The following is a 54,891-nucleotide window of genomic DNA, read 5'->3' on the forward strand; positions in this document are numbered from 1 at the left end:
CAAGTCATGGCAGGCGACTGGAACACCCAGATCATCGAAGAATTCCGCGCCAACCAGGGCAAGGTCGGCGGCCCCTTCGAGGGCCGGGAGCTGTTGCTGCTCACCAGCATCGGCGCCAAATCCGGTCTTCCGCGCACCAATCCGCTCGCGTTCATCCGCGACGGCGACGACATCGTGGTAATCGCCTCCAAAGCGGGCGCTGCGACCAATCCGGACTGGTTTCACAACGTGCGCGTCAATCCGACGGTCACCCTCGAGATCGGCACCGAAACGCTCGAGGCGACGGCGACTCCGATCACCGAAGGGCCGGAGCGCGATCGCCTCTACGCCGCGATGGTCGAGGTGATGCCCGGCTTCGCCGAATACCAGGAGAAGACCGACCGGGTGATTCCGGTCGTCAAGCTGACGCCGCGCTGAGCGGAGAGGTCAGCCTGCCGTGATCCCGGTGATCAGCGTTTGATCGGTTCCGGTCCGGGTGGTGATGAACTGGGTGAAGGTGTTCGGCTCTTCGTCCGGGAACTGTTGTGTCAACCGGACTTGCCACCGCGCTTGGCCGTCCGGGCCGTCCCCGGCCCGGGAGATCTCGACACAGTAGCGGGTGCCCGCAGGCACCTGGTTGATGCCGCGCTGGATCTGATCGGCGGGCGAGACCGCCGCGTCGGGGGCGACCACCGCGCGGGCCCGGTACCCGGACCGTTCGGCGTAATAGGCGTACTCGAAGGCGAAGATCGCGTCGGGGCCGTTGCCGGTGCCGCCCGGATCGGTGCCGGAAATGACGTCGGCGGTGCGCTTCTGCTCACATCCCAGCGTGGCGATCGCCCACGGGGGCTTGACGCGTGAGGTGGATACCGAGGTGGTCGGCGCGGGCCCGGCCGCGCGCGGTGGCGGCGTCGCCGCCACTTTGCGCGAATTCGCGTCGGACCCGTAGATCATGGCCAGGCCGATGGAGACGGTGGCGACCACGATGCCGAGCACGATCAAGACCGTCAGTGAGCGGTTGCCGCGCTGTTGATCGGTGCGCCGAGGATGGCGCACCGGGGTGCCGGGATGGATGCCGGAGCGATTGACGATCCCGGGCGTCGTGACGGGGCCGTCCTCGGACTCGACCGGCTGCGGCTCCGCGGGCGCGGGGCGCTGCTGCGCGGCCACCGGTTGCGGCACTCGCGCGGCCGGTGGCGCGGGTTCGAGCCATTGCTCCCACTCGCCGAGGCGCGGACGGACACTCTGCCGTTCCGGAGGGCGCGGCGGTTCCGCGGCCTCGTACTCCGGCTCCCGTCGACGAATCTGCTTGCGGCGTCCGGGTGAACGCCGTCGCTTCGACGGCTTGCTCGCGGGAATGCGCAGCATCGGCAGACCCGTGTCGAACGGATTGGCCTGGCCCGCTTCCTGACTGGGATGTTCCCGGTCAGGGGGTGTCATCGTCGAATTCGCCCAGCACCGGTACGACCGCTGTCACAGCGGACGGGATGGTCACGCCGAGCTGTCCGTCGCGCGGCTTGTGCTCGTGGTCCTCGCCGCCCGGCGGCGGAGCGGGCGGCAGCACCATGCCGCCGGTCGGGCCGGGATGAACGGGGCGGTCCGGGTTGCCCGCAGGCGTCGGCGGCGTGGCGTCGCTCGGCGGTGCGACCGCGGGCGCCGGCTTGCTTTCCGGCTTCGGCACGTCCGCCCGCGCGGCGGGCGCGGAGTTGCCGGGCGGGATCACCGAACCGGGCCCGGTCGACGGCTTGTGCTCCTGCGACCCGCCGAAGTCGAACAGCTTCGAGGAATTCTTCGAGTCGTCGCCATTCGTGCCGGAGGTACCGGAGTTGGTGGTCGAACCCGGGTTGATCAGCTCCGGGATCGCCTTGTCCGCGGCGGCCGCGACGGTGTCGATGCCGTGGATGCCGACTTCGGCGATCTTGTCGATGATGTGCGTGCCGATGTCGACGCCCGCGTTGATGGCCGTGGTGCCGAGGTCCACCCCCGCGGAGATCAGCTGCTGCTGCAATTGGAGCTGCGCGGCCATGGCCGGATCCATGGGCGTCGTGGTGGCGGTCGTCGTGGTGCCGGGCGTGGTGGTGCCGGGCGTGGTGGCGCCGGGTACGACCTGCCCGGAGTTGCCGGGGTAGACGGCCTGTCCCTGTCCGTGGGAGACGCCGGACGGTGCGGTGACCGTGAGCGGTCCCATCTCGTCGAGTCTCCTGGTGTGGTCGTCCATTTCGGTGCGCGCGGCCGTCACGGTGGTGAGCGCGTCGCGCAGCGCCTGGGTGGCGCGCGCGATGACCGCGTCGGTCTCCGGCGCGGAGGTCGAGTTGTCCAGGATCTCCCGTGCGTCGCGCCGGAAGTCGGCGATGATCTGGTCGACCTGCCGCGCCGCCCGCCCCGAGGTGGCATGCGCGTCGGCGAGGACGGACAGGTAGGCGGGTCCCCGATCGGAGATGTCCCCGATCTGGGTCTGCGTCGTGCGCATCGCGGGCACCGCGCTGTCGGCGGCGCGGGAGGTCCAGGTGGACTCCAGCGCGTGCAGGCCTTCGCGGTGCGGGCCCTCGGTGTCCGCCACCTGGGTGGAGGCGGCCGAGAGCGCCCCGGTCGCGGCCGCGCTCGGCACGCCGACGCCGGTGCCGAGTGAGGAGCGCAGCGTCAGCAGCGGGCGGACCAGCGCGGCCACGATCGGCGGGTCGGCCCCCGGTTCGGTGCTCGACGGCCGGGCGGTATCGGCGGCGGGCTGGGTGGTGTGCGCCCGTTTCCGCAGTCCCATAAGGCTTCTCATGCCAGTGCCTCCCCGGAACGGGTGATCGCGCCCGCCGTTTCGGCGTCGACCTCCTGCGCGTTCTCGCTGTAACCGCGCAGGACCCGGCCGTAGGCGCCGACCAGTTGTCCGGCGGTCGACAGCGCTTCCGCGTGTTCGGATACGGCCGCCGAGAAGCGCGCCGCGAATTCCGCGCCCACGAGGCCGAGATCGGCGGCCAGCCGGTCGGGATCCACCGCGCCGGAGGCGACCGTGGCCGCCGACGCCAATTGTTTCGACACCGCGTCCGCAATCGCGGTGTAGGCGGCCATCGCCGCCGGGTCGAGCTTGAGCGTGTCCACTGTTCCCCTCCCGGATCCCAGTCTGTCGCTACCGCGCCATGATTCACCGCCAAGGGTACTGTGCCGGAGCGCTGTCATGCGCCCGATCCCCGGTGGTCCGTTTCGGATAGCTGCCACCCTTCCGCGTGTCCGGCGCGCGGTGCGGCGCGAGCGCGATCCCGCCGCGTCCGCGGGCATGGTCCATGGCGTCGGCCGACGTCCCTGTTCACGCCCTTCGGCTCACCGGCCGCATCGGCGTCCACCTGAGCGAACGCGCGCGTGTCGAGATTGTTATTCGGAACAACAAATTAGCTGTTGTGCGCTCCGTCACAGTCCAATATGTTGCTGGGAACAACATTCGTTCCACTCCGACCGGCCGGGACCTCGTCCCGGCCGGTGATGAAAGGCCCACTCATGCGCAAGGGCATGTTCAGCGCTGCCGCGTTGTCGTTCGCGCTCCTGGCCGCCACGCTCACCGCGTGCGGCGACGATTCCGCGAATTCCGGCGGTAAAACGCAGATCGGCGTGATCCTCCCGGACAGCAAGACCTCCGCCCGTTGGGAGACGGCGGACCGCAAGTACCTACAGCAGGCGTTCGAGGACGCGGGCGTCCAGGCCGATATCCAGAACGCCCAGGGCGACAAGAACGCCTTCCAGACCATCGCCGACCAGATGATCACCAACGGCGCCACGGTCCTGGTGATGACCAACCTGGACAGCGGCACCGGCAAAGCGGTGATCCAGAAGGCGAAGTCGCAGGGCGTCACCGTGATCGACTACGACCGGCTCACTCTCGGCGGCGGCGCCCAGTACTACGTCTCCTTCGACAACGTGAAGGTCGGCAGCCTGCTCGGCGAGGGCGTCGCGCAGTGCCTGACCGATCGCAACGCGGTGCGTCCGGTGGTCGCGTACCTCAACGGCGGACCGACCGACAACAACGCCACGCTGTTGAAGACCGGGTACGACGGAGTGCTGAAGGCCCGGTTCGACGCGGGCCAGTACGTCAAGGGGCCCGATCAGGCCGTCCCGGAATGGGACAACACCAAGGCGGGCACCATCTTCGAACAGATGCTCACCGGTCGGCCGGACATCGGGGGCGTTGTCGCGGCCAACGACGGTTTGGCCAACGCCGCGATCGCGGTGCTGAAGAAGCAGAAGCTCAACGGGCAGGTGCCGGTCAGCGGGCAGGACGCCACGGTCCAGGGCCTGCAGAACGTCCTGGCGGGCGACCAGTGCATGACCGTCTACAAGGCGATCCAGAAGGAGGCCGAGGCGACCGCCGAACTCGCGGTGGCCCTGGTGAAGGGGGAGCAGGGCAGCACCAACGGCGCGGTGCGCGACCCCGAGTCGAATGCCGACGTGCCGTCGGTGCTGCTGGAGCCCAAGCCGATCTACCCGCGCGACGTCAAGGACGTGGTCGCCGACGGCTACGTCACCAAGGCCGAGCTGTGCACCGGCGAGTTCGCGAAAGTCTGCGCGGACAACGGGATCTGATATCGCACGCCCCTTCCGCGGTTCGATGAGGGGATTGCGGAAGGGGCTCCATCCTTCGGAGGAGCTACCCAATGTCCGAACTGCCGGTCATCGAATTACGCGGAGTAGAGAAAAGCTTCGGTCCCGTCCACGTCCTACACGAAGTCGCCTTCAGCGCCTATCCCGGGGAGGTGACCGCTCTCGTCGGCGACAACGGGGCGGGCAAGTCCACGCTGGTCAAATGCATCGGCGGCACCCATCCGATCGACGCGGGCGAATTCCTCTTCGATGGCGCGCCGGTGCAGGTGCACAGCCCGCGCGACGCGGCGGCGCTCGGCATCGAGATCGTCTACCAGGATCTCGCGCTCTGCGACAACCTGGACATCGTCCAGAACATGTTTCTCGGCCGGGAACGCAGGCGCGGTCTCGTGCTCGACGAATACGCGATGGAGGAACTCGCCGGGAAGACGCTGGCGAGCCTGTCGGTGCGCACCGTCAAATCGGTCCGGCAGCAGGTCGCCAGCCTGTCCGGCGGACAGCGCCAGACGGTGGCCATCGCGAAAGCCGTGCTGTGGAACAGCAAGGTGGTGATCCTCGACGAGCCGACGGCCGCGCTGGGCGTCGCACAGACCCAGCAGGTGCTCGAGCTGGTGCGCAGGCTCGCCGACCAGGGGCTCGCGGTGGTGCTCATCTCGCACAACATGAACGACGTCTTCGCGGTGTCCGACCGGATCGCCGCGCTCTACCTCGGCCGGATGGCCGCCCAGGTACGGACCTCCGACGTGACGCACGCGCAGGTCGTCGAATTGATCACGGCAGGACGCAGCGGAGCGCTCGGCCTCGAGGCGAGCGGAGCGACCCGATGACCGCGGTGACCACCGAGCGGCGACCGGCGGCGGCGCCGGTGACCGACCTGATGAGCGGCTACGTCGGCCGGGTGCGCGGCGGCGACATGGGGGCGTTGCCCTCGGTGATCGCACTCGTCGTGCTCTCGGCCGTCTTCTGGGCGGCGCGCCCGGTCTTCATGTCCGAGGCCAACTTCGCCAATCTGTTCACGCAGGGTGCGGCGATCGCGGTGATCGCGATGGGGCTGATCTTCGTGCTGCTGCTCGGCGAGATCGATTTGTCGGCCGGGTTCACCAGCGGTGTGTGCGCCGCCGTGCTCGCCGTGCTGCTCACCGACAAAGGATGGCCGTGGTACGCGGCGGTGCTGGTGTCGCTGCTCACCGGCGTGGTGATCGGGCTCGTGATCGGCACGGTCGTGGTGAAGATCGGGATCCCGTCGTTCGTGGTGACGCTGGCGGCGTTCCTCGCGTTGCAGGGCGTGGCGCTGAAGATCATGGACAACGGTCGCAACATCTCCATCCGCGACGAGACGATCGTCGCGATCGCGAACAAGAACGTGCCGCCGGCGATCGGCTGGGCGTTGTACGCGGTGCTGGTCGCCGGATTCGCGCTCGTGCAGTACCGGAAATTGCGGGCGCGCACGAAACTCGGGCTCACCGGCACGACGGCGCGGGCGGTCGTGGTGCGCGTCGTGCTGCTGGCGATCGTGGCGGGCGCGGCGGTGCTGGTGCTCAACGGCGAGCGCAGCCGCAACCCCGCGCTGCATTCGCTGGCGGGGATGCCCATCGTCGTGCCGCTGATCGTGGCGCTGTTGCTGCTGTGGACGTTCGTGCTGGACCGCACCGCTTTCGGCAGGCACATCTACGCCGTCGGCGGCAATGCCGAGGCCGCCCGGCGCGCGGGCATCGCCGTGGATCGCGTGAAGATCACCGCCTTCGTGCTGTGTTCGACCATGGCGGCGGTCGGCGGACTGATCGCGGCGTCGCGCGCGAACTCCGTCGACCCGAACACCGGCGGCAGCGACGTGCTGCTCACGGCGGTCGGCGCGGCGGTGATCGGCGGCACCAGCCTGTTCGGCGGCCGCGGGCGGATGCTGGACGCCGTGCTGGGCGCCGCGGTGGTCGCGGTGATCAACAACGGCATGGGGCTGATGGGCTACAGCGCGGGCACGAAATTCGTTGTGACAGGATTCGTGCTGCTCTTGGCGGCCGGAGTGGACGCCCTGTCCCGTAGGCGTGCGCTCCTACAGCGATGAACCCCCCAGCCCCGTGACGAAAGCCCGGTGAATGCGAGCAGCACCTTCGCCCGAGGAGATCCGCACGCGCAATCTCGCCGCGTTGCTGCGGCATGTGCACCGTGACGGCGCGGTGTCGCGCGCCGCGCTCGCCGAGCGAATGGGGTTGAACCGCAGCACGATTCTCGCGCTCACCAACGATCTGGCGGCGGCAGGCCTGGTGAGCGAGGAATTGCCCGGGCAAACCGGACGGGCGGGCAGGCCGTCGCTGGTGGTGCGGCCGCGGGCCGACCGGGTCTACGTCGTCGCGCTGGACGTCGGCGCCGACCGCCTCGCCGCCGCGCGGGTCGGGCTGGGCGGTTCGGTGCTCGAGCGCACCGAGACCGCCCGTCCCGGCGGCGCGTTCGACCCGGACGAGGTGATCGCCGCGCTCGCGGCGATGGCCAGGGCGATGATCGCCACGGCCGCGCCCGACGCTCGGTGCGTTGGCGTCGGGGCCGCGTTCTGCGGCATGGTCCGCGAGGAGGACGGCGTGGTGCGGTACGGGCCGAACCTCGGCTGGGTGGACGTCGCGTTCGGCGCCGAGCTGACCAGGGAGCTCGATCTCGGCCTGCGCGTCGCGGTCGGCAACAACGCCAACCTCGGCGCCCTGGCCGAACGCGAACGCGGTGTCTGCGTCGGCCTGGCGAACTCGATCTACCTGCACGGCGACGTCGGCATCGGCGGCGGCATCATCGTCAACGGCGAATTGCTCGGCGGGGACGGCGGTTACGGCGGGGAAGTCGGCCACATGATCGTGAATCCGGGCGGGCGGCCCTGCGCCTGCGGATCCAGGGGCTGTCTGGAGGCCGAAGCGGGCGAACTCGGGTTGATCGCGGCGGCGGGACGCAGCGATCCGCCCGGGCAAGCGGCGGTGGACGCGATCGTCGAGGCCGCCGCCCGCGGCGACACGACGGCACGGGACGCGCTGCGCCAGGTCGGCGAATGGCTCGGGTACGGCGTCGCCAATCTGGTCAACGTCTTCAATCCGTCGGTGGTGGTGTTCGGCGGCGTGTTGCGGGAGATCTATCTGGCCTCGGCGGCGCAGGTGCGCAGCCGGTTGGCGGTGAACGGCCTGCAAGCCGTCCGCGAACGGGTCCGGTTGCGCACCAGCGCGCTCGGCGGCGACGCGACCCTGATCGGCGCCGCGGAGCTGGCCTTCACCGACGTGCTCACCGATCCGCTGCAGACGCCGGCCCGACCGTCCGCCGCGCGCGCCTGAGGATTCCGGCCGGATTCACGCGGCCCCTGCCGCGCTGAACTCCGACAGGTGGCCGGCGAGCAGTCGTACGCGCACCCGCTGTTCCTCGGTGGTTTCCTCGGGGTGGTGGATCTCGATGCTCAGGCGGTCGTCGAAGGTGCTGATGATGATGGTGCCGCTCGGCTGCTGGAGCCGGTGCCCGGTCTTGTCCGGCTTGCCGAGCATGATCGAGCGGAAGTCGGTGATCCGCAGCTCGTCCGGCACCCGTGGTCTGCGCACGCGTCCCCAGTTGGTGGTCAGCACGATTCCCGGTGCGCGCGGTGGAGGGCCCGCGGTGATCTCGGGGATGTGCAGGGGAGTCTGCTGCACCATGCCCGTGTCGAGTCCGGCGCGCAGCGTATCGCTGATGTCGCGGGCCAGATCGACGAGCGTCGCGCCGGTCCGCCGCGCCGGGACGAAGTTCGCGAAGCCGAGCACGTTGGTGCCTTCGGTCATCCCGATCGGTGGCGTCACCCGGCTGCGCAGGTCGACCGAGTAGGTGTAGGACAGGTCGGTCAGCGGCAGCCCGCGCAACTCGGCCTCGGTGAGCAGGATCGCGGCCGAGGCGAGGCCGTTGATCGTGGTGTGCTCCCGGTGCCCGAGCTCGACCAGCGCCGCGGTCTGCTTCCGGGTCAGCCTGCAGCGTGCGGTGCGGGGGACGAGGTAGCCGGGATCCTCCGGGCCCGAGTGACTCCCGGCGACCTCCATGGGGCGGTGCGGCACGGCCGGGGCGTCGATCTTCCGCACGCCGCGCTCGTGCAGTAGGTCTTCCACCGAACGCGGGAAGCCGTGCGGCGGCAGATCGACCTGCCCGCGCCGGACGAGGTCGGTGTAGCAGGACCACAGCTCGGCGAACACGGCCAGCGAATGACAGGCATCCGCGACGCTGTGGTGGGTCACCAAGGTCACCCCCGCGCCGGCGCCGTCGCGGACGACGCCCAGCGCGGCGACCGCGGTGCGCTGGTCCAGCCGGGCGCCGGTGAGCAACCGCTCGGGATCGCCTTCGGCGACCGTCAGCTCCGGTGCGGCTCCCGCTGATTCGAGCAGAAGGTGCCCGCCGCGCCCGTCGGGCTCCAGGCGGGCGCCGAGGATCGGGCGGGAGCGAACCACGGCTTCGAACGCCGCCGACAGCGCGGCGAGATCCAACCGCCCCGCGACCCGAAGCGAATAGCCGACGAGCACTTCGCTGTTGGCGAAGATCGCCTCGCTCGGCGCCAGCGGGCGGATGACGGTTGCTGCGGTCATGTCGCTTCCTTCACCAGAGCCTGTCCCGAGGCTAGTCCGAAGCCCGGACGCGCCAGGCTTTTCGGCAGCATCATCTGTTTGCTGTATCGGCTGATCCGCGGCCGCCGTTTCGTCTCGTTGCCGTAACGACACCTGGTCCGAGACCCACCCTCCGGCCCGGAGCCCAGGGTTAGCTGCGCCAGCTCCTAGAGTGATACTCTAGAGTCCTGCTCTAGAGGAGGCTGCCATGACCGAACTCGTCACCTACCGGCTCGACGGCGGGGTCGCCACGATCACGCTCGACGATGGCAAGGCGAATGTCATGTCCGAGAACATGATCGGCGCCATCGCCGCCGCCCTGGACCGGGCCGAAGCCGACCGGGCGGTCGTCCTGTTGACCGGGCGCCCCCGGATGTTCTCGGCCGGCTACGACCTGGCGACGTTCTCCCGTTCCGCCGACGACATCCGCCGTACCCTGCGAGCCGGCGGCAACCTGGTCCATCGGCTGCTCGGTTTCCCGTATCCCGTCGTGGCGGCCTGTCCGGGGCACGCGATCGCCCAGGGAGCGTTCACGCTGCTGGCCACCGACGTGCGATTCGGTGTCACGGGGGATTTCAAACTGGGCCTCAACGAGGTCGCCATCGGGCTGACCATCCCGCACTACGGCGTGGAAGCGGCGCGGCACCGGCTCACCGCGCCCGGATTCGACCGGGCGGCGAACACCGGAATCCTGGTCGGGCCAGAGGAAGCCAGGGAATCGGGCTTTCTCGACGTGCTCGCCGCCGACGCGGACGACCTGCGCACGCGCGCGACGGCTGAAGCGCACCGATTGACCGGAATCGACTTCGCGGCGCACGCCGGGACGAAACTGCGGGTGCGTGCGCAGGTGCTCGCCGCCGTCCGTTCCGGCATCGACGCCGAGTTCGGCGCGTAGCGGGCCGTGCGCACCCGGGAGCGGATCCTGGCCGAGGCGACCGAACAGCTCCTGGCCAAGGGGTATCCGTCGTTCACGATGGCCGGCGTACGCGATCGGCTGGGCTTGTCCAGCGGCAGCATGTTCCACGCGTTCGGGTCGAAAGCCGAATTGGCCGCCGCGGTCTACGTCTCCGGGATGCTCGACTATCAGCGGACCGTGCTGGACCACCTCGACGCGCCGGATATCGGTCCGGAGCAGGCGATCCGCGCGATGCTCGCGGCCCATCTCGGCTGGGTGCAGGATCATCGCGATCTCGCCCGCTTCCTGTTCGCCACCTTGCCGGACGAGGTGGCACGCGCCGCCGAGCCCGAACTGGCACAGCACAATCGGGCCTTCTTCGACGCGCTGCGGCGCAGGTACCGAGAGTTGCTCGGAACCGCGGACGTGGGCGGCGACGGCTATCCGGTGGCCCACGCGATCTGCGTCGGACCGGCGCAGGAGTATTGCAGGCAGTGGGTGCGCGGGCGCGTATCGTCGCCGCCGCGTTCGCTGACCGCGACCTTCCAGGATGCCGCCGTCGCCGCCCTCGCCACGCTGAGGCGTTAGTCGCTCGACGACCGCGGTCGATCGCTGCTCACCCGTCGACTGCCGTTCACCGCCGTGCGGCCGGATCGAACGGCACCGATGGCCGTCGGCTCTCGCGCGGATCTCCGCGCCGGTTGCGGATCGGCCACGGGTGATCGACAGTTGTTGTCGAGTTTCGGTGCGGCGACGGGAGGCCACCATGGACCGTGCGGACGTGGTAGTCGTCGGGGCGGGATATGCCGGGCTGTGTGCGGCGCGGACGTTGCGAGCGGCCGGTCGGGATGTCGTCGTCCTGGAGGCGAGTGACCGTGTGGGCGGTCGCACGCTGACCGCGCGGATCGGGGACGGATGGGCCGTCGATCTGGGCGGACAGTGGATCTCGGGCGCGCACACGCGATTCGGCGCGCTGGCCGAGGAGTACGGCGCCGCGACCTACGCTCCGCCCGAAGGGGTCGATCTGCTGGTGGAGGGAGTGGTCCGGCGGCCGTTCGCCGGCGCACGCCCGCCGCTTCCGACGTTCGTCCTGCTCGTGCTCGCTCAGGCCATGTGGCGGATGGAACGGATGGCCGCCCGCATCGACCTCGCCCGCCCCTGGACCACACCGGGCGCGGACCGGCTGGACGCGATGACCGCGGCGACCTGGTTGCGCCGGAACGTGCCGGAGCGGCGCGCTCGGAACCTGGCGGAGGTGATGATCGGCGAGGAGTTGTGCGTCGACGTGGGCAGCATCTCGATGCTCGGTCTGCTCACCACGATTCGCTCGGCGGGCGGCGTCGAGGCGGGGATCACCGCCGAGACGGTGACCCGCCTGTTCGTCGACGGCGCCGATGGGCCCGCGCTGGCCATCGCCGCCGAACTGGGCGACGCGGTGCGTCTCGGCGCGGCGGTCACGAGTATCCGTCAGGGCGTGGACGGTGTGCGGGTGAGCGCCGACTCCGGTGACGTGGACGCAGGGCACGTGATCGTGGCGGTGCCGCCCACCCTGGCCGGACGCATCGTCTACGACCCACCGCTGCCCGCCGCGCGGGACCAACTGACCCAGCGCATGCCGATGGGCTCGGTCCTGAAATCGTTCGCGGTCTACGAGCGGCCGTTCTGGCGCGACGACTCGTTCACCGGCCAGTCGCTGAACCTGCACGATCCGGTGCCGGTCACCTTCGACGCGACCCGCCCCGGCGGTCCGGGCGTGCTCGGCGCGCTGGTGCCGGGCCGGGCCGCGCAACGGCTGGCCGCCCTTCCCCCCGGCGAGCGACGCGCCATGATCATCGGTTCGCTCGTGCGCGCCTTCGGGCACGTCGCCCGCGAGCCGATCGAATGGCACGAAAAGGTCTGGGCCGACGATCCATTCGCCCGCGGCGGCTACAACTCCTTCTTCCCGCCGGGCGTCCTGACCACCCTCGGCTCGGCGCTGCGCCACCCGGTCGGCGCGATCCACTGGGCCGGAAGCGAAACAGCCACGGAATGGTCGGGCTACATCGAGGGGGCGATCCGCTCGGGCGAGCGCGCGGCCGCCGAAGTGCTGGCGGCCGATCGTGCCGTCGCCACAGCCTGATTGCCGCAAGGTCGCCAGAGGACTGGCTCCGGCCTGGGGGAGGGATCACAATGGAGAGGTGTTCCAGCGGATCGTGGTGGGTTACGACGACTCGCCCGGCGCCAGGGCCGCCTTGACGATGGCGCTCGACTTGGCGTCGGTGCACCACGCCGCGCTCACGGTCGTCGCGGTCGAAGAGTATCTGCCGCACTACGGCCCGGTGGTCGGTGAGATCGAGGACGAACGCTCGATCGGGGAACAGACCTGCCGCCAGTGGCTCGCCACCGCCGCTGAGACCGCCGAACAGCGCGGCATCGCGGTGCGGGCCGAACTCCGCGCGGGTCAGGCGGCGCGGGAACTGGCCACGGCCGCCGCCGCTCACGATGCCGACCTGCTGGTGCTGGGGCGCAGTGGGCATTCGGGCATCTGGGGGCGTTTCATGGGCAGCACCGCGGAGAAGGCCGCACGGCACGTCGGATGTTCGGTTCTCGTCGCGCACGACGGCGTCGAGAAGGCCGGGCAGCGGTGAGTGCGGCCTCGTTGCTCGCGGTGGCGCCGCCGCGGAGGCTTCGGGTAAGAGTTCTGCGTGACCGATGAGCTGACCGAGGAACCGGCTGGCATCGCCGATCGCGCGCGAGGCCCCGCGCGACGGCGGGATTTCTGGCGAACCCACGGCTCGGCCTCGTTGGTCGTCGCCCTCGGTGGGGCGCTCGGGGCGCTCGCGCGCTACGGTCTCGCCCAGGGGTTGCCCGGCCGCCCGGGGCACTTCCCGCTGGCCACCTTCGTCACCAATGTCGCGGGCTGCTTCGCGATCGGCGTGCTCATGGTCGCGGTGACCGAGATCTGGACTGTCCACCGGTTGCTGCGTCCCTTCCTCGGGGTGGGCGTGCTGGGCGGGTTCACGACGTTCTCGACGTACGCCAACGAGGTCCGCGGTCTGCTGCGACCGGACACGATCGTCGTCGCGGCCGGTTACCTGGCGGGCACCTTGATCTGCGCCCTCCTGGCCACTCTCATCGCCATGTGGCTCACCAGGGCCGGATACGAGCGCCTGCGGCACGGGCGGAGGAGGGCGTCATGACCGTGCTTCTGGTTCTCGTAGGGGGTGCGATCGGCGCGCCGTTGCGATATCTCATCGACCGTGCGGTGCAGGATCGCCGCGACAGCCTGTTCCCTTGGGGCACGTTCTCGGTCAATCTGATCGGCTGTCTCGTGCTCGGCGCGCTGAGCGGCGCGGGGACGGCTCTGGCCTCGCCGCTGTTCGTCCTGCTCGGGACCGGATTCTGCGGAGCGCTGACCACCTACAGCACCTTCGCTTACGAAACCGTGCGGCTGGCCGAGCGCGGCGCCTATTTCTTCGCGGCGATGAACGTGGTGGTCAATGTCTGCGCAGGGCTGATCGCGACGGTGTCGACCTATGCGGCAGTGCACGCCCTGTTCGGCTGACCGGCGCCGACGAGCGCGTGTGCGACGTGATCCAGCTCACTCCGCCACGCTGTCGCCCGCCGCTCGGGGTCGGCTAAGCTGACGTGACAGATGCAGATATGCGCATACATTCGGTGCTGGAAGGGGTCTGGGTCGATGGGACACGAACATGGTCACGCGCACGGGCACGGGCTGTCGGGTGCGGCCGATCGCAGGTGGCTGACCATCGCGCTGGCCCTCATCGTCGCTTTCATGTCGGTCGAGGTCGTGATCGGCGTGCTGGCCAACTCGCTGGCCCTGCTGTCGGACGCGGCGCACATGCTCACCGACGCCGCGTCCATTGTCCTCGCGCTCATCGCGATCCGGCTCGCGGCCCGCCCGGCGAACGGCAAGTACACCTACGGGTACAAGCGCGCCGAGATCCTCTCGGCGCAGGCCAACGGAGTCACGTTGCTGGTGCTGGCGGGCTGGCTCACCTACGAGGCCGTGCGCCGTCTGCTGGAGCCACCCGAGGTGACCGGCGGCCTGGTGCTGGCGACCGCGCTGGCCGGTGTGGTGGTCAACATCGCGGCCACCTGGGCGATCAGCAAGGCCAACCGCTCCAGTCTCAACGTGGAGGGCGCCTTCCAGCATGTGCTCAACGACCTCTACGGGTTCATCGCCACCGCCGTGGCCGGCCTGGTCGTGCTGACCACCGGTTTCGCCAGGGCGGACGCGATCGCCACGCTGATCGTCGTCGCGCTGATGGTCAAGGCGGGGCTCGGGCTGGTGCGCGAATCCGGCCGGATCTTCCTGGAGGCGGCGCCCGCGGGCGTCGATCCGGACGCGCTCGGGCGCGGGCTGGTGGACATCGAGGGCGTCGACGAGGTGCACGACCTGCACGTCTGGCAGATCACCTCCGGCGACATCGCCCTGTCGGCGCATGTGCTGGTGCGCGCGGGTGCGGACTGCCACGGACTGCGTCAGCGGATCGAGCATCTGCTCGACCACGACTACGGCATCACCCACACCACGTTGCAGGTCGATCACACCCACGCCGTCACCTCCTCGGCGGGCGCGCAGGCGCAGCGCCTGCTGCCGGTGCTGGAGGACCACTGCGACGACGCCCACGGCCCGGTGCACCGCGACCGCCCGTCATCCGCGGCGAACGCCGCGCCCTGACCTACCGGGCACCACGCGCACGGACGATGGCGGGCGGGATGTCCCGCAGCACCGGAAGGCGCTCGAACAGCGGAAGGCTCACCGCGAGCGGACCCCGGGAAGGGCTGAACGACGTCGTCGTCACCTCCGCCACCCGCGGGCTCCATTCGCGCAGCAGTCGCGCCGCATGGCTACGTTTGACGCCCCACGGCATCGGCGGCACCGTGTAGTGCGGTGTTTTGGCGTAGCCGTTCACGGCCTTGCGCGAGAACCAAGGCGGGATGGCGTCGAACATCAGTTCCACGCCGGGCAGCCGATCGAAGATCGTGGTGCACAGCCTGCGCACCTCGTCCGGTTGGAAGTACATGAAAAGGCCCTGCGCCGTGACGAAGACACCGCGTTCGGCGTCGACCTCGTCCAACCAGGCCGTGTCGAGCGCGCTGATCGGCAGATGACGGCAGCGCTCGCTCGGCGGCAGGAATCGTTCGCGCACGGCGATGCCCTCGGGCACGTCCACGCACAGCCAGCGCACCTGTCCGTCGTCGCACCGTCGGAATTGAGTCTCCAACCCCGCGGCGAGTTCGACGACGGTGCCGCCGGGATGCGCCGCGAGCCAGGGCCGCAGCGCCTGATCGAAACGCAGCGACCGCACCGCGTGCGTGCCGTCGGGCGCGCCGAAGGCCCGCTCGTAGTCGTAGTCGAGCGCGTCGAATATCCGGACGCAATCCGGGTCGCGCAGGATGCCGTCCGCCCGTTTCGCTTCCGCCGCCCGGTTGTAGAGCGTCCACAGCATGGTCTCCGGGACTCCGGTCAATTCGACACTGGTGCCCATGATTTCGTCCTCCCCGGCCCGCGGCCGTCCGCCCGAATGAGCGGACTCAGCCTAACCTCGTTCGGGCCGGAACGGTCAGTGATCCAGGCGGGGGAACGGCCGCTCGGCCTCCACCAGATAGGCCAGCTCCAGCAGGGTGCGTTCGTTGCCGCGGGTGGCGGCGAACTGCACACCGACGGGCAGCCCGGCGTCGGTCAGGCCCGCGGGAACGGTGACGGCCGGCGTCCCGGTGATGTTGTTGATCGGAGTGAAGCAGACGTAGGCGCGCAACCTGTCGATGAGCTCGTCGAACGGCACGGTCGGGCTGAGGTAGCCGAGTTCCGGCGTGGTGTGGCCGAGCGTGGGAAGCAGCACCGCGTCGTAGGGTCCGAGTGCGTGTTCGTAGGTGGCCGCCGCCGCGCGTAGTCGGTAGAGCGTGAGCGGAGCGTGCAAGGCCCGGCGGAGGAAGAGGGTGCGGAGGCCGACGGTGAGGTCGTCCACGCGGCGCGCGTCGAATCGGCGGTCGAGGAACCGTCCCGTCGTGGTGATCGCGGCCGCGAGCAGGCCCCAGTAGTGCAGGAAGGCGCGTTCGATCGTCGCGTCGAACGGCAGCGGGACCGGCTCGACCGAATGGCCGCCTGCCTCGAGGACGCGCGCCACCTTTTCGACTGCCTCCCGGGTCGGACCGGCGGCCAGCGGCCCTGCGAGGTTGTCGAGCACGACCGCTATCCGCATGCGCCGGGTCGGAGGGCCCTCGACGCGGCCGATCGGTGGCAGCGCCGGATTCCGCCAGTACTGTTCGGCCGCCGCGGTGTACACCGCCGTGTCGCGCACCGTCCTGGTCAGCACTCCTTCACTGACGATGTCGACCGGCAACGTGCGCGCCAGCCCGGACACCACATGCCGTCCCCGCGTCGGCTTCAAGCCGACCAGTCCGGCGCACGCCGCGGGAATCCGGATCGATCCGCCGCCGTCGTTGCCGTGCGCGATCGGGACGACACCCGCCGCCACCAGCGCGGCGGCCCCGCCCGACGAGCCGCCCACCGAATAGCCGGTGTGCCACGGGTTGCGGGTGGGCGCGAGGTGCGGCGTCTCACTGCTGGCGTTGAAACCGAACTCGGGCATCGCGCTCTTGCCGAGAACGGTCAGGCCGGTGCTGAGGAACTGCCGGGTGTAGCCGCTGTGCGCACCGGCGGGGCGCGCGCGGAACGCGGCCGTGCCCTGATTCGTCGGCATCCCGGCCACGTCGGTGTTGTCCTTCACGAAACTGGGCACGCCGTACAAGGCGCCGGTCCGCTCGACGGGCAGCAGCGGTTGCGTATAGCTCGGGTAGGCGACGGCCGCCAGCTCTTCGACCTGCCCGGCGCGCGCCGCCGCGGCGGCGGCGAGTTCATCTGGCGAGAGCTCGCCGTCGCGCACCAGGGCGGCCAGGGCGACGGCGTCGTGGTCACCGAGCGCGTCGTCACCGAAGGCGTGGACGCGCGTGGGTAGTGGAATATGAGCGTCGGCGGTCATCCCCCGAATCTAATGTGTGCAGCAGGCAGCTCGTCCAGAGCGGAAAGGACAGCAGGTGGCGGCGACATATCCGGATCCGGTGCCGCCGAAGGGCCGGGTCGGCTCGCTGTTGTTCGCCCTGCCGCCCGCGGGCAGGCGGTGGAGCGTGGCGGTGCGTGCCGCGCTGGCGTTCGCCGTCCCCGCCGCGATCGTCACCGGTCTGGGGTATGCGGACGCGGCCGTGTTCGTCATGTTCGGCGCCTTCGCGGTGCTCTATGGCGAGGGGCGGCCGTTCCGGGTGCGCGGCCGGGTCGTGCTGATGGCCGGATCGGCGCTGCTCGCCGCCTGTGGCGCGGGCGCGCTGATCGGCGGAGTGCTGGACGCGGGGTTCGGTTCGTCGCTGCTCATGGTGCTCGTGGTGTCGGCGATCGCGGTCGTGGCGGTGTTCGTCATCGACGCGCTGCGGCTCGGTCCGCCGGGTGCGCTGTTCTTCGCGCTGGTCTGCGCGGGCGCGATGAAAGCCGTCGAGGCCGGGGCCGCTGTGGTGACGCTGTTGCTCTGTACGGTCTGCGGTGTGGTCGCGTCGATCGTCGTCTCGATGGCCGGGGCGCTGCGCGATCGCCGCAAACCCGAACGGATCGCGGTCGACGCGGCGGTCCGGGCGGTCGACGCCTACGTCGCGGCCCGGGAGGCGGGGACGCCCGCCATCGACCTACGCCACCGGGCGGGCGCGGCGATGGCGGACGCGTGGGCGGCGGTGTACGACGCGGGCCTGCCCTCGGACCCCGGGGAAGCCGAACTGCTGGCCACCCTGCAGGGCGCGCGGCGCGGCCTCGCCGGGCACGTTCCCGACGACGACACCGACGATTTGCTAGTCGATCCGCTGGTCTCGTTCGCCCGGCCCAGCGTCGGCTTCCGCCTGCGGCGTTCTCTGTCGTTCTCCTCGCACGCGGCGATCAGCGCGATGCGCGTCGCCGCGGGCTGTGTGGGCGCGGGTGCGCTGAGCGCGCTGCTCGGTCTGGACCGGCCGCACTGGGCGGTGCTCAGCGCCCTCATCGTCCTGCAAGCCGGGCCCGATCGCGTGCGTGGGCAGGTGCGGGCCATTCACCGGTTCGTCGGAACGATCGCGGGCCTCGGGCTGTTCGCGCTCATCTACCAGCTCGGGCCGACAGGGTACGCGCTGATCGCACTGGTCGCCGCGTTGCAGTTCTGCATCGAGCTGTTCGTGCCGCGGAATTACGCGCTGGCCGTAGTCTTCATCACGCCGGTCGCGCTGATCGCGGGCGGGGTCGCCACCACGGGCGGCCCGATCGGGCCGGTGATCCGCGATCGGCTGTGGGAGACGATGATCGGCGTCGCCGTCGCCGTGCTGGCGCTGCACGGCGTGGCGCCCCACGGGCACCGGCGAACCTTCCACCGGATGGCACATCGGGTGCGCGCAGCCGCCCGCGCCCTGCTCGACCACTTGCGCCGCAAGCCGATGGACGCCGAAGCGTGGGTGCTGGTCCAGCATCTGCAATTCGAACTGGTCGGCGTGGTCCGCAGCGGTATCGACTCGGCGACCGACGACCCCGAGTGGACCAGCGAGTACTGGCCGGAACACGCGGCCATCGCGCACTTCGGCCACGATCTGCTCGCCGCTTGCTGGGTGCTGCAACCCGGCCAGCGGCTGTCCGACGTGGACGGCTGGGCGGCCCGCCTGACGGCAGCCCGGTTCGACCCGGAAGCGACGGCGGAACCGCCTGCTAGCGTTCGGCGCATGCATGACAGCGTGACCGTCCGGATGGCCGCCCCCGCCGACAAGATCTGGGGACTGGTCAGTGACATCGCGAACACCGGGCGGTTCAGTCCGGAGACGTTCGCCGCGGAGTGGCTCGGCGGCGCCACCGGGCCCGCGGTGGGCGTGAAGTTCCGCGGTCACGTCAACCGCAACGGCTGGGGGCTGAAGTACGCGACGGTGTGCCGCATCGTCGCCTGCGAGCCCGGTCGCGAGTTCGCGTTCACCGTGCTCGGACCGAAGGGCATGCCGGTCAACACGTGGCGCTACGTCTTCGAACCGGTCGACGGCGGCACCGATGTCACGGAGTCGTTCCAACTGCACAGCAACCCTGTGCTGCGGCTGTACTGGTTGCTCGCCGGGTGGACGCGCGGCAAGACCAACGTCGAGGGCATGCGCGAGACGCTGAACCGGATCAAGGCCGTCGTCGAATGACCCAGTCCGACAGCCGCCCGGAAACCTCGACTGCTCCCGTGCTGCTCGTGCTCGGCGCCGGTCCCGGTGTCGGGCTTTCGGTCGCAGGCCTGTTCGCCGCCGACGGCTTCACCACCGTGCTGGCCTGCCGGTTACCCGAGGAGGCCGAACCGCTGGCGGCGCGGTTGCGCGAGCAGGGGTTCCACGCGGAAGGCGCCGGGGTGGATCTGCGCGATCCCGCCGACGTGGGCCGGGTCGTCGCGGAGGTGGGCGAACGCTACGGCCGCATCGACGTGTTGCACTTCAATCCCAGCATCTTCCGTGAGGCCGATCCGTTGCAGCTCTCGGTCGCCGCATTGATCGAGGACTTCACCGTGGGCGCCGCGGCTCTACTGCCCGCGGTCCAGGCAGCGCGCCCATTCCTGGCCGATGGCGCCCGCGTGCTGGTCACCGGGAGTGCGGCCGCGGACAAGCCGTGGCACCGGGCCGCCTCGCTCGGCGTCCAGAAGGCGGCGGTGCGCAACCTGGTCACCAGCTTGGACGCCACCCTCGCGCCCGTCGGCGTACGGGCCGTCGCGGTGCAGGTCAACGGAGTGCTCGGCGAGGGAGCGTTCACGCGGGACCGGGTCGCCGCGGCGCTGCACGCGGCGGCCACCCGCCCCGTCGAGGGGTGGACGCCGCACGTCTCCTACGACGGCTGACTACCTGGGCCGGATCGCCGCGAACTCGATGGGCAGGTGCGCGGGCCCGCGCAGATTCACGTGTTCCCGGTACGGCGGCGGGTCCACCGGCAGCGAGGGGTCTTCGACTCGTTGCGCGAACCGGGTCAACGCCACTCGCGCCTCCAAGCGAGCCAGGGGAGCGCCGAGGCAGAAATGCGCCCCGAGGCCGAAGGCCAGGTGGCGGTTCTCGCGCGCCGGATCGAATCGGCCGGGGTCGCCGAACACCGACGGGTCGCGGTGCGCTGCGGCGATCAGCAGCACCACCAGATCGCCGCGCTCGATGTCCATGCCGCCGATGCTCAGTTCGTCCGCGGCGACGCGCGGGATCAGCTGGACCGGCGGGTCGAAGCGCAGCGTCTCCTCGACGACGCCCGCCGCCCGGTCCGGATCCGCCCGGAGGGCGGCGAGTTCCTCCGGCCTGCGCAGCAGGGCGAGGATCGCGTTGGCGATCAGGTTGACGGTGGTCTCGTGCCCGGCGACCAGCAGCAGTGCACACGTCGAGATCAGTTCCGCGTGGGTGAGCACGTCCCCGGCGTCTTCGGCGGCGATGAGTTCGGACAGCAGATCCGGACCCGGGGTGCGCCTGCGGCGGTCGATGAGTTCTTCGAAGTAGGCGTGCAATTCGGTCCCGGCGCGCCGGATCTCGGCTGGGTCGGCGCGAAATTGGGCGGCCGCGCGGGACGTCGGGTCGAGCGTGCGGGACAGCAGCGCCGACCAGGCGCTCAACCGCGCCTCGTCCGCCAGCGGGACGCCCAGCAATTCGCAGATGACGGTCACCGGCAGCGGATAGGCCAAGTGGTCGACGGCGTCGAATCGTCCCGCACGAGCGCGCTGGTCGAGCAAGTCGTCGACGATCTCGGTGATCCGGGGCTCGAGCTGCCGCACGACGCGCGGGGTGAACGCCTTGGACACCAGGCGGCGCAGGCGGGTGTGATCGGGCGGGTCGAGGAACAGGAACGACGGTTTCGCCTGTGCCGCACCGTCTTCGCGCGTCCCGTCGTAGATCGGCATCGAGCCGAGCTGCAACCGGGCCAGTGACCGGTCGACGCTCGCGCGCGGATCGCGCAGTACCGCGGCGCAGTCGGCGTAGCGGGTCAGCACGACCACCGGCGCCGTGCCGATCCGGAACGCGCCGCAGTCGCGTAGCCGCGCGAACAGCGGGTACGGATCCGGCCGCACCGCGGGGTCGAGCAGGCGCACGTAGTCGTCGGTCGGGTGGTTCGTGGTCGTCATCGACACTCCCAGCTGTCCGGCCCGGAACGGGCATCGGTATCGCCAGTATTATTCCGATACCGTCAGTAGGAAAGCAATACCGCGACGGGATGCGAAAATAGCGCCATGACACTGCGGCGCCCGGTCGACGATTCGGTCACCCGCGTCGTCGAACTGCTCGGCGACCGGTGGACCATCCTGCTCATCGCGGAGGCGTTCTTCGGGGTGCATCGTTTCAGCGATTTCGCCCGCAATATCGGCATCACCAACCGCAACCTGCTCACCAGCCGCCTGCGCATGCTGATCGACGCGGGCATCTTCACTCGCACCGACCACGGCGGCGGGCGCGTCGACTACCACCTCACCGCCGCGGGCCGCGAGTTGTATCCGATCGTCACGGCGATGATGGTCTGGGGTGATCACCACCTGGTCGGGCCGGAGGGCAGGCCGGTCGTCCTGGAACATCGCACCTGCGGGGAGGAGACCTCACCCATGCTGGTCTGCGACCACTGCCGTGAGCCGATCGACCCGCGCGAGGTCGAACCGAAGGCGGGTCCCGGTTTCCACCTGCCACCGGGTGCCGAACAGGCCGGTTGAGAAAATCGCTCGGGCCGCGCATCCAGGCATCGGCGCTGACGACGTATCGAACTCGCGGTGGGCGTCACCTGTTCCGAGCGGGACGAGAGGGGTAGGCCGGCGCGGCGATCGCGGGCCCCCTGAAGTGTGTTGCGCCGAGCGGCGCTCAGTGCAGCTGGTTGACGAATGCCTCGGCGAGATAGAGCGGTAGGAGTAAGTAGTACAGCAGCATCGCCATCGAGCCGGCTCCGATCGTCAACGCGGGGTCCCGCGCGGTGCCGTCGCGAGTGTGCCGCGCAGGGATTGGAGACCGAGTGGTCTCGCGAGTGCAGGAATGTAGTGCAGCTTCCCGACATCGGCAAGGGCGGCCAGCGTGTCGGCCGGCCGGACCCTATCGAAGCGCGCTGCCCTGCACCCACTGATCCCACGGCAGCCCCCAGTCGCCGTTCTGCCAGACCTCCAGCGGGGCGCCTCCGGTGTTGCGGATCTCCACGACGTCACCGGGGACGGCGAAATCGAAGAACCACCGGGCGTTCTCGCCGCTGAGATTGAGGCAGCCGTGCGAGACGTCGGTGTTGCCCTGGGCCCAGATGGTGGAGTCGAGCTGGTGCAGGTAGATGCCGTCGGTGCTGATCCGGGTCGCCCAGCCGATGGCCTCCTTGTAGCCCAGGCGGGAGTTGATCGGCAGGCCGTAGGTGGAGGAGTCCATGATCACCGGATTGGCCTTGTCCATCACCGTGTAGATCCCGGGCTGGGTCCAGAACGTGAGCGTCTTGCCGCCGATGACCTCGCTGCCGCCCATACCCATCGAGGTCGGCATGGTGCGGATCAGCTTGCCGTTCTCGAAGACCTGGATCTGCTTGGTGTTGTCGTCGGCGATCGAGACGTGCGACGCGCCGATGGTGAACGTGGTCTTGGTGTCCTCCTGGCCGTAGAGCCCGCGGCCGAGTTCCTGGCCGTAGATGTTCGCCGCCACACTGACCTTGGTGCCCGGGGTGTAGTACTCCCGCGGCCGCCAATGCACGTTGCGATCGTCCAGCCAGTACCAGGATCCCTCCACCGGCGGGTCGGTGGTGACCGACAAGTGCTTCTCGGCGACGGCGCGGTCGGGGACGTCTTCGTCGAAGTGGGCTACCACCACGGTGCCCACTCCGAACGTGCCGCCGTCGGACAGCGGTGTGCCGCCCGTGGTGGTCAGCGACACCTTCGTCTGATTGTTCGGGGTCAGCGTGGAGAAGGTCGCGGTGGTCGGCCCGGTCCTGCCGGTGACGGTGAGCCCTTCCGCGGTCACCGTGTACGTGCGGCCGTAGCCGAGCGGTTCGGTGGGCTTCCAGGCCGTCTTGTCCGGCGTCATGATCCCCTCGACCGCGTTGCCCTGCTCGTTGGTCATGGTGACCGAGGTCAGCTGCCCCTCGGAGGCGCTGACCTGGATCGGTGCGAGCGGATCGACGTTGCGGGCCCCCGACGCGGGCGTGATGGTGAGGGGCGAGGGCGCCGGGCCTGCCGCTCCCGGCGTACCGCCCGGCTCGGACGACGACGAGCACGCCGCCACGATTACCGCCATGACCAGGGCGATCCCCGCGACGACTCCGGATCGGACGCGACTGGTCGCCAATGCATTTCTCCTGTTTCAGCCCAGCGCAAACGAATGGCGCACCCGCGCCTACTGCCCCTTCGCATTTTACCGACCGCTCCCATGCGCAACCCCATGCGAAGGAGGACCCACGGCAGATTCCCAGCCGGCACACAGGAAGGGGCTCGGCGGCGGGATCGTCGACGGCTGCGCGGCCAGGGGTGACGGCCGAAAGTGCCGATCGGGACGGTACCGGTGCGTGCCATGCTGGGGGCCGGAACCGACCGAGGGGAACGCATGCAGAATCGCCCATCGGCAGCGGAGCTGCTGGAATCGATCGCCGAATTGCTCGAGCAGACGCTGCTTCCCGCCCTGCCCGCGGGGTTGCAGCACAAGGCGCGGGTGGGCGCCAATCTCGCCAGGATCGTGCGCAGGGAGATCGAATCGGGCCCCGCCGCGGCCGAGCACGAGCGCGAGCTGCTCGACGCGGTGGCCGAGGGGGATGACGAGCGACTCTGGGAAACGCTGGTTTCGATCGTGCGGGCCGATTTGGCGATCGCCAAACCCGGGTACGACGCCTGGGCGGGCGAGTGAGCGCCGACCTGGCACGCGGTTTGGCCCGGTTCCTCGAGTCGGGGAGCGGCCGCGCGGTGACGGTGTCGAACGTCGAATACCTCTCCGCGGGCGCCCGTCGCCGCAACGTCGCCTTCGAAACCGACCTGGGGGGCGGGACGCGCCGCATGGTCGCGACCATCGTGCCGAGCGCGATCGAGCTGGTTCCGGTCGACGTGGAGGCCGCCGTCCGCGAACTGGCACGGACGCACGGTGTGCCGGTGCCTCCCGTGGTGGCGATCTGTACCGACAGCGCCTATGTCGGCGGGCCGTTCGTGGTCTCCGAACGGGTGGACGGGGAAACCGTGCCCCGCAAGGTATTACGGCTGACGGAGGCGGCGGGTCTCGGCGAACGGGTGGCCGAACAGCTCGGTGAGGCCATGGGCCGTCTGCATGCCATCGACCCCGCGTCCGCGCCCGCTCGCCTGCCCGAAGCGGCCGCCGATCCGGAACTGCAGCTGACCGAGGCGGGCGAGCACGTGCGCGCGCTCTTGCCGGACCGGCCGGTGTTCGCCCTCGCGCTGCGCTGGCTGGAACGCCATTGCCCGCCCGCGCCGCCCCGTACCGCGCTGCTGCACACCGACATGCGCAACGGCAACATCATCGTCGGGCCCGACGGCCTGCGAGCCGTGCTGGACTGGGAAGGCGCGCAGCGCCACGGCGATCCGATGCGCGACGTGGCTTGGCCCGCGCTGCGCATGTGGCGCTTCCGCGCGGACGACCGGGAATTCGGCGGGCTCGCTGGCCGCGCCGCGTTCGTGCGCGGCTACCGGCGCGCGGGCGGCGGTTTCGACGAGGACCGGTTCCGCTGGTGGAAGGTGATGTGCACGCTCGCCTGGGGCATCGGGCTGGCCGGGCAGGCCGCGGCACACTCGGACGGCAGCGTGCGAGACATCGTGATGGCGGCCAGCGGGCGCCGCGTGTCGGAAATCGAATGGGACCTGCTGATGCAGATCCGACCCACTGCGAAAGGCTGATGCCCGATGGATTTCGAGCTACCCGCGGAACTGGTCGAATACCTGGCCGAACTCGACGCGTTCATCGAGCGCGAGATCACGCCGCTCGAGCAGACCGACGACAACATCCGCTTCTTCGACCACCGCCGCGAGGACGCCCGCACGGACTGGGAGCGCGGCGGCCTGCCGAACGCGCAATGGGAGGACCTGCTGGCCGAGGTACGCAGGCGCGCCGACGCCGCCGGGCACCTGCGGTACGCGTTCCCCGCGCAGTACGGCGGCCGGGACGGCACCAACCTGGGCATGGCCGTGATCCGCGAGCACCTGGCCCGGCGCGGCCTAGGCCTGCACTGCGATCTGCAGAACGAGCACGCCATCGTCGCCAACAACGTCGGCCTGCTGCTCATGCTCGAACACGGCACACCCGCGCAGCGGGCGGAGTGGGTGGACGGCTTGGCCTCGGGGACGAAGTTCTTCGCCTTCGGCATCACCGAGCCCGAGCACGGCTCCGACGCCACCCACATGGAGACCGCGGCGGTCCGCGACGGCGACGACTGGGTGATCACCGGGCAGAAGACCTGGAACACCGGCGTGCACATCGCCGACGCCGACCTGATCTTCGCGCGCACCTCCGGCGGCCCCGGCGACGCGGCGGGCATCACCGCCTTCCTGGTGCCCACCGACGCCCCGGGCTTCGTCGTCGAGGAATACCTCTGGACTTTCAACATGCCCACCGACCACGCCCGTGTCTCCCTGAACGGCGTCCGGGTCCCCGACAGCGCCGTCTTCGGCGGCGAGGGGCGCGGCCTGGCGGTGGTGCAGCACTTCTTCAACGAGAACCGGATCCGCCAGGCCGCCTCCAGTCTGGGTGCGGCGCAGTACTGCATCGACCAGTCGGTGGCCTACGCCAAACAGCGCAAGCCCTTCGGCAAGCCGCTGGCCGCCAACCAGGCGATCCAGTTCCCCTTGGTGGAGCTGCACACCCAGTGCGAGATGTTGCGCGCCCTCATCCACAAGACCGCCTGGTCGATGGACACCTACGGCACGTTCGCCGTCTCCGAGCAGGTCTCGATGTGCAACTACTGGGCCAACCGGTTGTGCTGCGAGGCCGCCGACCGCGCCATGCAGGTGCACGGCGGCCTCGGCTACTCCCGGCACAAGCCGTTCGAGCACATCTACCGCCACCACCGGCGCTACCGGATCACCGAGGGCGCCGAGGAGATCCAGATGCGGCGGGTGGCGGGCTACCTGTTCGGCTTCATGGGAAGCAAAGCGCCGAAGGGCGTGTGACTCAGATGCGGCGGATCCGAGCCAGCCACGCGGCGAGGTCGACGTGGCCGGACGCGGAGACCTCCAGGTTCGCCGCGTCCTGGGCCACCGGGTCGGTCACCCGCCCCCGGTAGCGCGCCTGCCGCACGTCTTCCACCGTCCAGCCGTCGCGGAACGACTCCCGGATCAAGGTGTCGCTGATCCGCGGGCCGAACCCCGGCTCGACATCGGAGAGCGCGAGAACATGGACGGTGCCGCCCGGCTTGCAGATCGCGTGCAGGCTGCGGACATAGGCGGCGCGCGGCTCGTCCTCGGTCCCGAAGACGTGGAACAGCGCGCTGTCGACGATGGTGTCGAACGCGGGCGCGGAGCCGGGCGGATCACCGGCGAACTCCGGCCGGTCGCCGAGTGCGAGGGCGTCGGCCACCTCGAAGGAGGCCGACGGCACACCCTGCTCGGCGGCGTTGGCCCGCGCGTACGCCACCGCGCTCGGCGACATGTCGATTCCGCGCACGTCGTACCCGAGCCTGGTCAGCAGGATCGTGTGCTCACCGGCGCCGCAGCCCGGGTCGAGCACGCGTCCGGTGATGCCGCCGTCCCGCTCGAGCGCGACGATGGCCGGTTGCGGCTCGCCGATCACCCAGGGGGCGGTGTCGTTGTCATAGACGGTATTCCAGAAATCAGCTGGACGAGTCATGCTCACCATGCTCCATCCTCAACCGTGCTCGAGGTCAACCCGCCACTCCCGCCGAGAGTGCCGATCCTGCTTTCCCGCCGAGGCCGAGGTGTGTGCGTCAGGGCCGCACCGCTGGGTACGCGCGGGTTATGAGCACACCGAATATCGATCCGACGACGGCGGAGTCGATGCAGCAGGACGCGGATTTCGCCGACGAGCACACCAAGCCGACGCACGCCGACGAGCACCCGGCCGGCGCCGAACTCGAGACCGACGAGTCGACGCCGAGCGGGCACAGCGGCATGGATCAGTGAACCCGGCGCGGTTCCGTGTGGGAACCGTGCCAGGGGCTCAGGCCACGGCGATCAACCGGGCCGCGTTGGCGGATTCGTCGTCGGCCGCCTGATTGGCGGCCAATTCGGCGTGCACCCGATCGCGGTAGCGGGTGATCTCCCGCTCGGTGGCCTCGGCGTCCCAGCCGAGGTGCGCGCCGATCAGCCGAGCCACCCCGGGAGCGGCGGCCAGGCCGCGGTCGGCCGTTTCGATGGACACCCGGGTGCGGCGGGTGAGCACGTCGTCCAAGTGCAGTGCGCCTTCGTGCGTCACCGCGTACACCACCTCCGCGCCCGAGTATTCGGGTGCTCCGGTGAGCGGCTCACCCAACTCGGGCTCGCGGGCGATCAGGTCGAACAGGTCGGTGATCGTCGAGCCGTAACGGCCGAGCAGCCGCTGCACCGTCGCGCGCGGCAGGCCCGTGCGTTGCGCCAGGCTGTCGAGGTCGGCGGCGAGTTCCTGGTAGCCCACCGCGCCGATAATCGGCAGGTGCGCGGTCACCGACGGCGCGACCGCGCGGCCGAATCCGGCCACCGCCGCGTCCACGACGTCGGCGGCCATCACCCGGTAGGTGGTGTACTTGCCACCCGCGATGACGAACAGGCCGGGGGCCGGTTCGGCGACCGCGTGCTCCCGGGAGAGCGTCGCGGTGTCGGCCGACGCGCCGGACAGCAGCGGGCGCAGACCCGCGTACGTGCCGACGATGTCGTCGCGGGTGAGCGGCTCCCGCAACACCCGGTTGACGTGATCGAGCAGGTACCGCACGTCGGCGTCGCTGGCGGCCGGGTGGTCCTTGTCCAGCGACCAGTCCGTGTCGGTGGTGCCGATGATCCAGTGCCCGTGCCACGGGATGACAAACAGCACGCTCTTCTCGGTGCGCATGATCAGGCCGGTATCCAAGTGCAGGCGATGGCGCGGCACCAAGATGTGCACGCCCTTGGACATCCGGACGTGGAAGGGGAACTCGACGCCGGTCATCCGGTTCATCTCGTCGGTCCACACTCCGGTGGCGCTGATCACCCGGCGCGCGCGGACCGCGTGCACCCGCCCGGTCTCCAGGTCGGTGACCTCCGCGCCGACGACGCGCTCGCCGTCGCGCAGCAGCGCCGTCACCTTGGTGCGGGTGAGCACGGTCGCGCCGTGCCCGGCCGCCGTGCGCGCGATCATCATCGTGTGCCGGGCGTCGTCGACCTGCGCGTCGAAGTACCGGATGGCCCCGGTCAGCGCGTCCGCGCGCAGGGCGGGCGCGAGTTCCAGCGCGCGCGTGCGGGACAGGTGCCGGTGCATCGGCAGGGCGCGGGCGCCGCCGATGGTGTCGTACAGGGCGACGCCGGCGCCGATGTAGGCGCGTTCCCACACGCGATGCCGCAACGGCAGCAGGAACGACACCGGCCGTACCAGGTGCGGGGCCAGCCGGTGCAGCAGCAGGCCGCGTTCCTTCAGCGCCTCCCGCACCAGCCAGAAGTCCAGCTGTTCCAGGTAGCGCAGCCCGCCGTGGATGAGCTTGCTGGAGCGGCTCGAGGTGCCCGCGGCGAAGTCCCTTGCCTCCACCAGGGTCACGGTCAGGCCGCGGGAGGCGGCGTCGAGCGCGGCGCCCGCGCCGACCACGCCGCCGCCGATGACGAGCACGTCGATCTCGGTGTCACCGAGCGAGTTCACCGCGTGGTCGCGGTATCGGGCGTCCAATCGTGCGGACACAGCGCTGTCTCTCCTTGTTTCGGGGATATTCGGGTACGACGGGGTCGCCGGCTCAGTCCTCGTCGTCGATCCAGTCGAGGGTGCGGGCGACCGCTTTCTTCCAGCGCGCGTAGCCGCGCTCACGCTGCGGTGGCGACCAGGCCGGATGCCAGCGCTTCCCTTCGTTCCAGTTCCGGGCGAGTTCGTCGGTGTCGCTCCAGAAGCCGACCGCCAGCCCGGCCGCGTAGGCGGCGCCAAGGGCGGTGGTCTCGGCGACCACCGGGCGCGACACCGGCACGCCGAGGAAGTCGGCCTGCAACTGCATGCACAGTTCGTTGGCGGTGACGCCGCCGTCCACCCGCAGCACGTCCAGCCGGACGCCGGAGTCGGCCTGCATCGCCTCGACCACGTCGCGGGTCTGGTAGCAGATCGATTCCAGCGTCGCCCGCGCGAGATGGGCGTTGGTGCTGTAGCGGGACAGGCCGACGATCGCGCCGCGCGCGTCCGACCGCCAGTAGGGCGCGAACAATCCGGAGAACGCGGGCACGAAGTACACCCCGCCGTTGTCCTCGGCCTGCCGGGCCAGCGACTCGCTCTGCGCCGCACCGGAGATGATGCCGAGCTGGTCGCGCAGCCACTGCACCGCCGAGCCCGTCACCGCGATCGAGCCCTCCAGCGCGTACACCGGCTTCTCCGAGCCGAATCGGTAGGCCACGGTGGTGAGCAGTCCGTGTCGCGATCGCACGATCTCGGTCCCGGTGTTGAGCAACAGGAAGTTGCCGGTGCCGTAGGTGTTCTTCGCCTCGCCGGGACGGAAGCAGACCTGTCCGACGGTGGCGGCCTGCTGGTCGCCGAGCACACCGGCGAGCGGGACCGCGCCGCCGAACGGCCCGTCGGGCCGGGTGCGGCCGAACAGGTCCGGATTCGCCGACGGCGCGATTCTGGGCAGCATCGCGCGCGGCACTCCGAACAAGGCCAGCAGTTCGTCGTCCCAGTCCAATGTCTCCAGGTCCATCAGCATGGTGCGACTGGCGTTGGTCGGGTCGGTGACGTGCACGCCGCCGTCCACCCCGCCGGTCAGCTGCCACAGCAGCCAGCTGTCGGTGGTGCCGAAGAGCGCGTCGCCGCGTTCGGCGTCCCGGGCCACCCCGGGGACGTTGTCGAGGATCCAGCGCAGTTTGCCGCCCGAGAAATAGGTCGCGGGCGGCAGGCCCGCCTTGCGCCGGATGGTGTCGCCGTGCCCGGCCCGCTCCAATTCGGCGGCGATGCGATCGGTGCGGGTGTCCTGCCAGACGATCGCGTTGCAGTACGGCCGCCCGGTCCTGCGGTTCCACACCACCGTGGTCTCCCGCTGGTTGGTGACGCCGACCGCGGCGAGGTCGCTCGCGACGAGATCGGCCTTGGTCAGCGTGGTCTGCACGACCGCGCGGGTGCGCTCCCAGATCTCGGTCGGATTGTGCTCCACCCACCCGGGGCGCGGCAGGATCTGCTCGTGCTCGAGTTGGTGGCGGGCGACCTCGTTGCCCCCGTGGTCGAACACCATGAATCGGGTGCTCGTGGTGCCCTGGTCGATGGCGCCGACGTACCGGCTAACGCCCCGAGTCATCGCTGAGCCTCCGTTCGCCGCGCAGGCCGCGGGCGCGACCGTGCTCGAAACGGAAACTACGGCGGAATGCCGGACCCGGATAGCGCTGCCATTCGACAATGTCGAACGGTCGGGCTGGTCGCGGAGAACGCAATGGCTGCCGAGTCGGGCGAGGCCAAGGTATGGCGCAGCTCATACCGGGTGCGCCGGGCGTCGCACACGATTGTCGAATCACGACACGGGGGATAGGTTTCCGGACATGCCGGGTCCGATCCAGTCGATCGAGCGGGCGGCGGCCGTGCTGCGACTGCTGGCCCGCGGCTCCGGTCGTCTCGGCGTCGGCGACATCGCGGGCGCGCTCGACCTGCCAAAGCCGACCGCGCACGGCATCCTGCGCACGCTCCAGGGCGTCGGCTTCGTCGACCAGGACCCGGCGAGCGGCAAGTACCAGCTCGGCGCGGCGCTGCCACACCTGGGCGGCGGCTATCTCGACGCGAACGAGTTGCGCTCCCGCGCGATCAATTGGGCCGACGCGCTGGCGGCGCGCACGGGCGAGGCGGTGCGGATCGGCGCGCCGCTGGACGGCGCGGTGGTCGTGGTCCACCACGTGTTCCGGCCGGACAACACCGAACAGGCGCTCGAGCTCGGCGAACTCCTGCCGCCGCACGCCACCGCGCTGGGCAAGGTGCTGCTCGCCTATGACGCCGACCTGGCCGCGACGGTGCGCCGGGCCGAGCCGGCCGCGCTCACGCACCGCACCCTCGTCGACCGCGCCGCGCTCACCAGGGAACTGGCCGGCGTGCGGCGGGCCGGATGGGCGGGCGACATCGAGGAGTTCCGGACCGGCGAGGCGGGTATCGCGGCGCCGATCCGGGCGCCGGGTGGGCTCGTGGTCGGCGCCATCGGCATCACCGGCGCGGTTGACCGGCTCTGTGACGCGAAGTCGCGGCACCGCCCCGCGCTGGTCGGCCGGGTGCTGGACGCGGCACGGGCGGTGTCGCGCGATCTCGGTGCGGGCGACCGACCGCCGTCGCGCCGGTGACCAGCGGATTTCATTCAGGAGCAGCATGAAGCAGCGTTACGTGCTCGCCATCGATCAGGGCACCACCTCCACGCGGTGCATCCTGTTCGACCAGCGTGCCCGGCTCGTCGGTGTCGCCCAGCGCCCGCACCGGCAGCACTACCCGCGGCCGGGATGGGCCGAGCAGGACGCCGTGGAGATCTGGCGCAACGTCGAGCGGATCGTGCCGCAGGCGCTGCGCGATTCCGGTGTGGCCGCCGATCAGATCGTCGCGCTCGGCATCGCCAACCAGCGCGAGACCACCGTGGTGTGGGACCGCCGCACCGGCACGCCGGTCGGGCGCGCCATCGTCTGGCAGGACGTGCGGACCGAAGAACTGGTCCGGGAACTGGAGGGCAAGCCGGGCGCCGAACGGATCCGCGAACTGTGCGGTCTGCCACCGGCGAGCTATTTCGCCGCGCCGCGACTGCGCTGGATGCTGGACACGATGCCCGGTCTGCGCGAGCGCGCCGAGCGGGGCGAGGTGCTGTTCGGCACCATGGAGACCTGGCTGATCTGGAACCTCACCGGCGGTCCGGACGGCGGCCTGCACCACACCGACGTCACCAACGCCGGCCGAACCCTCCTGATGAACATCGGCACCCTCGCCTGGGACGACGAACTGCTGGAGTTCTTCGGCATCCCGGCGGGAATGCTGCCGCGCATCCAGCCATCGACCGCGTCCTACGGCAGTACGCGCCGGGTGGTGCCGGACATCCCGATCGCCGCGGCGCTCGGCGACCAGCACGCCGCGTTGTTCGGCCAGACATGTTTCGCGCGTGGGGAAACCAAGTGCACCTACGGAACGGGCGGATTCCTCATGATGAACACCGGGCGTGAGCTGGTGCGCTCCGGGCACGGCCTGCTCACCACCATCGGCTACCAGATCGGCCAGGAGCCGGTCTACGCGCTGGAGGGCCCGATCGCGGTCACCGGTTCGCTCGTGCAGTGGGTGCGCGACAACATCGGGCTCGTCACGAGTGCGCCGGAGATCGAAACCCTCGCGCGCACCGTCGAAGACAACGGCGGCTGCTACGTCGTGCCCGCGTTCTCCGGGCTCTACGCACCGCATTGGCGCAGCGACGCCCGCGGTCTCATCGCCGGACTGACCTCTTACATCACCAAGGGCCACATCGCCCGCGCCGTGTTGGAGGCCACCGCCTGGCAGACCCGCGACGTGGTGGAGGCGATGAACGCCGACTCGGGCCTGCGCGCCGAGGCGCTGCGCGTGGACGGCGGCATGACCTCCAACAACCTGCTCATGCAGATCGTGGCCGACGTCCTCGACGTTCCGGTGTCGCGTCCGTTCGTCGCCGAGACGGTCTCGCTCGGCGCCGCGTACGCCGCGGGCCTTGCCGTCGGTTACTGGCCGGACCTGGAAGGACTGCGGAACAACCGGCGCCTTGCCGCGCAATGGGTTCCACGGATGGACCCCGAGCTGCGAGCGGAGGAGTACGACAACTGGAAGCGCGCCGTGGAGCTGACTTTCGGCTGGGTCCGGTCGGCGAAGCGGGCGCGGCGGTGAGTCCCGGTCGTGGTCGCGTGCCACCGGGACGGGCGTGTCGGGATGGTGGGTTAGCGTCGGAAGTATGCGGCTTCACGTGGGATGTGCGATGTGGACGCACGCGGCTTGGCAGGAAAGGCAGCTCGCGCCGGGGGAGCGGCTGCGCTGGTACGCCACGTGGTGCAATGCGGTCGAAGGCAATACGACCTTCTACGCGACGCCTTCGCGGCGCACGGTGGAATCGTGGGCGCGTCAATGCGATCCCGCGTTCCGGTTCGTCCTCAAGCTGCCCAAGCCGATCACCCATGAACGCAGGCTGACCGGCGTCGAGGAGGATCTGCGCTCGTTCCTCGCCGCGATGGAACCGCTCAGGGAACGCGTTCACGCCCTGTGGGTGCAGCTACCCGGCTCGTTCGGCCCCACCGATCTCGGTGCGCTGGCCGGATTCATGCGGCAACTGCCGCGCACCTACCGGGCCGCCGTCGAGGTCCGGCATCCCGCGTTCTTCGCCGACGAGCAGGCGGCGCGCAGGCTGGAATACGTCTTGTCCAGGGTGGGCGCCGAATGGGTTCCGTTCGACACCACCGTGCTCTTCGACGGTCCGCCCACCAGTGCGGCGGAACAGGAGGCGGCGTCGAAGAAGCCGCGGGTGCGGCGCAGGATGCGCGCCCTGACCGAGTACCCGATCGTGCGGTACCACGGCCGCGACGATGTGGAGCGCACCGTCGACGGCTGGCAGCCGTGGGTCGGCACGGTCGCCGAGTGGCTGCGCGAAGGCCGGTCGCCGACGGTGTTCGTGCACACCCCGGACAACGCGGGCTCGCTGGAGCTGGCCCGCCGCTTCCACGACGAGGTCCGCGCCCGGCTGCCACAGCTCGACCCGTTGCCGGAGCCGACGCCTGCCGAGCCGATGACCCTCTTCTGACGAAAAGAACGGTCCCGCGGGCAACTCCCGCGGGACCGTCCGAATCACTCAGGACTGCAAACCGACCTCGATCTCGAGGGTGAGCGTGATCTTGTCGCCGATCACCGCGCCGCCGTCGGGCAGGGGCATGTCGATGGTGATGCCGAAGTCGCGGCGGTTGATCACGGTCTTGGCCTCGAAGCCCGCGACCGGCCCGTGGCCCATGCCGGGGTTGACGCCGAGGAACTCCACGTCCAGCGTGACCGGCTTGGTGACGCCGCGGATGGTGAACTCGCCGTCCACGATGAAGTCCTCGCCGTTCACCCGGAAACCGGTGGACTCGAAGGTGGCCACCGGAAACTCCTCGGCCTGGAAGAAGTCCGCGGTGCGCAGGTGCGCGTCGCGCTGTTCGTTGTCGGTGGTGACCGAGTCGACCCGGATCTCGGCCGTGGCCGAGGCGCTGCCGTCCTCGCCGATGACCAGCTTGCCGGAGAAGTCGGTGAAGCGGCCGCGTACCTTGCTGACCATCAAGTGGCGTACCGAGAAGCCCAGGGTGGAGTGGGCGGGGTCGATGGCCCAGGTGCCCGCGGTGAGAGCGTTGGTGGTTCCGGTCGTCATGATGTTCTCCTTGATGATTGAGGATTGAACTAGTTGGGCGTGGGTCGGGCTCGGTCGGTGGGACGGGTCAGTGGGTGCCGAGTAGCTGCGCGAACGGTACCGGGTCGTCGTACGGATCGGCGGCGCGCTCGCGCGGTGTGCCGGTCAGCAAGGCGGCGAATTCCGCTGCGGCACGGTCGATCCGGGTGCTCAATCCGCCCGCCGCCGCGGACGCCCAGTCCTCGGACGCCGCGTAGACGGCGGTCGGCGCGACCACCGCGCGCAGGTAGCCGAACATCGGCCGCAAGGCGTGCTCCAGCGCCAGCGAATGGCGCGCCGAGCCGCCGGTCGCCCCGAGCAGCACCGGCATCCCGGCCAGCGCGTCCGGTTCCAGGACGTCGAAGAACGTCTTGAACAGGCCGCTGTAGGACGCGTTGAAGATCGGCGTGACGGCGATCAAGCCGTCGGCGCCGGTCACCGTGTCGATCGTCGCGCGCAGCCCGCCGGGCGGGAACCCGGTCAGCAGATTGTCGGCCAGATCGCGGGCGTGCTCGCGTACTTCGACCACGTCGAATGCCACGTCCGCGCCCGACGCGGTGAGCGCCGCGCCGGTGGCGGCGGCGAGCCGATCGGCGAGCAGCCGGGTAGAGGACGGCTGCGACAGGCCCGCGGCGACGACGGCGATGCGGGTCATCGGGTCGCCTCCAGTGCGGCGTCACGGGCGGCGACCAGGCTCGCGTGCGTCGGCGCGTCCGGCACGTGCGCCGGGCGCAGAGCCGCGAATTCCTTGCGCAGCACCGGAACCACTTCCTCGCCGAGCAGGTCCAGTTGCTCCAGGACGGTTTTCAGCGGAAGGCCCGCGTGATCCATCAAGAACAGCTGGCGCTGGTAATCGCCGAACGCCGCACGGAAGGTGAGCGTCTTGTCGATGACCTCCTGCGGGCTGCCCACCGTGAGCGGGGTCTGCTCGGTGAACTCCTCCAGCGACGGGCCGTGCCCGTACACCGGCGCGTTGTCGAAGTAGGGCCGGAACTCGCGCACCGCGTCCTGGGAGTTCTTGCGCATGAACACCTGTCCGCCCAGTCCGACGATCGCCTGGTCGGCGGAGCCGTGGCCGTAGTGCTCGTAGCGCTGCCGGTACAGCGCGATCAGCCGCTGGAAGTGCTCTTTCGGCCAGAAGATGTTGTTGGCGAAGAATCCGTCGCCGTAGTAGGCCGCCTGCTCGGCGATCTCGGGGCTGCGGATCGAGCCGTGCCAGACGAACGGCGGCACGTCGTCCAGCGGGCGCGGCGTCGAGGTGAACGATTGCAGCGGCGTGCGGAACTTGCCCTCCCAGTCGACCACGTCTTCGCGCCAGAGCCGGTGCAGCAGGTGATAGTTCTCGATCGCCAGCGGGATGCCGTCGCGGATGTCCTTGCCGAACCAGGGGTAGACCGGCCCGGTGTTGCCACGGCCGAGCATCAGGTCCACCCGCCCCTCGGCGAGGTGTTGCAGCATGGCGAAGTCCTCGGCGATCTTCACCGGGTCGTTCGTGGTGATCAGCGTCGTGGCGGTGGAGAGCTGGAGCCGCTCGGTCCGCGCCGCGATGTAGCCGAGCATGGTGGTCGGCGACGACGGCACGAACGGCCGGTTGTGGTGCTCGCCGGTGGCGAACACGTCCAGCCCGACCTCTTCGGCCTTGCGCGCGATCGTCACCATGGCCGTGATGCGCTCGTGCTCGCTGGGCGTCCGGCCGGTCGTGGGGTCGGTCGTCACATCACCGACCGTGAAAATTCCGAACTGCACGACGCCTCCTTCGTTCTCAGTCTGTCTCAATTTGGTGGATATGGCAACCAAAGGAACGGAGTGGGGTACGCGGGTATTCCCGCTGCGGCGATGTGGCGTCGGTTACGGCAGGTATTCCGTCAGCCAGGTGCGGGTGAGTTCGCGGGTGACCAGCGCGCCGGTGTCGAGTTCGGTGGCGCCGAAGGCGTGATCGAGGAAGGGCAGCTCGACGTAGCGGTGCGGCACGCGCGCGGTCTCCAGGGCCGCGGCGTAGGCGGCGGTGTGCTCGGCGAGCACCAGGTGATCGTCGGCGCCCTGGATCAGCAGGGTGGGCGGGGAGTCGCCGGTGACCTGCGCGGCGGCGCCGGCCGCGGTGTAGCGGTCGGGGTACTGGTCGGGCGTTCCGCCGAGGTACTGCCGGGCCGCGTCGACGCCGAGCGCGGTCTCGGTGCCCGAAGCGGCGAGGTCGACCGCCGGGTACAGCGCCACCGCCGCGCGCACCTTCGGCAGCTCGGCGGCGCTGCCGCAGCTGGGCCGCAGGACACCCGCGTTGATCTTGTTCGCGACGTTGACGGCCAGATTGCCGCCCGCCGACTCGCCGAACGTGGCGACCCGCCGCATGTCCCAGTCGTACCGCTGCGCGTTCGCGGCGGCCCAGTTCAGCGCGCAGGCGACGTCGGCGTCCGCGGTGTTCCAGCGGTGGTTGCCTTCGTCGGAGAGGCGATAGTCCACATCGAGGACGGCGTATCCGTTCTCGGCCAGCCAGGTCGTGTAGGCGTCGGTGCCACGGCTGCCCGTGACGAAAGCGCCGCCGTGAATGCTCACCACCAGCGGCGCCGGTCGCGACCCCGGAGCGGGTAGGTACAGGTCCGCCTGGATCGGATGTCCGTCGACGGTCGCGTAGGTGACGGTCTCGTCGGGCGCGTCGCCCACGGTGCTGAACGGTACGGCCGGGGCGAACGGGATCCAGACGCCCGCGGCGTCACGCGCCGCGAACACCAGCGTCGTGCTGGTCACGATGGACAGCGCCAGGCCGACGGCGGCCACGCCGGTCACCGTGCCCGCGAGGCGCCGTCCGCGCTCGCCCCCGCGAAACACCGTCAGCGCGAGCGCGGTCGCGACCACCGCCAGCACCATGTTCCACGAGCCGAGCGCGTCGCGGACGGCGCCGAGCAACAGCACGGCCGACTGCGTGACCGCGTTGCCGAGCAACGGCATCACCCAGGAAACCGGCAGGATCGCGATCAGTTGCGCGAGCGCGAGATACGCGGCGAGCGCTCCGGCGAGCGTGAGCAGGCCGATGCGGACCAGGCGACGCGGGGTCGCGGACTTTCCGGGCACCGTCACGTCCGCTCCTCGCTCGTCGGTCATCAAGGTCTCCGGTTCCGGGTCGGGGGTTCGCCGGCTCCAACATAGGTCGGTCTTCGTGGCCGCCGGTTTCCGGTGGTGGCGTGCCGGGACGGATTCGGGTAGCCGACTACGCGCGACTTCCGGTGGCTGGTCCGCAGAATCGGTCCCCACAGGGTTTCGACCACCGGGTTCTCGAAGGGATGTGCATGGCTGGTTATCAGGATTGGTTGGCGCCTGCTCCGAATCCGGAGCCGCCCTTGGACAGTCGCCGCCGCGCCGAGGCGGAGCCGATGGCATGCGATCCGGCGCCCGCTCGGGCGCTACCGTGCCGGCCGCGGCCGCACGCGACCTCCGGTCGGTCCAGTGCCGGGATACGCAGCGCGGTGCGGCGAAGCCATGCCTCCACCGCGCCGGGCGAGGACGAGTCACGGTCGGCGGCACGCCGATTCGCCGAGTCGGCGGTGCGAGTCGTCCTCGAGGTGCTCGACCGCAGGAGGCCCGTGCCGCAACTGGCCGTCGTCGCCGACGCCACGGTCGTCGCCGCGGTGCGCACGTTGATCGGCGCCGGTCTCGTGCCCGGCCGCGACCTCGGCGTCGCGGTGCCGATGCGGGTGAACGTGGTCTTGGTGGACGCCAAGACCGCCGAGGTCTTCGCCACCTACGGCCGGGGCAGGCGGCATTTCGCCTTGGCGGCGCGCATCGCGCGGACCCGCTCGGCGGGCTGGCGGCTGACGGCGCTGCGCATCCGATGACGCGGTCGGCCGTTCAGGGCTCGCGACCTCGGTCGCGGTGCCGCCGCCTCACGGACCGTCGGCACCGGTGCGATCCAGCCGATGCCCTCCGGCGGCAGGTCCTGAGCAGGCGAGGTGCTGACGGGCGACCGCGACTCCGGAGGCTCCGCCGCCCGGGTTCGTCGCGACCCGGCTGGGCCGGATCGCGATCACCTCGGGCATCGGCGGAGGCCGGATGGTGCGGCACCGTCGCTCAGCCGAGCTGAATGGATCGGCGTGCCATGCCGAACCAGTAACCGTCGATGACGGTGCGCAGCGTGCCGAAATCCACTTCGCCCGCGCCGAGTGCGACGAACAGCGGCGCGAAGTGGTCGGCGCGTGGATGTGCCAGGCGAGCCGCGGGCGCGGTGCGCTCGAAGTCGAGCAGGGCGTCCAGGTCGCGGGCGGCCAGCGTCTCGCGGCCCCACGCGTCGAATTCGGCCGTGAAGGAGGGCACGTGCTCGTCGTCGGCGGTCAGCGCGCGCAAATTGTGCGTGAAGAATCCGCTGCCGACGATCAGTACGCCTTCCTCGCGCAGCGGCGCCAGCTTCCGGCCGATGCGCAACAGGACCTGCGGGTCCAGCGTCGGCATGGACAGCTGCAACACCGGGATGTCGGCGTCCGGATACATCTCTTTCAACGGAACGTAAGCGCCGTGATCGAGGCCCCGATCCGGCACGTCCGCCACGGCGGTGCCCGGCCCGCGCAACAGGTTTCGCACCTTGTCGGCCAGCTCGGGCGCGCCCGGCGCGGCATAACGCACCTGGTAGTACCGCTCGGGAAAGCCCCAGAAGTCGTAGACCAGCGGCACCGTCTCCGTGGCGCCGAGCGCGATCGGTGCGGCCTCCCAGTGCGCGGAGACGATCAGGACGGCGCGGGGCCGGGGCAACGCGCGCGACCACGCCGCCAGTTCGGCGGGCCACCTCTCGTGGTCGGCCAGCGGCGGAGCGCCATGCGAGAGATACAGCACCGGCATTTTTTCGGCGGCCACGGTCATAGTGCTCCTCCCGGCTCGGTCGCCCAGGTAGTTCAAATTCGAACTCGACTGTAGCTGATTGTTCAAATTTGAACAATAGGGTTAGGGTGGAGCCGTGGAGACCACGTGGCTGAACGTCCGCGAGATGGCGGTGTGGCAGAACTTCCTGGCGGCCGGCGCGCTGGTGGGTCGCGAGGTGGAACGGCAGCTCAAGCGGGAAGGGCTGTCGCACACCCAGTACGAGGTGCTCGTGCGGCTCGCGGACGCGCCGGAGGGCCGCCTGCGGATGACCGAACTCGCCGAGGCGCTCTATACCTCCAAAAGCGGTCTGACCTATCAGGTGACGCAGTTGGAGAAGGCCGGGTTGCTGGTACGCGAGGCCTGCCCGACCGACGTGCGCGGGGTCATCGCCGTACTCACCGCCGCGGGCCGGGAAAGGCTGGCGCAAGTCGCGCCGGGCCATGTCGCGACCGTCCGCCGCGTCCTCGTCGACGTGCTCACCGACGCGCAGCAGGGCGCTGTCGCGGACAGTCTGGGCGAGGTCGCGCGCCGCCTCGCTCCCTGACTCAGGCCAGCGACGCCAGCCAGTCGTGCATCCACGACAGCGCGGTCGCTCCGCCTCCGACGGGGTAGCTGCCGTAGGCGGTGTGCGCTTCGGAGCGGTAGAACTCGTCCAGCAGCCGAGCCCGTTCCTGGTTGGCCGACTCCGAGAGCTGGCTCTGCAAAAGGGGGATTCCGCCGTTGGACATCAGGTCGCCGACGATGGCGCCCATTTCCATCTGGTAGCGCCACAGGTAGGCCGGCTCGGGATGGGAGGTCTGGGCCAGGAAGCCCGCGAAGCGGGTCACGAAATCGTCCGACGCCGTGGTGCAGTACAGATCGCCGATCGCGCAGATGGTGCGGGTCTGCGGGGTGACGAGACCGAACCCGCCGATGCGCGGACCGCCCGCGCCCGCGCCGCCGACCGGTGGACCGACCAGTGCGTCGGTGGGGGAGCGGCGGGGATCGGAGATGAGCCCCACCGCGGCGATCCGATGCGGCGGCACGACGCCGAGTCCGGTGCCGATCTCGGCGGCGAGATCACCGGCGGCGTCCGCGCCCTGGCTGTAGCCCAGCAGCGCGATCCTGGTCGCGCCGCACTCCCGGCCCATCGCCGCGATCATGCCGCGCGCGTTGTCGACGGCCTCGCGTTTGGAGGCGCCGTATACCTCGCTCTCCCAAGGGAAGGCGGTCGCCGCGTAACTCACGTAGTCCACCCACGCCGAGGACGGCAGGCCGCGGGTGACTCCGGCCAGCATCCCGGGCCCGGGGCGCTCACCGTCCGCGGTGGTCTCCCATGTCCCCGGGATCGCCACCACGTACAGACTCGGGCAATCCGGTGCGGCGACGGCGGGCCCGCTGCCCGGTCCCACACACGACAGCGCCATCACCGCGAAACCGATGGCCGCCGAGATCAACTTCGATCGCATGGCGTTTGCTCCTGGTAGTACAGGCGCCGCAGGCGCTCCCCGGCAGGAATCGGCCTCCGCGGGCGCCGTGCGGTGGTCGGACCCCGGCCCCGTCGAAGGCTGCATTGAGACTCGGTGGTCTCAAAGTGCAGCCAGGATAGCGACAGTGTGGGAGAGTGCACAATCGGAGCCTGAAGTGACGCGTATCACAGTGGGTTCGGAACCGTCGGCGCTCCCCGATTGCTAGTGGCCCTGTGCGAGAAGAACTGTCATGGCCTCCGCCCATCGATCGATGGTTGCCGCGGCGGCGCGCTCGGAAGTGCGCAGCGGCCGGGACATCGCGGTGCCGCGCAGTATCGCGATGGTGAGGTCGCGGACGGCGGGGTAGCGCGGATGGGCGACCATGTCCGGACCGAACAGTGCGTCCACCACTCGCCGCAAGTCGCGCCCGGCTTTTCGTTCGGCCGCGCGCAACGCCTCGGCAAGCGCCGGATCGGTCCGCGCGGCCGCCCACAGTTCGAACTCGGCTTGCGCCGCCGGGCGTGCCATCGACTCGTACAGGGCGGTCAGGGCGCGGCGTAGGGGATCGGTCCCCGTGCCGAGTCCGGCCGCGACTTCTCGCACCGCCGCCTCGTTGCGTGCGACCAGATGTCCGACCAGTTCGCCGATCAACGCGCCGATGGTCGGGAAGTGATGCAGCAGCGCCCCGCGGCTCACGTTCGCGGCCCGCTGCACGGACAACGTGGACAGCGCCCGGTAGCCCTGCTCGGCCAGCAGGTCGGCGGCGGCGTCGAGGATGCGCACACGGGTCGCCCGCTTCTGTTCCTCGCGTCGTCCGGCCATACCAGCTCCTCCCGTCGCCGCGACATTTTCACAGTCAGTGTTGACTGTCAAATAGTGGGTGCGCCAGACTGCGGAGACCGGTTCACACCAGCGTCGAAGGGAAAGCGATGACCGACAGTGACAGCCAGGCCGACAGCGGGGCGGGCGCGTGGTATCGCAATTGGACCGAGGCACCGGACTCCCCGTGGGCCGGACGGCCCGACCCGGACGACGCCCGCGAGTACCGGACGCTGACCTACGAGCGGGACGGCCGCATCGCCCGCATCACCTTCGACCGGCCGGAGAAAGGCAACGCGATCACGCCCGATACGCCGCACGATCTGGCGCACGCGGTCGAACGCGCGGATCTGGACCCGCGGGTGCACGTGATCCTGGTGTCCGGACGCGGCAAGGGATTCTGCGGCGGCTACGACCTGAGCATGTTCGCCGAGCAGAGTTTCGCGGTGGCGGGCGGGCCCGATGAGGTGGCGGGTACAGTCGTCGATCCGGTGGTGCAGGGCCGCAATCACGATCCGGCGCGGACCTGGGATCCGATGATCGACTACGCGATGATGAGCCGGTTCAACCGCGGTTTCGCCAGCCTGATGCAGGCGAACAAGCCGACCGTGGCCAAGCTGCACGGCTTCGCCGTCGCGGGCGGCAGCGACATCGCGCTGTTCGCCGACCAGATCATCTGCGCCGACGACACGAAGATCGGCTACCCGCCCACCCGGGTCTGGGGTGTCCCGGCGGCGGGCATGTGGGCGCATCGCCTCGGTGACCAGCGCGCCAAGCGCCTGCTGTTCACCGGCGACTGCCTCACCGGGAAGCAGGCGGTGGAATGGGGCCTGGCCATCGAATCCTGGCCCGCCGCCGAACTCGACGCGCGCACCGAGGAATTCGTCGCCCGGATCGCGCGCATGCCGGTCAACCAGCTGATGATGGCCAAGCTGGCGCTCAATTCGGCGCTGTACGCACAGGGGGTGGTCAACTCCGGCATGATCAGCACCGTCTTCGACGGCATCTCCCGGCACACCAGCGAGGGATACGCCTTCCAGACGCGGGCCGCCACAACCGGTTTCCGCGAGGCGGTCCGGGAACGCGACGAACCGTTCGGCGATCACAAACGGCATCGGGCGCAGGAGTGAACCCCCGCTGAGCCGCGGGAAATCCGCACAGCGGCGAAAGGGGCGGTGGCCGCATAGCCACCGCCCCTTTGGAGCGCCCCCGCCGGATCGTCAGCGGGCGGGCGGGACGTTTCCGGTCGTCTCTTCCTCGATGCTGCTGTAGCCGAGCCGCACATCGTGCGCGACTTCGCCGCCGCTCACCGTGACCTGGCTGGTCACCGGCGGGTAGCCGCGCGCGACGATCGTGTAGTCGCCTTCGGCGAGATCCGTGACGACATAACGCCCGTTCTCGTCGGTGCGCGTCGTCGCGGTCGGCACGCCCGCGGCGTCGAGCACGCTGATCTGCACGTCCGGGACCGCCCGGCCGCCGTCCGACCAGGCCGATCCGGCCAGCACCGCCATCGGCGTGAGTTCGATGTCGTGGTGCAGCAGCCCGCTGTCCGGCACGGTCAGCGCGGTCGCGCTGGGTCGCATGTGTTCGGCGACCGCGACCAGGGTGTACGTGCCGGGCACCACGCCGTGGCACAGGTAAGCGCCGTCGGCCGCCGCGGTGGCCGAGCCGACCACCTCGCCGTCCAGGTCGGTCAGCGTGATGGTCGCGCCGGGCAGCGGCTCGCCGTTCCTGCCGGACCGGACTACACCGGACAGCTCGCCGGAGCCGAGCAGGGTGATGTCGAGTTGCTGCGGACGGTCAACGACGGTGACGTTCACCGCGGCGGGCTGATGCCCGGCGGCCGAGACGATCAGCACGTAGCCGCCCGAGTCGGGCGCGCCGAGGAGGTAACTGCCGTCTGCGCCGCCGCCCGTGCGCGCGGCCTGCCGCCCGTGCTGGTCGATCAGCGTGAGCGCCGCCGCGGGCACCGGACGGCCGTCCTCACGATGGACATAGCCGCTGAGCGAACGCCCTTCGTGCTCCGCGCCGTCGAAGCTCGCCCGAGGTTCGCGCCGGTGTGCGCCGTTGCTCGCGGGATCGCCCGCGCCGTAGCCGCCCGCGGCCGCGGCGAGCACCGGTTCCGGCTCCGACAGCGCCTGCGCGGCGCCTTCCCAGACCTGATCCGCGTCCCACTGCGACTCGGCGGTTTCCGGCTCCTCGACCGGCGTCTGCGCGACGGGCGCCGGAGCGTCCTGCAGCGGAATCTCTTTCATGAACATCAGCACCACGCAGGCCAGCAGCGCGACCCCGGCCGCCGTGTAGAACACGCCGTGCATGGATTCGGTGAAGCCGGTGAGGATCGGCACCTTCAGCGCCTCGGGCAGCGCCGCGATGCCGCTGGTGTTGGACTGCATGCCGCTGAGCTGGTCGGCGCCGAACCCGGGCGGCAGCGCGCCGCCGAACGCGTCGATGATCCGGTTCGGCAGCAGGTTGAACAGGATGGTCAGGAACACCGCTACGCCGAGCGTGCCGCCCATCTGCCGGAAGAACGTGGCCGAGGCGGTGGAGACACCCATGTCCTTACGCGGTCCGGCGTTCTGCGCCGCGATGATCAGCGTCTGCATGCAACAGCCGAGCCCGAGCCCGATCACCGCGCCGATCGCCAGCGGCTGCCACAGCGCGCTGTCGTAGTGCACCTGCGCGTACAGGGCCGCACCGACCGCGACGATGAACGTGCCGGTCACCGGCAGGATCTTGTAGCGCCCCGTCTGCTTGGTGATCCGGCCAGCCGCCTGCGAGCCGACGGTGATGCCGAGCACCAGCGGCAACATGAGCAGGCCCGCCTTCGTCGGCGAGTAGCCGCGCACGACCTGGAAGTACTGCGGAACCATGGTGATCGCGCCGAACATCGCCACACCGACGATGAATCCACCGGCGATGGTGACGCTGAAGGTCGAGTTCCGGAACAGCCGCAAGGGGATCAGCGCCGAGTCCTTCATCAGGAACTCCACCAGGACGAACAGCGCCAGCCCCGCCGCCCCGATGCCGTAGCAGAGCAGCGACTTCTCCGACGACCATCCCCAGTGGCGTCCCTGTTCGGCGACGATCAGCAGCGGCACCACGCCGATGGTCAGCGTCAGCGCGCCGAACCAGTCGATCCGGTGGTGCTGGCGCTGGTGCGGCACGTTGAGCACCTTGGCCACCACGAGCAGGGCGAGCAGGCCGACCGGGACGTTCACCAGGAACACCCACCGCCAGCCTTCGATGCCGCCGAGTTCTTCGTAGTCGGAGAAGAAGCCGCCGAGCACCGGGCCGAGCACCGTCGCGGTGCCGAAGACCATCATGAAATAGCCCTGATAGCGCACCCGTTCCCGCACCGGGACGATATCGCCGATGATGGTGAACGCCAGCGACATCAGTCCGCCCGCGCCCAGGCCCTGGAACGCGCGGAACGCGGCGAGCTGGTACATCGAATCGGCGAAGGTGCACGCCACCGAGCCGATGACGAACAGTCCGATCGCCGTGAGATAGAACGGTTTACGGCCGTAGATGTCGGCCAGTTTGCCGTACAGCGGCGTCGTGATCGTCGCGGTGATCAGGTAAGCGGTGGTCGCCCACGCCTGCTCGTCGAAACCGTGCAGGTCGTTGGCGATCTTGACGATCGCGACGCTGACGATGTTCTGGTCGAGCGCGGCCAGGAACATGCCGAGCAACAGCCCGGACAGGATGGTCAGGATCTGCCGGTGCGACAGTGACGTGTCCGCGCCCGCGTCCGGGTTCCGCGGAGCCCGGATGGTGGAATTCGTCATGAATGAGCCCTATTTCGGATCGGCGTGGTGTCGGGGAGTGGTGGTCTCTATTCCTGCGGTGAGCCGGTCGAGCAGTGCGGTCAAGGTGTCGCGATCGGTCGCGGGCCAGTCGGCCAGGATGTCGGCCAGCCACCGGTTGCGCAGCGCGCGGTTCTCCTCGAAGACGCGAACGCCTTCCGCGGTGGCCGCCAGCACGCACGCGCGGCCGTCGACCGGGTCGGCCCGGCGCTCCACCAGGCCGTGCGCCACGAGTGATCTGCTCTGTCTGCTGATGGTCGATGCCTCGGTGTGCAGCAATTCGGCGAGCCTGCCCGCGCGCTGCGGTCCCTCGTGCACCAGGCAGAAGAGCACGGAGTAGGCGAGTCGTTCCAGGCCGTCCGGACCGGGCCGAGCGGGCAGCCACTTCGCCCGGTTGACCGCGCGCATGAACCGGACCAGTCGCTGACCGAGTTCGTCGGCGGCCGCGAGTTCGGCCGCCGTGCCCCGGCGCTCGCGAGCGGTTGCGGACATGACACCACCTCGAATGTTCCCCACCAGCAGTTTTGATTAGCAACCACAACTAGTTGCTTTGAGCAACTATACATCCGGGTTGCCAGAGGTCTGCGCGGTGGGCCACTCGCGAGCCGCGTTGCTACCGTCGATGGCGTGTCCGAGCCGCTTGTTCGCTTCCGCGCAGCCCTGCCGTCCGATTGCCGATGGGAGCCGGTCGGCGGCGGGGAGTCCGGTGCCCGGGTATTCCGGTCCGCCGACGGGTCCCGCTACGCCAAGTGTGTCGCCACCGGCGAGGTCGCCACCCTCGCGCTGGAACGGGACAAGATCACCTGGCTCGACGGCCACGATATACCCGGCCCTCGGGTACTGGACTGGCGGCCCGATGGGGACGGGGCCTGCTTGGTCACCAGCGCCGTGCCCGGTGTGCCCGCGAACGCCGTTTCCGCGCAAGATCTCGCCCTCGCATGGGATTCCATCGCGGACACGGTGCGGCGCCTGCACGATCTACCCATCGCGGAGTGCCCGTTCGACCGTGGCCTGGCGCGGATGTTCGCGCTCGCCCAGGACGTGGTGGTCCGGGGTGCGGTGCACACCGAGTTCCTTCCCGAGGAGCAGCAGGAGACTCCGCCCACCGTCCTGCTCACCAGGCTGGCCACACAGTTGGAGCCCAGGATGACGCAGGAGTCCGCCGAAGCGGTAGTCTGCCACGGCGATCTGTGCCTGCCGAACATCATCCTCGATCCGGAAACGCACACCGTCGCCGGATTCGTCGACCTCGGCCGCCTGGGCATCGCCGATCCGTACGCCGATATCGCTCTGCTGCTGGCCGATGCCAGGGAGTCATGGCAGGACGAGCGGCGCGCCGGAAACGCCGACCGCGCCTTCGCCGATCGCTACGGCATCGATCTGGATGCCGAGCGGCAGCGGTTCTTCCTCCATCTCGATCCGCTCACCTGGGGTTAGCTCGAGTCACGTCGCGGGCTGAAGCAGCACCGCGGTGCCGTAGGCCGCCACCTCGCTCATGGTGCCCGCGATCTCGTTGCAGTCGAAGCGCATGGCGATGACCGCGTTCGCGCCGAACGACATCGCGTGCTGGCACATCCGCATGATCGCCTCGTGCCGGGACTGGTAGAGCAGCTGGGTGTACTCGGGAATCTCCCCGCCGCCCAGCGAACGGAAACCGGCGCTGAAGTTCGACCCGAAGCTGCGGCTGCGCACGGTGAGTCCGGCGACCTCGCCGAACACCCGGACGATCTCCTGGCCGGGCACGTCGTTCATGGTGGAGACCAGGATCGGGAACTGCGGTCCGGGCGGCGGGGGCGGGGGATACGGCTGGGGTGGCTGCTGATGGGCGGGATATTGTGGGTACGGCTGCGGCGGCTGGCTCATGTGCGGGATGCTACGGGCGGCGGCGATTCCGTTGCGGCCGAGGTATGCCCGCCGGTCCGGAACCGCACCGACCGCCCGGTCCTGATCAGCCGGTATCGCGCGTTCCGGGGACCGCCGCGCCGCAATTCGGGCTTTTCTGTTGAGCATTCGACCGACAGAATCCGAAGAGATATGCAATGTTGTTATTGCGCAACGGCATTGAGAGGGAACCCACGGTGGCCGAGTAGGCACCGTAAAAGGGGGTGCGGCGAGATCATGTCGTCGAACACGTCCGAGCCCGGCGGCCGACGCGCCCGCCGAGGCCAGGTCCGGACCGGACGCGTGCCCACGTGGCCGGGAATGATCTCCGGACAGGAGCCGCCGCCCCGCGGCGACCGGCATCCGGCCTCCCGCGCTCGCCGCCGCGCTCGTCGCGGCCCACGCCGCGCTTGGCTGGTCGGCGGCGTCGGGCTGGCCGCATCGCTCGCCGCCGCCGCGCTGGTCCTGGTGTACACGGACGCGGCCTCCGCGCCACGGCAATCGGCCACGGTGGCGGACCCGGTGCTCGGCGGCGGCCCAGGCTGCGAGCCGACCCGGGGTGGACAGTTGGTGCGCGGCAACGGCACCGGCTCGACCGCGTCGGGGCCGGAGGTGATCCTGGCGTTTCAGCACGCCTACTACGTGACTCGCTCGGGAGCGGTCGCGCGATCGCTGACGGTGCCGGACGCCGCGGTGCCACCGGTCGCCGTGATCGACGCGGGCATCGCCTCCGTGCCCACGGGAACGCAGCACTGCGTCCTGATCACCCCCATGCTCGACGGACGCTACGACGTGGTCATCACCGAGCTGCGCCCCGACTCCGCCAATCGCACCTATCGCCAATTCGTCACCGTGGCCACCACCGACGGTAAGGCCACCATCATCAAGATCGCCGCGCCGAACTGAGTTCGGCCGATCTTCCGTTGTGCCGTTCGCGCAGGTGGGCTTTCGTTACGATGTCACTGCCGTGGCGGTCGATCGGCGCGAAACGCATGGCATCTGCGGTCGATTCCAGGGGAGGTCGTCGATGGTGTTCGCCCGGTGGTGTGCGCTTGCCGGTACGGCTATTTCGATGCTGCTGGCGCTGCCGGCCGCACCGTCGGCGGCGGAGCCGGAACTTCCGGGGGCGGTGGCGCCGCCCGAGCAGGACCCTTTCTATCGGCCTTCCGCCGATCTGGTGACGTCGAAGCGGCCCGGCGAGATCCTCGCCGCGCGGCCGGTCGCCATCGCCAATCAGCTCGGCGGGGCGCTGGCCGCCGAGGCCTGGCAGGTCTCCTATCGGTCCGGCAACAGCGCCGATCAGCCCATCGCCGCCGTCGCGACATTGCTGAAACCCTTCGCGGGGAACGGCAAATTGGTGTCCCTGCACGCCGCCGAGGATTCCACCGGACTGTTCTGCGCGCCGTCCTACACGGTGCGCCGGTCGGCGCAGGCCGGTCTGCTGGACGGGCAGATCGACCCGTTGCGCAGCGCCCCGGCGTTGCTGGCGCAGGGATGGACGGTCGTGGTGCCGGACCATCAAGGCCCGAATTCGGCGTTCGCCCACGGCCCGCTGGCCGCGCGGATCGCCTTGGACGGCATCCGCGCCGCGGAGCGTTTCGGTCCGCTGCACCTGCCGGGAGCGGCCACCGAGGTGGCGATGTGGGGATACTCGGGAGGGTCGATCCCCACGCTGCACGGCGCGGAACTGCGCAGCGCCTACGCGCCGGAGGTGAATCTCGTCGGCGTCGTCTCCGGCGGTACCGATGTCGATCTCGAAGTTCTGTCCCGCGAGGCGAACAAGGGGCCCGGCGCCGGTCTGGTCGCGGCCGCCATCATCGGTCTCGCGCGCGAGGAACCGGAACTGGACGCCTACCTGTGGGTGAACGCCACACCACGCGGACGGCAGCTACTGACCGCGAAGGACCGCGGTTGCGTGCTGCACCAAGCCGCCCTGGAACCATTCCTCGACATAGACAGCCTGGTGCAAGGGGGCATCCTGCACACGCCGGTGCTGCGTGCCGTCTTCGACCGGACCAGGATGGGCAAGTCGGTCCCCGACACCCCGGTCTTCCTCTATCACGCGACCGCCGACTGGCTCGTCCCCATCGGCCCCGCCGACGCGCTCGCCTCCAGCTACTGCCGCGATCCCGCCGCACGAGTCACCTACATCCGCGACCATGCGAGCGAACACCTGAGCCTCAACACACTCGCCGAGAACCGCGTGATCGCTTGGCTGCGCGACCGGTTCGCGGGAGTGCCGATGGAGGACAACTGCACCGTCACCGATATGGGCTCCATCGCGCTCGGGCGATGAAAGTCTCCGAACCGCCCTACTCGAGCCCGGCGACCTTCCGGCAGCGCCGGTCCAGGTAGTTGATCAGCATCCAGAAGTCCTTGAACGCCGGGTTCGTGGTCTGGCCGTGGTGGTAGCGGTAGTAGATCTGCTGGGCGATGACGGCCAGGCGGAACAGTCCGAAGACCTCGTAGAACGGCCAGTTCTCGGCCGAGCGGCCGGTGCGCGCGCAATAGTGTTCGACGATCTGCGCGCGGGTCAGCATGCCCGGCAGGTGACTCGGCTGGCGGCGGGAAGCGCGCATGACCTCGTCGTCGTCCGCCTGCACCCAGTAGGCCAGTGCCCCGCCGAGATCCATCAGGGGATCGCCCAGGGTCGCCATCTCCCAGTCCAGCACGCCGACGATCGCGCCGGAGCCCGCAGGGTCCAGCACCAGATTGTCGAGCCGGAAGTCGTTGTGGATGACGGTGGTGGCGACGTCCGCGGGCTGGTTCGCGTCGAGCCAGGCCATCACCGCGGCGAAATCGCTGACATTGTCGGTGCGGGCGTCCACGAAGCGCCGCGACCAGCCCGCGACCTGGCGCGCGACATAACCGGCGCCCTTGCCGATTCCGGTGAGACCGGCCGCGACCGGGTCCACTTCGTGCAGCTCGATCAAGCAGTCGAAAGCCGTGGTGGACAGCCGTCGCGCCTGGTCCGGGGACAGGCTGGTGCCTGCGGGGAGATCGCCGCGCAGGATGGTGCCCGCCACGCGCTCCATCACGTAGAACTCGCTGCCGATCACCTCCGGATCGGCGCAGCGAGCCACCATCCGCGGCACGTAGCGGTAGTGCGGGCGCAACCGCTGCTGCACCAGGAATTCGCGGCCCATATCGTGCGCGGAAGCCGCCTTGGTGCCGCCGGGCGGGCGGCGCAGGATCAAGTCGCGATCCGGGTACCGCAGCAGATACGTCAGATTGGACGCGCCTCCGGAGAATTGGCGCACCTCGGGCGGCTCGCTCAGACCGGGCACCTGCTCGGCGAGCCAGGCGTGCATCGCGGCGACGTCGAAGGCGTCCTCCGCGCGGACGGCGGCGGCGTCCGCGACGTTCACCGGTCGGTTCCGTATTTGCGCAGCTCCTGCCGGGCGATCACGCCGAGGTGCACCTCGTCGGGACCATCGGCGAAGCGCAGCGAACGAATGCCCGCGAATGCGCGCGCCAGCGGGAAATCGTCGGAAAGTCCTGCCCCGCCGTGCAACTGGATCGCCATGTCCAGCACTTCCTGGGTCATCCGCGGCACGACCGCCTTGATCTGGGAGACCTCGCTGCGCGCGCCGGCCAGTCCCTTGGTGTCCAGCAGCCAGGCGGTGTGCAGGACGAGCAACCGCGCCTGGTCGATCGCGACGCGCGCGTTGGCGATCCGCTCCCGGTTCCCGCCGAGGTTGGCCAGCGGCTTGCCGAACGCCGTGCGCGACAGGGCGCGACGGCAGGCCAGTTCGAGCGCGCGCTCGGCCAGGCCGATGGCGCGCATGCAGTGGTGGATGCGGCCGGGCCCGAGGCGGCCCTGGGCGATCTCGAATCCGCGCCCCGGCCCGGCGATCACGGCGTCCAGCGGAAGGCGCACGTCGGTGAAGGTGACCTCGCCGTGCCCGAAGGGCTCGTCCAGGTAGCCGAAGGTGCTGAGCATCCGTTCGACCCGCACGCCGGGCGTGTCCACCGGGACCAGCACCATGGAGTGCCGCTGATACGGGTGCGCCTCCGGGTCGGTCAGGCCCATGAAGATGACGAACGCGCAGTTCGGATGGCCGATGCCGGTGCTCCACCACTTGCGGCCGTTGAGCACGATCTCCTCGCCGTCCACCACGGCGGTCGCGGCCATATTGGTCGCGTCCGAGGAGGCGACATCGGGTTCGGTCATGCAGAACGCCGAGCGGATCGTTCCGTCCAGCAGCGGCCGCAACCACTGCTCCCGCTGCTCGGCGCTGCCGTAGTGCAGCAGGACCTCGGCATTACCGGTATCGGGCGCGTTGCAGTTGAACACCTCCGACGCCCAGCCGGAGGCCCCCATCACCTCGGCCATCGGCGCGTACTCGACGTTGCTCAGGCCCGCCCCGAGTTCCGGATCGGGAAGGAAGAGGTTCCACAGACCCGCCGCCCGCGCCTTCTGCTTCAGCTCTTCCACCACCGGCGGCACCGCCCAGGGCGATTCTCGCAGGGCGGCCGCGTGCTCTTCGTCGCGCGGCTCGATCTCGTCGCGCACGAACTGCCGCACCTGGTCGGTGAGGCGGACGGCTCGGTCGGAGTGCGTGAAATCCATACCCATCCTCGTGGCTCGCTGAGCATTGCTCAACTTCCGGTCGAGTCCATTGGTAGCATATTGTTGAGCATTGCTCAATAGAGGAGGGTGGATGACCGAGGTTGCCGTGCAGGCGAGCGGCCGACGCTCGGCGGACGACCGGCGCAGACAACTGATCGGCATCGGTCTGGGCATGCTGATCGATCGCCCATGGCACCAGATCACCATCGACGCGGTCGCGCAGCAGGCGGGCATCTCGCGCGGGCTGCTCTTCCACTATTTCCCCACCAAGCAGGACTACTACGCACAGCTCGTGCACGCCGCGTCGCAGCGATTCCTGCGCGGTACCGGCCCCGACCCGGACGCCGCCGACCCGCTCGCGTCGATGATCGCCAATTTCGTCGGCTACATGCGCAGGCGCAGTGGACCGCTGGTGCGACTGCTTCGCGCCGCCGGGCAGGATCCGGTGCTCGAGTCGATCATGGAGCGGATGCACGACGAGCTGACCGATCGGGTGTTCGCCGCGCTCGGCAGGCCCGCGCGGTCGACCGCCGAGCGCCTGGTGGTGCGATCGTGGTGGGCGATGGCCGAGGACCTCACGGTGCAGTGGTTGTCGCGCGACGACGTAGACCAGGACCGGCTGGACCGGCTGCTGTTCGACACGTTGACCCGGGTGCTCGACTCGGTGGACGCCGAAAGCTGAGCGGTTCGCCCGCCCGGGAATCGCCCTGCGAAACTCATCGGCGATTCGGTGGAGTACACCGGAAATACCCGCGGGCCGAGGGCCGGTGCGGAGAGTGGCCGGGCCCGGTGCCGCCGAGGGGCGAATCTCGGCGGCACCGGCGTATCCGAACGCGCTGCGGGAGCGCACGCGCCGCCGCGAAGGGAAAGCGCGCCACTCCAGCATAGAGCGATCAATGGTCTGGTGCGCGGCGGCGAAGAAGTGCCTGCGACCCGAGGGAAATCACCTCGTGCCGCGTGTGTCGGCCGCGGCGCGCCGAATAGTTGGGTGAGATGGCAAATGAACAGTTTCGCCAGTAGCGGTGGATCGACTATGAATGAAACGTGCCGTTGCCATACGTGATCACTTGTCTGCCATCGACTCTCCCGTGCGGGGAGCGCTGATGGTCATCGAACATCCCATCGAGGACGAGGTTACACAGCTGGCGAGGCGGGTCGAGAAGGCCCGTGGACGGCTCGCCTACCAGTTCGATCCGGCGCTGACCGAGGCGCTGTCGGAGGACGAACTGTATGCCGAACGTGAGCTCGCCGAACGGATTCGCACCCAGGAGCGCGCACAGCGCTGGAAAGAGGCGCAGGCTGCCGCCGCGGCATCCGACCGCGCAAGGCAGACCACCGAAGCGATCGAGAAGGCCGACATGCGAGACCTCCTGCTCGCCCGCAAGGCGATTGCCGCGCAACGACGCGAATCCAGCCCGCACGCGAAGCTGGCCTCGCTCTACCGGCATCGGTCCTGGTCGCTGCGCGCGCTGGCCGGTGTCGTCGCGGCGGGCATGCTGTGGTCGGCGGTCAACGTCCAGCACAACATCGCTCCCGGTGGCGCGACCGATCCGCTGTACTGGTTCAGCTACCTGCTCGAAGGCATGATCAGCGTCTGCCTGATCATCATCATGATCGGCACCAACAAGGTCGCCGAATGGGGCGTGGTGGACAACCGCCGCCAGGTAGCGACCGCCGAAATGGCCCTGCTGGCCTTGACGGTCAGCCTGAACACCTACCCCTACCTGCGCATGGGCGCCTGGTACGACGCGGCCGTGCACGCCATCGCGCCGGTGATGATCGGTGTCGCGCTGCTCATCCACGACGCGGCCAGCGCCCGCTACGGCCTCGCCATCGCCAGGGCCACCGAGCAGGTCCGCGACCTGCCCGACCCGGCCGAGCAGATCCGGCTCACGCTGCCCCGATACCGGATGCCGGTGGCGCAGGAGGCTCCGGGCATCCCGCATGAGCACGTGATCCCCGAACCGCAGCCCGCCGTGGTGGCGCCCCCGGTGGAGGTCGTCGAGCCGGAGGCGGTGGAGGCCGTCGAAACCAACGGCGCGCAGGTGGAATTCGAAGAGCAGCCCGAGGTCGTGGCGCAGGTCGAGAAGAAGCGGCCGCCGGTCGAGACGCCGCGCAAGCCGGTGCTGCCCGAGTCCATCGAAGACCTCGACGCGATGGAAGTCTTCCAGACGCGTCCGACGACGCCGGTGAAGGTCGAAGACGCCGACGTCACGATCGCCGCCAACGGCCACGCGCCCACCAACGGCAAAAAGCTCGTCGCGAGCGAGCCTGTCGCGCCCGCACCGGTTGCGGCGGCCAAGTCCGAGGACCGGCCCGCCGCGCGGGTGCCCGTCGAAGAGCCCACCGCGGCGAAGGTGGTCGTCCGGCAGCCGTCTTCGGCCAAGCCGAACACCACAGTCTCCGCGGCGGAGGTTCCGACGGCCGAACTCCCGGCAGTCGCCCGGCGCCCGTCGGCCGAGGTGAAGAGCGACAGTCCGGCGCCGGAGCCCAAGAACGGCAAGGACGCTCCCAAGCCCGACGTCGCGCAGCCGCCGACAGCCCGCACCCCGGATATCTACGACACCGGTTCATTCCGCGTCGCCGACATCCTGGAGCAGGAACTCGCCGAGTTGCAGGCCGAACGCCGCCGCGCTCGTGCAGCGAGCAGGCAGCGTTCCGCCTCTACAGCGGGCCGCGAGTCCTAGCGAGCCCCGTCTTCGACGATGCCCGCCCGCGCGCTACGCGCGGGCGGGCATCGGCGTCTTCGACGCACCGCTCGGGGATCGGGTCGCCGCTGCCGTCAGGAGGCCGCTCACGGCGTCGACGGACCGTGGCTCGACTGCTGAGAGCGGATCTGCCGAGGGCAGCGAGGGAGCGGTTCGGCGCCGCGTGTGCGGCACCGTGGAGCCATGGCTCACGATGACAAGACCCCGATGTTCAGCTGGCGGGCGCGAGAACAACTGCTCAGCCGCCGCATAGTCGTGCTCGACGGCGCGCTCGACGACGACAACGGGACGCTGCTGATGACCCAGCTGCTCACACTCG

At 70.0% G+C, this 54,891-nt stretch carries 54 protein-coding genes and 1 pseudogene (1 of these 55 running past the window's edge); 32 read left to right on the top strand and 23 right to left on the bottom strand.

Going from position 1 to position 54,891, the window contains the following annotated elements; genetic code table 11:
- Positions 1-6: 6 nt before the first annotated feature.
- Positions 7-417, top strand: a complete 411-nt coding sequence (locus ABZ420_RS23005) for a nitroreductase family deazaflavin-dependent oxidoreductase (protein ID WP_357126125.1) — start codon at positions 7-9, stop codon at positions 415-417.
- A 9-nt stretch (positions 418-426) separates the two neighbouring features.
- Here the strand turns inward: ABZ420_RS23005 and ABZ420_RS23010 are convergent, their stop codons facing one another.
- The 3 genes from ABZ420_RS23010 to ABZ420_RS23020 are packed head-to-tail and all read right to left on the bottom strand — an operon-like array spanning position 427 to position 3,069.
- Positions 427-1,419, bottom strand: coding sequence for a hypothetical protein (locus ABZ420_RS23010; RefSeq protein ID WP_357126128.1), 993 nt, complete (start codon positions 1,417-1,419; stop codon positions 427-429).
- A complete protein-coding gene (locus ABZ420_RS23015; protein WP_357126131.1) occupies positions 1,406-2,749 on the bottom strand; it encodes a hypothetical protein in 1,344 nt (447 codons plus the stop codon). The genes ABZ420_RS23010 and ABZ420_RS23015 overlap by 14 nt, the downstream gene beginning before the upstream one ends.
- A complete protein-coding gene (locus tag ABZ420_RS23020) occupies positions 2,746-3,069 on the bottom strand; it encodes a hypothetical protein (protein WP_040865232.1) in 324 nt (107 codons plus the stop codon). Before ABZ420_RS23020 ends, ABZ420_RS23015 begins: the two co-directional genes overlap by 4 nt.
- A gap of 378 nt (positions 3,070-3,447) precedes the next feature.
- On the opposite strand from ABZ420_RS23020, the gene ABZ420_RS23025 reads away from it, so the two are divergent.
- The 4 genes from ABZ420_RS23025 to ABZ420_RS23040 all read left to right on the top strand — a co-directional run bounded on the left by ABZ420_RS23025 (position 3,448) and on the right by ABZ420_RS23040 (position 7,862).
- Positions 3,448-4,542: a substrate-binding domain-containing protein gene (locus ABZ420_RS23025; protein ID WP_357126134.1), complete on the top strand. Its 1,095-nt coding sequence runs from the start codon at positions 3,448-3,450 to the stop codon at positions 4,540-4,542.
- 71 nt (positions 4,543-4,613) lie between these two features.
- Entirely contained in the window at positions 4,614-5,387 is a 774-nt protein-coding gene (locus ABZ420_RS23030; RefSeq protein ID WP_281875153.1) for an ATP-binding cassette domain-containing protein, read from the top strand.
- Positions 5,384-6,622, top strand: a complete 1,239-nt coding sequence (locus ABZ420_RS23035; protein ID WP_357126137.1) for an ABC transporter permease — start codon at positions 5,384-5,386, stop codon at positions 6,620-6,622. The genes ABZ420_RS23030 and ABZ420_RS23035 overlap by 4 nt, the downstream gene beginning before the upstream one ends.
- Positions 6,623-6,653: 31 nt before the next feature.
- Positions 6,654-7,862: an ROK family transcriptional regulator gene (locus ABZ420_RS23040; protein WP_357126140.1), complete on the top strand. Its 1,209-nt coding sequence runs from the start codon at positions 6,654-6,656 to the stop codon at positions 7,860-7,862.
- Between the two features lie 15 nt (positions 7,863-7,877).
- Here ABZ420_RS23040 and ABZ420_RS23045 read toward each other — a convergent pair whose 3' ends face one another.
- Positions 7,878-9,125, bottom strand: coding sequence for a hypothetical protein (locus ABZ420_RS23045; RefSeq protein WP_357126143.1), 1,248 nt, complete (start codon positions 9,123-9,125; stop codon positions 7,878-7,880).
- 226 nt (positions 9,126-9,351) lie between these two features.
- Here ABZ420_RS23045 and ABZ420_RS23050 point away from each other — a divergent pair, with 226 nt between their 5' ends.
- From ABZ420_RS23050 to ABZ420_RS23080, 7 genes are all read left to right on the top strand, one after another.
- Positions 9,352-10,038, top strand: a complete 687-nt coding sequence (locus ABZ420_RS23050; RefSeq protein WP_357126146.1) for a crotonase/enoyl-CoA hydratase family protein — start codon at positions 9,352-9,354, stop codon at positions 10,036-10,038.
- Positions 10,039-10,044: 6 nt separating this feature from the next.
- Positions 10,045-10,626 carry a TetR/AcrR family transcriptional regulator gene (locus ABZ420_RS23055; RefSeq protein ID WP_357126148.1) on the top strand — a complete coding sequence of 194 codons (582 nt, stop codon included), beginning with the start codon at positions 10,045-10,047 and terminating at the stop codon, positions 10,624-10,626.
- A gap of 130 nt (positions 10,627-10,756) precedes the next feature.
- Positions 10,757-12,157: a flavin monoamine oxidase family protein gene (locus ABZ420_RS23060; protein ID WP_357126151.1), complete on the top strand. Its 1,401-nt coding sequence runs from the start codon at positions 10,757-10,759 to the stop codon at positions 12,155-12,157.
- Between the two features lie 58 nt (positions 12,158-12,215).
- Complete coding sequence (locus tag ABZ420_RS23065; protein ID WP_357126154.1) at positions 12,216-12,665, top strand: universal stress protein; 450 nt, start codon at positions 12,216-12,218, stop codon at positions 12,663-12,665.
- Positions 12,666-12,722: 57 nt separating this feature from the next.
- Positions 12,723-13,217 carry a CrcB family protein gene (locus ABZ420_RS23070; protein WP_357126157.1) on the top strand — a complete coding sequence of 165 codons (495 nt, stop codon included), beginning with the start codon at positions 12,723-12,725 and terminating at the stop codon, positions 13,215-13,217.
- Complete coding sequence (gene crcB / locus ABZ420_RS23075; RefSeq protein ID WP_357126160.1) at positions 13,214-13,582, top strand: fluoride efflux transporter CrcB; 369 nt, start codon at positions 13,214-13,216, stop codon at positions 13,580-13,582. The genes ABZ420_RS23070 and crcB overlap by 4 nt, the downstream gene beginning before the upstream one ends.
- Positions 13,583-13,717: 135 nt before the next feature.
- The gene (locus tag ABZ420_RS23080) at positions 13,718-14,722 is read left to right on the top strand and encodes a cation diffusion facilitator family transporter (RefSeq protein ID WP_357126163.1); all 1,005 of its coding nucleotides are present in this window, start codon (positions 13,718-13,720) and stop codon (positions 14,720-14,722) included.
- A 1-nt stretch (position 14,723) separates the two neighbouring features.
- Here ABZ420_RS23080 and ABZ420_RS23085 read toward each other — a convergent pair whose 3' ends face one another.
- The gene (locus ABZ420_RS23085) at positions 14,724-15,533 is read right to left on the bottom strand and encodes a class I SAM-dependent methyltransferase (protein ID WP_357126165.1); all 810 of its coding nucleotides are present in this window, start codon (positions 15,531-15,533) and stop codon (positions 14,724-14,726) included.
- Between the two features lie 75 nt (positions 15,534-15,608).
- Positions 15,609-17,027 (bottom strand): amidase, encoded by a 1,419-nt coding sequence (locus ABZ420_RS23090; RefSeq protein ID WP_357126168.1) that lies wholly within the window; start codon positions 17,025-17,027, stop codon positions 15,609-15,611.
- 943 nt (positions 17,028-17,970) lie between these two features.
- Here ABZ420_RS23090 and ABZ420_RS23095 point away from each other — a divergent pair.
- The 3 genes and pseudogenes from ABZ420_RS23095 to ABZ420_RS23105 all read left to right on the top strand — a co-directional run.
- Positions 17,971-18,366 (top strand): annotated as a pseudogene (locus ABZ420_RS23095) (FUSC family protein); the annotation flags it as partial.
- Positions 18,367-18,765: 399 nt separating this feature from the next.
- Positions 18,766-19,218: an SRPBCC family protein gene (locus tag ABZ420_RS23100; RefSeq protein ID WP_357126327.1), complete on the top strand. Its 453-nt coding sequence runs from the start codon at positions 18,766-18,768 to the stop codon at positions 19,216-19,218.
- Complete coding sequence (locus ABZ420_RS23105; protein WP_357126171.1) at positions 19,215-19,898, top strand: SDR family NAD(P)-dependent oxidoreductase; 684 nt, start codon at positions 19,215-19,217, stop codon at positions 19,896-19,898. The genes ABZ420_RS23100 and ABZ420_RS23105 overlap by 4 nt, the downstream gene beginning before the upstream one ends.
- Here ABZ420_RS23105 and ABZ420_RS23110 read toward each other — a convergent pair whose 3' ends face one another.
- Positions 19,899-21,152 carry a cytochrome P450 gene (locus ABZ420_RS23110; protein ID WP_357126174.1) on the bottom strand — a complete coding sequence of 418 codons (1,254 nt, stop codon included), beginning with the start codon at positions 21,150-21,152 and terminating at the stop codon, positions 19,899-19,901.
- Between the two features lie 105 nt (positions 21,153-21,257).
- Between ABZ420_RS23110 and ABZ420_RS23115 the strand changes: the two genes are divergently transcribed.
- Complete coding sequence (locus ABZ420_RS23115) at positions 21,258-21,728, top strand: helix-turn-helix domain-containing protein (RefSeq protein WP_357126177.1); 471 nt, start codon at positions 21,258-21,260, stop codon at positions 21,726-21,728.
- Between the two features lie 370 nt (positions 21,729-22,098).
- Here ABZ420_RS23115 and ABZ420_RS23120 read toward each other — a convergent pair whose 3' ends face one another.
- Complete coding sequence (locus ABZ420_RS23120) at positions 22,099-23,271, bottom strand: Ig-like domain-containing protein (RefSeq protein WP_357126330.1); 1,173 nt, start codon at positions 23,269-23,271, stop codon at positions 22,099-22,101.
- A 306-nt stretch (positions 23,272-23,577) separates the two neighbouring features.
- Here ABZ420_RS23120 and ABZ420_RS23125 point away from each other — a divergent pair, with 306 nt between their 5' ends.
- The 3 genes from ABZ420_RS23125 to ABZ420_RS23135 are packed head-to-tail and all read left to right on the top strand — an operon-like array spanning position 23,578 to position 26,138.
- The gene (locus tag ABZ420_RS23125) at positions 23,578-23,874 is read left to right on the top strand and encodes a DUF6285 domain-containing protein (protein ID WP_357126181.1); all 297 of its coding nucleotides are present in this window, start codon (positions 23,578-23,580) and stop codon (positions 23,872-23,874) included.
- The gene (locus ABZ420_RS23130) at positions 23,871-24,869 is read left to right on the top strand and encodes a phosphotransferase family protein (protein WP_357126184.1); all 999 of its coding nucleotides are present in this window, start codon (positions 23,871-23,873) and stop codon (positions 24,867-24,869) included. The genes ABZ420_RS23125 and ABZ420_RS23130 overlap by 4 nt, the downstream gene beginning before the upstream one ends.
- A 6-nt stretch (positions 24,870-24,875) precedes the next feature.
- Positions 24,876-26,138: an acyl-CoA dehydrogenase family protein gene (locus ABZ420_RS23135; protein ID WP_357126187.1), complete on the top strand. Its 1,263-nt coding sequence runs from the start codon at positions 24,876-24,878 to the stop codon at positions 26,136-26,138.
- Between the two features lies 1 nt (position 26,139).
- Here ABZ420_RS23135 and ABZ420_RS23140 read toward each other — a convergent pair whose 3' ends face one another.
- Positions 26,140-26,814, bottom strand: a complete 675-nt coding sequence (locus ABZ420_RS23140; protein ID WP_357126190.1) for a class I SAM-dependent methyltransferase — start codon at positions 26,812-26,814, stop codon at positions 26,140-26,142.
- Positions 26,815-26,942: 128 nt separating this feature from the next.
- Here ABZ420_RS23140 and ABZ420_RS23145 point away from each other — a divergent pair, with 128 nt between their 5' ends.
- Positions 26,943-27,107, top strand: a complete 165-nt coding sequence (locus ABZ420_RS23145) for a hypothetical protein (protein WP_357042974.1) — start codon at positions 26,943-26,945, stop codon at positions 27,105-27,107.
- A 37-nt stretch (positions 27,108-27,144) separates the two neighbouring features.
- Here the strand turns inward: ABZ420_RS23145 and glpD are convergent, their stop codons facing one another.
- Positions 27,145-28,824 (bottom strand): glycerol-3-phosphate dehydrogenase, encoded by a 1,680-nt coding sequence (glpD, locus tag ABZ420_RS23150; protein WP_357126193.1) that lies wholly within the window; start codon positions 28,822-28,824, stop codon positions 27,145-27,147.
- Between the two features lie 52 nt (positions 28,825-28,876).
- The gene (glpK, locus tag ABZ420_RS23155; protein WP_357126196.1) at positions 28,877-30,409 is read right to left on the bottom strand and encodes a glycerol kinase GlpK; all 1,533 of its coding nucleotides are present in this window, start codon (positions 30,407-30,409) and stop codon (positions 28,877-28,879) included.
- 238 nt (positions 30,410-30,647) lie between these two features.
- Between glpK (ABZ420_RS23155) and ABZ420_RS23160 the strand changes: the two genes are divergently transcribed.
- From ABZ420_RS23160 to ABZ420_RS23170, 3 genes are all read left to right on the top strand, one after another.
- A complete protein-coding gene (locus ABZ420_RS23160) occupies positions 30,648-31,430 on the top strand; it encodes an IclR family transcriptional regulator (RefSeq protein WP_062971602.1) in 783 nt (260 codons plus the stop codon).
- A gap of 25 nt (positions 31,431-31,455) precedes the next feature.
- Positions 31,456-32,973, top strand: coding sequence for a glycerol kinase GlpK (gene glpK, locus ABZ420_RS23165; protein ID WP_357126199.1), 1,518 nt, complete (start codon positions 31,456-31,458; stop codon positions 32,971-32,973).
- Between the two features lie 88 nt (positions 32,974-33,061).
- Positions 33,062-33,877 (top strand): DUF72 domain-containing protein, encoded by an 816-nt coding sequence (locus ABZ420_RS23170; protein WP_357126202.1) that lies wholly within the window; start codon positions 33,062-33,064, stop codon positions 33,875-33,877.
- 48 nt (positions 33,878-33,925) lie between these two features.
- Here ABZ420_RS23170 and ABZ420_RS23175 read toward each other — a convergent pair whose 3' ends face one another.
- The 4 genes from ABZ420_RS23175 to ABZ420_RS23190 all read right to left on the bottom strand — a co-directional run bounded on the left by ABZ420_RS23175 (position 33,926) and on the right by ABZ420_RS23190 (position 37,588).
- Complete coding sequence (locus ABZ420_RS23175) at positions 33,926-34,474, bottom strand: YceI family protein (RefSeq protein ID WP_357126205.1); 549 nt, start codon at positions 34,472-34,474, stop codon at positions 33,926-33,928.
- Positions 34,475-34,541: 67 nt separating this feature from the next.
- Positions 34,542-35,147, bottom strand: a complete 606-nt coding sequence (locus ABZ420_RS23180) for an FMN reductase (RefSeq protein WP_357126208.1) — start codon at positions 35,145-35,147, stop codon at positions 34,542-34,544.
- Positions 35,144-36,238, bottom strand: a complete 1,095-nt coding sequence (locus tag ABZ420_RS23185) for an LLM class flavin-dependent oxidoreductase (RefSeq protein WP_040865253.1) — start codon at positions 36,236-36,238, stop codon at positions 35,144-35,146. Before ABZ420_RS23185 ends, ABZ420_RS23180 begins: the two co-directional genes overlap by 4 nt.
- Before the next feature lie 102 nt (positions 36,239-36,340).
- Positions 36,341-37,588 carry an alpha/beta hydrolase gene (locus ABZ420_RS23190; RefSeq protein WP_357126211.1) on the bottom strand — a complete coding sequence of 416 codons (1,248 nt, stop codon included), beginning with the start codon at positions 37,586-37,588 and terminating at the stop codon, positions 36,341-36,343.
- 362 nt (positions 37,589-37,950) lie between these two features.
- Between ABZ420_RS23190 and ABZ420_RS23195 the strand changes: the two genes are divergently transcribed.
- On the top strand, positions 37,951-38,319 hold the full coding sequence (locus ABZ420_RS23195) for an Rv3235 family protein (protein ID WP_357126214.1): 369 nt from the start codon (positions 37,951-37,953) through the stop codon (positions 38,317-38,319).
- Between the two features lie 232 nt (positions 38,320-38,551).
- Here the strand turns inward: ABZ420_RS23195 and ABZ420_RS23200 are convergent, their stop codons facing one another.
- Positions 38,552-39,334 (bottom strand): class III extradiol ring-cleavage dioxygenase, encoded by a 783-nt coding sequence (locus ABZ420_RS23200; RefSeq protein ID WP_357126216.1) that lies wholly within the window; start codon positions 39,332-39,334, stop codon positions 38,552-38,554.
- A 94-nt stretch (positions 39,335-39,428) separates the two neighbouring features.
- On the opposite strand from ABZ420_RS23200, the gene ABZ420_RS23205 reads away from it, so the two are divergent.
- Complete coding sequence (locus ABZ420_RS23205; protein WP_245659921.1) at positions 39,429-39,878, top strand: MarR family transcriptional regulator; 450 nt, start codon at positions 39,429-39,431, stop codon at positions 39,876-39,878.
- 1 nt (position 39,879) lies between these two features.
- Here ABZ420_RS23205 and ABZ420_RS23210 read toward each other — a convergent pair whose 3' ends face one another.
- Both ABZ420_RS23210 and ABZ420_RS23215 read right to left on the bottom strand, forming a co-directional pair.
- Positions 39,880-40,782 (bottom strand): cutinase family protein, encoded by a 903-nt coding sequence (locus tag ABZ420_RS23210; protein WP_357126220.1) that lies wholly within the window; start codon positions 40,780-40,782, stop codon positions 39,880-39,882.
- 222 nt (positions 40,783-41,004) lie between these two features.
- Entirely contained in the window at positions 41,005-41,604 is a 600-nt protein-coding gene (locus ABZ420_RS23215) for a helix-turn-helix domain-containing protein (RefSeq protein ID WP_357126223.1), read from the bottom strand.
- Between the two features lie 107 nt (positions 41,605-41,711).
- Here ABZ420_RS23215 and ABZ420_RS23220 point away from each other — a divergent pair, with 107 nt between their 5' ends.
- Complete coding sequence (locus tag ABZ420_RS23220; protein WP_357126225.1) at positions 41,712-42,731, top strand: crotonase/enoyl-CoA hydratase family protein; 1,020 nt, start codon at positions 41,712-41,714, stop codon at positions 42,729-42,731.
- Between the two features lie 90 nt (positions 42,732-42,821).
- Here ABZ420_RS23220 and ABZ420_RS23225 read toward each other — a convergent pair whose 3' ends face one another.
- Complete coding sequence (locus ABZ420_RS23225; RefSeq protein WP_357126228.1) at positions 42,822-45,392, bottom strand: MFS transporter; 2,571 nt, start codon at positions 45,390-45,392, stop codon at positions 42,822-42,824.
- A 9-nt stretch (positions 45,393-45,401) separates the two neighbouring features.
- A complete protein-coding gene (locus ABZ420_RS23230) occupies positions 45,402-45,902 on the bottom strand; it encodes a MarR family winged helix-turn-helix transcriptional regulator (RefSeq protein ID WP_357126231.1) in 501 nt (166 codons plus the stop codon).
- 135 nt (positions 45,903-46,037) lie between these two features.
- Between ABZ420_RS23230 and ABZ420_RS23235 the strand changes: the two genes are divergently transcribed.
- Positions 46,038-46,847 carry an APH(3'') family aminoglycoside O-phosphotransferase gene (locus ABZ420_RS23235; protein ID WP_357126233.1) on the top strand — a complete coding sequence of 270 codons (810 nt, stop codon included), beginning with the start codon at positions 46,038-46,040 and terminating at the stop codon, positions 46,845-46,847.
- A 6-nt stretch (positions 46,848-46,853) separates the two neighbouring features.
- Here ABZ420_RS23235 and ABZ420_RS23240 read toward each other — a convergent pair whose 3' ends face one another.
- The gene (locus ABZ420_RS23240; protein WP_217999093.1) at positions 46,854-47,177 is read right to left on the bottom strand and encodes a YbjQ family protein; all 324 of its coding nucleotides are present in this window, start codon (positions 47,175-47,177) and stop codon (positions 46,854-46,856) included.
- A gap of 435 nt (positions 47,178-47,612) precedes the next feature.
- Between ABZ420_RS23240 and ABZ420_RS23245 the strand changes: the two genes are divergently transcribed.
- Together ABZ420_RS23245 and ABZ420_RS23250 are read left to right on the top strand one after the other, a co-directional pair.
- Positions 47,613-48,197 (top strand): hypothetical protein, encoded by a 585-nt coding sequence (locus ABZ420_RS23245; RefSeq protein ID WP_357126236.1) that lies wholly within the window; start codon positions 47,613-47,615, stop codon positions 48,195-48,197.
- A 121-nt stretch (positions 48,198-48,318) separates the two neighbouring features.
- On the top strand, positions 48,319-49,587 hold the full coding sequence (locus tag ABZ420_RS23250; protein ID WP_357126239.1) for a lipase family protein: 1,269 nt from the start codon (positions 48,319-48,321) through the stop codon (positions 49,585-49,587).
- Positions 49,588-49,603: 16 nt separating this feature from the next.
- On the opposite strand, the gene ABZ420_RS23255 is transcribed toward ABZ420_RS23250, so the two are convergent.
- Both ABZ420_RS23255 and ABZ420_RS23260 read right to left on the bottom strand, forming a co-directional pair.
- A complete protein-coding gene (locus ABZ420_RS23255) occupies positions 49,604-50,659 on the bottom strand; it encodes a phosphotransferase family protein (RefSeq protein WP_357126242.1) in 1,056 nt (351 codons plus the stop codon).
- Positions 50,656-51,864 (bottom strand): acyl-CoA dehydrogenase family protein, encoded by a 1,209-nt coding sequence (locus tag ABZ420_RS23260; protein ID WP_357126245.1) that lies wholly within the window; start codon positions 51,862-51,864, stop codon positions 50,656-50,658. Before ABZ420_RS23260 ends, ABZ420_RS23255 begins: the two co-directional genes overlap by 4 nt.
- A 91-nt stretch (positions 51,865-51,955) precedes the next feature.
- Between ABZ420_RS23260 and ABZ420_RS23265 the strand changes: the two genes are divergently transcribed.
- The 3 genes from ABZ420_RS23265 to ABZ420_RS23275 all read left to right on the top strand — a co-directional run.
- Positions 51,956-52,546, top strand: a complete 591-nt coding sequence (locus tag ABZ420_RS23265; protein WP_357126248.1) for a TetR/AcrR family transcriptional regulator — start codon at positions 51,956-51,958, stop codon at positions 52,544-52,546.
- A gap of 421 nt (positions 52,547-52,967) precedes the next feature.
- Positions 52,968-54,551: a hypothetical protein gene (locus ABZ420_RS23270; protein ID WP_357126251.1), complete on the top strand. Its 1,584-nt coding sequence runs from the start codon at positions 52,968-52,970 to the stop codon at positions 54,549-54,551.
- A gap of 204 nt (positions 54,552-54,755) precedes the next feature.
- On the top strand, positions 54,756-54,891 hold the beginning of the coding sequence (locus ABZ420_RS23275; protein WP_040865262.1) for an ATP-dependent Clp protease proteolytic subunit. 470 nt of this gene lie beyond the right edge of the window; 136 of the gene's 606 nt are visible here — the first part of the coding sequence; it begins with the start codon at positions 54,756-54,758; its stop codon lies off the right edge, out of view.

The organism is Nocardia sp. NPDC005745 (genome assembly GCF_040630775.1).
Taxonomy (GTDB): Bacteria; Actinomycetota; Actinomycetes; order Mycobacteriales; family Mycobacteriaceae; genus Nocardia.

Excerpts from the sequence above, each read along its gene's own strand:
- ABZ420_RS23085 (WP_357126165.1), bottom strand. The coding sequence starts at position 15,533 with ATGGGCACCAGTGTCGAATTGACCGGAGTCCCGGAGACCATGCTGTGG.
- ABZ420_RS23145 (WP_357042974.1), top strand. The coding sequence starts at position 26,943 with ATGAGCACACCGAATATCGATCCGACGACGGCGGAGTCGATGCAGCAG.
- ABZ420_RS23140 (WP_357126190.1), bottom strand. The coding sequence starts at position 26,814 with ATGACTCGTCCAGCTGATTTCTGGAATACCGTCTATGACAACGACACC.
- ABZ420_RS23210 (WP_357126220.1), bottom strand. The coding sequence starts at position 40,782 with ATGCGATCGAAGTTGATCTCGGCGGCCATCGGTTTCGCGGTGATGGCG.
- ABZ420_RS23035 (WP_357126137.1), top strand. The coding sequence starts at position 5,384 with ATGACCGCGGTGACCACCGAGCGGCGACCGGCGGCGGCGCCGGTGACC.
- ABZ420_RS23120 (WP_357126330.1), bottom strand. The coding sequence starts at position 23,271 with ATGGCGGTAATCGTGGCGGCGTGCTCGTCGTCGTCCGAGCCGGGCGGT.
- ABZ420_RS23030 (WP_281875153.1), top strand. The coding sequence starts at position 4,614 with ATGTCCGAACTGCCGGTCATCGAATTACGCGGAGTAGAGAAAAGCTTC.
- ABZ420_RS23100 (WP_357126327.1), top strand. The coding sequence starts at position 18,766 with ATGCATGACAGCGTGACCGTCCGGATGGCCGCCCCCGCCGACAAGATC.
- ABZ420_RS23270 (WP_357126251.1), top strand. The coding sequence starts at position 52,968 with ATGGTCATCGAACATCCCATCGAGGACGAGGTTACACAGCTGGCGAGG.
- ABZ420_RS23215 (WP_357126223.1), bottom strand. The coding sequence starts at position 41,604 with ATGGCCGGACGACGCGAGGAACAGAAGCGGGCGACCCGTGTGCGCATC.
- ABZ420_RS23010 (WP_357126128.1), bottom strand. The coding sequence starts at position 1,419 with ATGACACCCCCTGACCGGGAACATCCCAGTCAGGAAGCGGGCCAGGCC.
- ABZ420_RS23050 (WP_357126146.1), top strand. The coding sequence starts at position 9,352 with ATGACCGAACTCGTCACCTACCGGCTCGACGGCGGGGTCGCCACGATC.
- ABZ420_RS23125 (WP_357126181.1), top strand. The coding sequence starts at position 23,578 with ATGCAGAATCGCCCATCGGCAGCGGAGCTGCTGGAATCGATCGCCGAA.
- crcB (WP_357126160.1), top strand. The coding sequence starts at position 13,214 with ATGACCGTGCTTCTGGTTCTCGTAGGGGGTGCGATCGGCGCGCCGTTG.
- ABZ420_RS23200 (WP_357126216.1), bottom strand. The coding sequence starts at position 39,334 with ATGACCGTGGCCGCCGAAAAAATGCCGGTGCTGTATCTCTCGCATGGC.
- glpK (WP_357126199.1), top strand. The coding sequence starts at position 31,456 with ATGAAGCAGCGTTACGTGCTCGCCATCGATCAGGGCACCACCTCCACG.
- ABZ420_RS23015 (WP_357126131.1), bottom strand. The coding sequence starts at position 2,749 with ATGAGAAGCCTTATGGGACTGCGGAAACGGGCGCACACCACCCAGCCC.
- ABZ420_RS23175 (WP_357126205.1), bottom strand. The coding sequence starts at position 34,474 with ATGACGACCGGAACCACCAACGCTCTCACCGCGGGCACCTGGGCCATC.
- ABZ420_RS23190 (WP_357126211.1), bottom strand. The coding sequence starts at position 37,588 with ATGACCGACGAGCGAGGAGCGGACGTGACGGTGCCCGGAAAGTCCGCG.
- ABZ420_RS23245 (WP_357126236.1), top strand. The coding sequence starts at position 47,613 with ATGATCTCCGGACAGGAGCCGCCGCCCCGCGGCGACCGGCATCCGGCC.
- ABZ420_RS23180 (WP_357126208.1), bottom strand. The coding sequence starts at position 35,147 with ATGACCCGCATCGCCGTCGTCGCCGCGGGCCTGTCGCAGCCGTCCTCT.
- ABZ420_RS23090 (WP_357126168.1), bottom strand. The coding sequence starts at position 17,027 with ATGACCGCCGACGCTCATATTCCACTACCCACGCGCGTCCACGCCTTC.
- ABZ420_RS23040 (WP_357126140.1), top strand. The coding sequence starts at position 6,654 with ATGCGAGCAGCACCTTCGCCCGAGGAGATCCGCACGCGCAATCTCGCC.
- glpK (WP_357126196.1), bottom strand. The coding sequence starts at position 30,409 with ATGACTCGGGGCGTTAGCCGGTACGTCGGCGCCATCGACCAGGGCACC.
- ABZ420_RS23160 (WP_062971602.1), top strand. The coding sequence starts at position 30,648 with ATGCCGGGTCCGATCCAGTCGATCGAGCGGGCGGCGGCCGTGCTGCGA.
- ABZ420_RS23230 (WP_357126231.1), bottom strand. The coding sequence starts at position 45,902 with ATGTCCGCAACCGCTCGCGAGCGCCGGGGCACGGCGGCCGAACTCGCG.
- ABZ420_RS23115 (WP_357126177.1), top strand. The coding sequence starts at position 21,258 with ATGACACTGCGGCGCCCGGTCGACGATTCGGTCACCCGCGTCGTCGAA.
- ABZ420_RS23265 (WP_357126248.1), top strand. The coding sequence starts at position 51,956 with ATGACCGAGGTTGCCGTGCAGGCGAGCGGCCGACGCTCGGCGGACGAC.
- ABZ420_RS23080 (WP_357126163.1), top strand. The coding sequence starts at position 13,718 with ATGGGACACGAACATGGTCACGCGCACGGGCACGGGCTGTCGGGTGCG.
- ABZ420_RS23135 (WP_357126187.1), top strand. The coding sequence starts at position 24,876 with ATGGATTTCGAGCTACCCGCGGAACTGGTCGAATACCTGGCCGAACTC.
- ABZ420_RS23220 (WP_357126225.1), top strand. The coding sequence starts at position 41,712 with ATGACCGACAGTGACAGCCAGGCCGACAGCGGGGCGGGCGCGTGGTAT.
- ABZ420_RS23025 (WP_357126134.1), top strand. The coding sequence starts at position 3,448 with ATGAAAGGCCCACTCATGCGCAAGGGCATGTTCAGCGCTGCCGCGTTG.
- ABZ420_RS23225 (WP_357126228.1), bottom strand. The coding sequence starts at position 45,392 with ATGACGAATTCCACCATCCGGGCTCCGCGGAACCCGGACGCGGGCGCG.
- ABZ420_RS23005 (WP_357126125.1), top strand. The coding sequence starts at position 7 with ATGGCAGGCGACTGGAACACCCAGATCATCGAAGAATTCCGCGCCAAC.
- ABZ420_RS23110 (WP_357126174.1), bottom strand. The coding sequence starts at position 21,152 with ATGACGACCACGAACCACCCGACCGACGACTACGTGCGCCTGCTCGAC.
- ABZ420_RS23260 (WP_357126245.1), bottom strand. The coding sequence starts at position 51,864 with ATGGATTTCACGCACTCCGACCGAGCCGTCCGCCTCACCGACCAGGTG.
- ABZ420_RS23250 (WP_357126239.1), top strand. The coding sequence starts at position 48,319 with ATGGTGTTCGCCCGGTGGTGTGCGCTTGCCGGTACGGCTATTTCGATG.
- ABZ420_RS23105 (WP_357126171.1), top strand. The coding sequence starts at position 19,215 with ATGACCCAGTCCGACAGCCGCCCGGAAACCTCGACTGCTCCCGTGCTG.
- ABZ420_RS23045 (WP_357126143.1), bottom strand. The coding sequence starts at position 9,125 with ATGACCGCAGCAACCGTCATCCGCCCGCTGGCGCCGAGCGAGGCGATC.
- ABZ420_RS23170 (WP_357126202.1), top strand. The coding sequence starts at position 33,062 with ATGTGGACGCACGCGGCTTGGCAGGAAAGGCAGCTCGCGCCGGGGGAG.